The organism is Dapis hubbardiae BLCC-M172 (assembly GCF_050016015.1).
Taxonomy (GTDB): Bacteria; Cyanobacteriota; Cyanobacteriia; order Cyanobacteriales; family Microcoleaceae; genus Trichodesmium.
In genome coordinates this window covers 1-57671 of the sequence record NZ_JBNHEQ010000060.1, presented here as the reverse complement: position 1 = coordinate 57671, position 57671 = coordinate 1, and the positions used below count along the sequence as shown (strand labels likewise).

Here is a 57671-nt window from a genome sequence, read left to right as displayed (position 1 = left end):
TCGCCGAGTTCCGCAAAACTAAAGAACGTTCCCTAGGTTTTGGAGTAGCTACATTTGCACTACCACTCATTGGTGGCATTTTAGTAGGGCAACTATTTGGCTTTGGTTGGAACTCCTCTGTTCTCATTGGTTCCCTACTCGCTTCCCATACTTTATTAGGTTTTCCCATTGTCAACCGTTTAGGAGTGGTAGGGAATGAAGCAGTGACTGTCACCATCGGTGCTACAATTTTTACTGACATTGCTGCTTTGTTAGTATTAGCAATTTGTGTATCAATTCATGCAGGAGAATTTTCTGTAGCTAGTCTTGGCGTACAGTTAGTAACTTTAGGATTATATTCAGCAGCAGTCTTATTTGGTTTAGACTGGGCAGGAAGAGAATATTTCCGGCGAACTGGAGATGAGGAAAGTAATCAATTTTTGTTTGTACTCTTAGCCGTCTTCCTAGCGTCAGTTGGTGCCCAGGCAATTAACGTCGATCAAATTGTAGGTGCATTTCTAGCTGGTTTAGCAGTTAACGATGTCGTAGGTAGAGGTCCGGTAGAAGAAAAAATTGAGTTTGTCGGCAGCACCCTATTTATCCCTTTTTTCTTTGTAGGTATGGGTTTGCTGTTGGATGTACAAGCATTTGTAGATAGTCTGACTACTGACTTAGGACTAACTCTGGGAATAATTGTCGCTCTTGTAGTTGGTAAATTCCTCGCCGCAGCGATCGCCAAAATTCTCTACCGTTATAATTGGAATCAAGCTTTTACTATGTGGTCTCTGTCGATGCCACAAGTAGCAGCAACTCTGGCAGCAGCATTAGCTGGTTTCGATGTAGGATTAATTTCTGAGTCAGTATTCAATGGTGTGATTGTTTTAATGTTGGTGACATCTATTTTAGGTCCTCTGATGACGACTACATTTGCTAGTCGGTTGCCACAACCTAAAATAGACCTCAAAACTGAGAATGCTTTAACTAAACAGGAATATCCTGAAGATGGTTTACCCCATCCTTTTACTGTTGTAGTTCCAGTATATAATCCCCTAACAGTCAGATACTTGGTAGAAATGGCAGCACTTTTAGCTCGCCATGAATCAGGATTCATTGTGCCATTATCTATTGCCCAAGCTCATGTTCACATGGATGAGGTAGAACTAGATAGTGCTATGCGGATGAGTCGGCGTTTAGTGAACCGTTCGGTAGAAATTAGTAAAGAATTTAAAGTCGAAGCTCAACCTGATATTAGAATTGATGACGATATTGCCGAAGGAATAAGCCGCACTGCGAAAGAACAAAATGCCGATCTCATTGTCATGGGATGGAGTGAAATTGGTGGGTTACGAGCGCGGTTATTTGGCAATATCATTAATAATGTATTTTGGTCTTGTCATTGTCCGGTTGCAGTCATGCGTTTTTTGGATGAACCGACTAATATTCGTTCGATCTTAGTTCCTTTGAAACATATAACGCCACAGACTTCACAGGAAATTACATTTGCCCTAATGTTTGCAGATACAAATCAAGGGGAAGTGACATTTCTTCATGTTTGCGATCCGAGAACTGCTCAACAACAAATTAGTGATTTTGAATCTCAGTTATCTACTTTAATTTCTCAGTCAAGTTTTAATGTGAAAACAGAAATTCGGACTATTCGCCATGATGATATTTCTAGAGTAATTACGGAAGAGTCAAAATATATTGATTTAGTTATCTTGCGTTCTATTCGGCGTCGTACTGCTGGTGGATTAGCTGTGAGTAATGTGACGATGGAAGTAATTCAAGATTTGACTTGTTCAATGCTATTGTTTGGAGAACCACATACTTGATATCCTCCCGACGCTGCTATGCCCAAAGCAGCACGGGATTCCCTTTTCATGTCGCACAGCGAAACATCACTGATAGGGAGTTTTTGCTACCTCTTGCTTCTTGACATCAGTTTGTGGATATAGTCAAATTGTGTATCTTTATAGATAGCTTTTACTAAATCTTATTTTAATCTAAATCTGGATAATTGTCATTCGTATTATCACCTATTTTTTGAACTGTTTGATTGAAATGAAAATCTGTAATTATACTATTGCTACTCAGATAAAAGTTTGTTTATCATAGTAAACGTAAAGCAAACAGCTATAAAACTTATATTCCGCCTATCTGACACAGAGAGCTTTTTTTCTAAAAGCCTTGCTATATCTGATTTGAAAAATAGTCAAAATTCTCATCAGAATATCCGGAATGTGGGATAAAACCATTGTAAATTATTACTGTATACACACTAACTAATTGTTAGTGATTTATCTTTATGGGACTTTGAACGAACACATCCAGAAAATTGAACTATAAATAGGGCTGATTAAATCTCAAAGCATTGACAGATAAAGGCAAATGCCTTTTTAGGTCTAAAAAAGTGCCAGCTTTTTGGTCTCTAGAGCTGCAAAAAGTTAGCATTTTAATCGGGCCAGGACGAAAAAATCAAGGGAAAATTCTTCCCACTAACTCCTCTATGATTCCTATTTATCCTGACTCCTGACTCCTGACTCCTACCCTCACCCATAAGACTTTTTCAGCAAACCCTAAATATACCTGAACAGCCAAGTTATAGGTAAAATCTAACTTTACCGCTTAATTTGCTGAGTATTTTTACTTTTTGCATAACTGAGATACACCCTAGAAGTATCTAGTAGAAGAACAAACAAAACTATTATTCTCACATCTACACTATGAACGAACTTCAGCTTGACCCCAACACTCAACTCGTAACAGTTAACGATCCTTCACCCTCCATTTCAGTGTTATGGGACCGCGCAGTCCAACAAGCAGTCATTAATAGTAGAGTAGGTCCAACCGTCGCCTCCCGTGCCTATTCTATGGTACATACAGCCATCTATGATGCTTGGGCAGCTTACGATCCATTAGCAGTAGGAACTCAGTTAGGAGACGATCTACAACGTCCTGAATCTGAAAATACAGAAGCTAATAAAGCTGAAGCAATGAGTTTTTCTGCTTACCGGGTGCTGACAGATTTATTCCCGGAGGAAGTAGAAATTTTCAATGATGTGATGGAAACTCTAGGATTAGACCCCAATAATACTACTACCGATACTACTACTCCTGCTGGCATTGGTAATGTTTCCGGTCAAGCACTATTAGCATTCCGTCATAATGATGGTTCTAACCAAGAAGGAAATGACCCCAATGGTGATGGTACTCCTTACTCCGATATCAGTGGTTATCAACCTCAAAATCCTGCTGGAGACCCTATTGACATAGAATTTTGGACTCCCGAAAACGTTCCTATTGACGATCCTAATGGTCGAGTCCAAAACTTCCTGACTCCACAGTGGGGTAATGTAACACCCTTTGGCCTCAAATCAGGTGAAGAATTACGACCAGTAGCACCAGAACCATTTTTGCTAGTAGATGGTGAGGTAGATTTGGATGCAGGTACAATTACTTTGGCAGACCAGTCTGTAGTTCCAATTAGTCAAGATATTATTGGCACTATTATCAATCCTGAATTTATTGCCCAAACAGAACAGGTAGTTAATTTTAGTGCCAACTTGACAGACGAACAAAAGTTAATTGCAGAATTTTGGGAAGATGGCGGTGGTACATCCTTCCCACCAGGAACCTGGATGAGTTTCGGTCAATTTGTTTCTGCTAGAGATGAGCATACATTAGATCAGGACGTCGAACTATTCTTTAATTTAGGTAACGCGGTATTTGATGCTGGTGTTGCTACTTGGGAAGCTAAAGTCTTCTACGACTATGCTCGTCCAGTCCGTACAGTCCGCGAATTAGGCGAACAGGGTTTGATTGGGGAATTTAATGAAGAGCTTGGTGGCTATGCTATTGAAGCTTGGGCAGGTCCTGGAGAAGGAACTCAAACAATTCTTGCAACTGATTTTCTCACCTATCAAACTCCTGGTAGTGATCCTTCTCCTCCTTTTGCTGAATATGTTTCTGGTCATAGCACTTTCAGCGCTGCTGGTGCAGAAATTCTCCAACGGTTTACTGGTGATGATGAGTTTGGGGCTTCGGTAACTTTTGCTCCTGGTGAGTCTCGTTTTGAACCTGGAGTGACACCAACAGAAACTGTAACTCTGGAGTGGGAAACTTTCAGCGAAGCTTCTGATGAAGCTGGTTTTTCTCGTCTTTACGGAGGTATTCACTTTGAGGATGGCGATGTCAATGGTAGGTCTCTTGGGCGACAGGTAGCGGGAGAAGTTTGGGAAGAAGCTCAGTCTCTACTTACCCCCAATAAGATAATGGGTACAAATGGAGATGATGAGTTAATCGGAACTGATGCTAGTGAATACATACATAGTGGGCGTGGAAATGATATTATCGAAGGTTTGGATGGTAATGATTTAATTCATTCCGGCAAAGGTGACGATATAATTAATGCTGGTGGAGGTCGGGATATTATTGGTGCTGATAAAGGTGATGATATTATTACTGGTGGAACTGGTGCAGATATGTTTGACTTCCGACCTGATTATGGGAATGATATTATCACTGATTTTGAAGACGGAATTGATTTGATTCGTTTAAGGAGTGGTCTAGAGTTCGAGGATTTGACAATTGCTCAGGTAGGCAGCGATACTAGCATTACTGGTGAGGAACTTTCTATTACTTTACAGGGTGTAGCGGCAAGCGATATTGGTAGTGATGATTTTGTCGAGATTTTGGCTTAAGCAACAACTTAAAGAACCTGCGAGAAGCAAAATTTTTTTTGAAATTAAAATTATCAAAAATGCCGAGATATGGCGCTACGCATAAGTCAAAAGTTAAAAGTTAAAAGTTAAAAGTTAAAAGTCAAAAGCAATCTATGACTGAGTTTTAAGATTTACCAATGTTCTCATATCAAATCCGCTTGATTCGGTATAAAAAAATATTTCATCTTCAATCATTGCCAAATATTTTTCAATTCTCTTCCATCCTTACCCCTGTAGGGGCGAATGGCCATTCGCCCCTACAATATCTAAAATTACACCAATGCTACCGGATTTGATATAACCTATTTGCCTAGTTCTATAGGTTTCATCAGTTGAATAAAAATACTACTTTTGTAGGGACGTTTAATCGAACGTCCCTACTTTCCTCTATGAAAACCCCTAGTAAGTGCAGGGAGGATTTGAAAGACTATGTTAAGTATATTAACTCAATCGGATCATCAATTCAAACACATAGTATTATAGAAATAAAATTCGTATGCTAATGATTTAGTTGCCATTAACAACCTTTATAGGAGGCTTTTGATTCAGAATAAGTATAGGAAATCAAGATAGATTTTCTGACAATTTTTCATACCTGGAGTATGATTAATATTAAGTATATTGAGTGTATCAGTTTAGCTGAAAAAAGGAATAAAAGGCTTAATAACTTTTAGTATTAAAATTGCGACTAATGATTAGCAATAATCTCCTTTTTTCAGGTTGGGAGGCATCTATGAAATCTACAAGTAAACAAATCATAATCACTGATTCCTATAAGCAACAAATTTACAGAGAAGAAGAAAGAATTTATAATCACTTTTTGAAGTTGGTTTCGATTGAATCAATCGAGCAAATAATTGAGCGATTTCGGAAACTATTTTTGCAATCTTCTCCATACCAAACTCCAGAAATATCGACGGCACTGGAGATAATTGTACAATTCCCTGAATGTGAAGAAAAATTTAACTACATCCTGAACCGTTGCTGTTATATTTTAATTAACCATCAGCAACAAAATCAAGATAAAAAAAATGTTTTAGAAAAATTGATTCAGTTGTTTAGTCAAGCAACCTCTAAATCTGACTATTCTAATTATATCTCTCGCCAAACACACAAAATATTAGAACTTGTCAGAGGTTTTACTCATAGTCAACAATACTTGAGCTTAAAACGTTTGGCAGCGGTGATGAATCAAGGATTTGAAAGTAAGAGTCGCAACAGCTTAAATCAACCTTTGAAAATTATTATTCCCCGCTATCCTTATCTATATAACTATTTGTTATTAACTCCAAATAGTAGTAGCGAATATCAAGAAGCAATCATCAAACTGCAAGAGCAAAAACAGCAAAAATTTGAAATTAATTTATCCCGCTATATAACTAATCAAGCTAGACTAGAACTTTGCCAATTTCCTAGATTACAATCACTTAAACAATTACAATATATCAAAAATCCTACCTTATTATCTAATAATGAACTATTATTATCTATCAAACAATTTGTGGGTAAAGTAGAAGGTAGGGAGACTTACCGAGATTATGCTAAACGATTTTTAACTTATACAACAATACCTCAACCATATCACTGTTTTAAAGATAGTTTTTATGAATATCTAAGTACATCCTTTGATGTGGAATCCCAACAAATTCGAGTTAGGTTTAAGGAACAACTCTATAAGCATTTACAAAATGTTATGTCTGAGAATGACGATCAGGTCTTCAATGAATTTTTAATGAGGAAGACTTGCAGCAAAATGTTGAGTTTTTTAATTGTTAATAATCAAACACAGCTACAACATTTTTTGTTTGTTAACCTGATTGGTAATTTAGGACCGATTATAACAACAGGATTACTACTAAAAATATTATTAGTTTGTCAACAGGTCAGACCAGGTTTAGAACAACGATTTGCAATATTGTTTAACCACTACGAATCTTCTACACAAAAACAAGTTCAATGGTTAGTCAAAGCACTAGAAAATATGCAAGTAGCCTTAAGTACAAATTTTGGTAGAATCGACCTTTCTTTTATTCATTAAAAAAAGCAATCAGCAGTCAGCGGTCAGCAGTCAGCAGTAAAAGTTTAGAAGGATATTTGACCCCTCCGCACACCAACAGGTTTATAGAAACCGGGGATTTAAACTCTGAGCTGCTAAAAGCTGAATCGCGCAGTTACGAATCAGGAGGCTAAGTGTTTGCGTAGCATTCCATCAGGAAATACCAAAGTTAATGATATAGCTAAGAAATAACTTGATTAGGACATAGGCTGACTATAAATTTTATACCAATTCCCATGCATTATTGCTATACTTGGGCTGTACTTCAGTTATTAACTAATCATAACAATCTGAATCATTTTTTTGCTAATTTTAGCTAGTTTAATGTTAATTATTCTTATGTTTGCTTCTCCGGTAGGGAAGTTGCACCGGCAAAAATGCGTTTTCCGTTCCGGAATGCTCCGCAAACATGTTGCGCAGCAAAACGTCCCTACACTCCCCTACTCAACAAAATGTAGAAAAGTTTTTGAGAAATGGTATTAGACTAGGAAATGTTTTTATAACTATTCCCTATTCCCTATTCCCTATTCCCTATTCCCTGTTCCCTGTTCCCTATTTTTTACTATAAATCAAACAGATTTTTGAGACGATTTCTGACCCAAACTACAGGATTTTTATCATCTTCTTCTGCATCAACTAATCCCAATGTTCTAAGTTCATTTTGGCGTTCAGATAATTCTTCTTGATGTTTAGCCAACTCTTGCACAATTACTTCTGCTAATTCTGGATTTTCATGCAATATTTTTTCAAAGCCTTTTTTATGAATAGCAAATAAAATAGTATCTTCAATTGCCCTAACAGAAGCTGTACGAGGAATACCTAGCATTAAAGCTAATTCTCCGAAAAATTTTCCAGCTTTTAGAGTAGTCAAATGTTTATTAATTTTTTCTACAAAAACCTCTACTGAACCAGAAAGAATAATATAAAAAGTATCACCAGGATCTCCTTCATGGAATAAAAAATTTAATGGCTTGAGACGTTTTCTATATCCTATTTCTATTAGTTTTCTTAACTCCACATCAGTAAAGTTTTCAAAATAAGTAACTTGCATTAATAAATCTCTAGCTGATAGAGGTTTATTAGGTGTAGACTGATGATTTTTTAACCCATGAAGAACAGTATTTTGAGATGATTCTAAATTTTGGGAATTATGTGGATTATGAAGATATATATTAAAATGATCCCAAGGAATTAAAATACCTTGTTTATGCAAATTATGCTGAATTATAAACCGTAAAGAACTCATATAAATTGGTTCATTATAGATTTCATTTACCCAGACCCATAATTGAAATTTAAAAGCATTATCTTGAAACCCTAAAAACAAAACTTTTGGAGGTGGTTCTCCTAATACTGCTGGTTCCATATAAGCTGACATTAATATAGCTTCCGTAACTAATACTGGGTCACTATCATCAGAAACAAAAACATCAACTTCAATTCGACCTTTAAAATTATCGTAGGTTAAGTTATGTATTTTTCCTTCTATTAACATTCCATTAGGAATAATTACATGACTATCTTTTAATGTTCTAATTCTAGTTGAACGTAAACCAATTTCTTCTACAAAACCTAAATCATTATCTAATTCAATAAAATCTCCTATTTTTATTGGTCTTTCTATTAGTACATTCAAACCACTAATAAAGTTTTTAGTAATATTCTGAAATCCTAAACCAATACCTACGCCCAAACCTCCAGCTAAAACTGCTAATGAGGAGACATTAAAGCCTTGTGTTTGGAGAATAATTATTATACCAAGGGTGCTGAGTCCATAGCTAAATATTGTAGATATTGCCTCTCGGTTAGCTTTATCTATTCCTAGTTTTACTAATAAAACTTTTTTGAGTAAATTTTTGAATAGTCTACCTAAGAGCAGGACGATTATTAAATATATACCTAATTGGAAAAGTAAGCTCAAAGATATATAAGTATCTCCGATAAAAAGTAGAGGAGTTGTAAAAATTTGAGCTATATTTACTAATAATTTTTGTATTGCTTCAAGCATAGAGTGTTAAAATTTTGTCTGTAGCAACTATACTGTTTCACGGAAGTAAAAAGTAAAAAGTCATGCATTAAGACTTTATAGACTCTAAACTTTTATGCCACAGTTATTTCAGGAAATTATTTCACATTTAAAGTTTTAAACTATTTGTGACATCTTGAAAGTGTATTGGTATAGATTCTAATTATTTTATGTTATGGGGAGTAATATCTCATAATTACAGCAGTTTTGGAATTAATGAGGTACAAAGTTTTACGAGTTTAGGTATGGAGGGAATAGAAATTAGTGTTAAACTGTACCTCACTATCCTCAAAAGTTCTATAATCATGTTTTTATTGAACTTTACTTACTGCTTATAGTAGTACAACTGACGGGTTCATTAATTGATAATGAATAATAGATAATTACCTCAAGGAAAACCGTAAGGGAATTGATAATGAATAATAGATAATTACCTCAAGGAAAACCGTAAGGGAATTGAATATAAGGAAATATTATTTCTTTTTTCCTTAAGCGTCAATCCTCTCCCTTTGAGAGAGAGGTAATTATTAATTATTAATTGTTAATTATTAATTGCTGAACTACTCCCTAATAAAAAGATTAAAAACCCAGTTCATTAGAGAAACTGGGTTTTAATGCAATTAATTATTTAGGGGAAAAGTTATCATCAAAAAAGATAACTAATTGTCTTTTTTCGGACTCACAATATACTCAGATGAAACCTGTTCAACTTTTCCTAATTTTACCAATGCCTGATAAAATATAGCTGAAACTTCAGCACGAGTAGCAGGTTGATTTAGATTTAAAGTTGTCACATCTGGATGATTTACTACTAATCCAGCAGCAGTTGTGGCAGCTATTTTTTCTTGAGCCCAATCAGGTATTTCTTCCTTGTCTTTGTAAATACTTAAAACCTCATCGGGATTAGATGGAATTTCCAGATTTAAGCCAGTAGCTAAAGAAATTAATACCTCTAATCTTGATACTTTTTGTTCTGGGCGAAAAACATTCCCTGGATACCCACTTAAAAAACCTGATTTAGTAGCTATTTGAATTTCGTTTTGAGCAATAGAATCTGCTTTTACATCTTCATAATTAACAGACTTTCTGGTTGATTTTTCCTCAAATACTTTAGGAATATGACTGGCAAATTCAGCTCGCGTGATAGATTGATTTGGCTCGAATTTATCATTATCAATCTGAGCAATAAGATTACTTTCTGCTAAAGGTTGAATGAAATTACTTGCCCAAAAACTATCAGGAACATCAGAAAATTTAACCGTGTCAGTAGGAGATATTTCAGGGGATGGCACTTCTGTAGTCACTAGCGGACTTTCAGGAGTTTCTACCTTTGGCGGAGAAGAAGTTTCTGTTGCTTTGGGCGACTCAGGAGTTTCTACCTTTGGCGGAGAAGAAGTTTCTGTTGCTTTGGGCGACTCAGGAGTTTCTACCTTTGGCGGAGAAGAAGTTTCTGTTGCTTTGGGCGACTCTGTTGTTGGGGTAGGAATAGGAGGTGCCACAGGTAAAGTCTCAGTTGCTATGGGAGAATCTACAACTTCCGGTGATATAGTAGATGGAGATTCAGATAACATCTTGCCAATACCTAATGCTGCTAAATTCTTAGCAATTTCTGGAGCAGCTTTTTGATTAGTTGTTTTTGGCGGTTTGGTTAATTGGGGTTTTGTCTCAGTCTTTGTCTTGACTTTATCTAAACCCTGAATATTTGGCTCTAACTCCTCAGCAGTATTAGTAATAGGAGTCAAAGCAGCTAGACTTGTTCCTAATTCTTCAGAAGTTAGAGATGTTCGATCCATCTTTGATGCTGACTCACCAGTAGGAGTCTTAAGTTGAGGTATGCCTAAGCTAAAGATTGACTCTTCAGCAGCAATATTGGGACTATCAACAGTTTCAGGTAGAGATGTAGAAACCATAGGTTTAGAAAGTAGATTAAACCCATTATTTTCTCTAGTTGTTGCCCAGAAAAATATGCTGCCAAAAGTCGCTAAGGCTACAAATATTGCAATCCACTCATCACGTTCTACTGGCCTTGGCCGTGATGGTGGTTTTATCGGTGTATTTGTCATGGCTATTCTATATTATATAGCGACAGCTCTAGATTAGAGTGACATACTCCCACGCCAACCTTAAGGTATGGCGTGGGCTTCTCGTTTCCCTGCCCTGCTATTGCATCGGGCTCCACGAGCTTTAAGGACGGAATGCCCTACCGCCCTGTTTTTTATATTTATCGCCGCGTTTACATCACGGTCTATTACTATGCCACAGTGCGGACAAGAATGGGTTCTTTGCGACAATTCTTTAGGGACTTTTTCACCACAATTTGAGCAATCTTGGCTGGTATTTTTGGGGTTTACTGCTATAGTTTTCTGTCCAGCATTTGCGGCTTTGACAGTAAGAATAGACAAGAATTGTCCCCATCCAGCATCATTAATTGATTTACTCAATCTGGTTTTTGCCAACCCCTTAATATTTAAGTTTGCCTCCGGCACGCCGCTCCGCGTCTACGTGGGCAATAATATCAGCTTTTGATAATAATTCATTGGCTGTTTTGAAATGAAAATATTTTCGCTTATCGGCAGCTTTTTTGTGTTGTTTGGCTACAGCTTTAAAAGCTTTTAACCATCTTTTGCTGCCCTTCTTCTTACGAGATAAACGTTTTTGTAAGGTTTTTAGTCGATGCAGAGATTTTCGATAGTATTGAGGACTTGGAACCGATTCTCCTTCACTTGTTACCAATAAATCTTTTAACCCCATGTCAATTCCTAGAGTATTTTCTGATGTGGGTTTGACATCAGAATTCAACTTAGGAACCGACTTGTCTTCTAGGGATAGCGTAACATAATAACCATCAGCTTTGCGACTAATAGTAACAGTTTTAATTTGAAAACCATTGGGTAACAGTCGATGTTTAATTAACTTTACTTTACCAATTTTGGGTAAATTAATCCTATTTCCCTCAATGCAATCTTGCTTGATTTGGGGATAAGTAAAGCTCCGATAACGTCCTTTTCCTTTAAATCTAGGTTTACCTAATCGCTGCCCGTTTTTATCTACCTTAAACCACCTATCAAAGGCAAGTTTTACCCGTTTTATGCAATCTTGCAAAACCTGAGAATGAATTAACTTATATTCAGGAAATTTATCTTTGGTATTTACCAAATCTTTTTTCTGGGAATAATAATCTGGATTATCTCTTAGTTGAGGGATTGGCATCACCAAGGGACAAGCGTTAACCGGACAGCGATTTTATGACCACCATGAGAACCGCTCCCCTAGTCGATAGTTGTACTGCCGACGCAACAAGTCCAACCACAATTCTATTGTGGCTATCTGGTCTTTGTTGGGTCTAAGCTTGTATTGGTAAGCAGTTCGCATATCTGCTTTAACTTGTTGTGGGTTTTTATTATAACACCAATTTTTCCATAAGACAACTATTATGCAACCAGATTTTGTATCAAGGGGTCGTTCGGTGTCAGATTTAAAGGCCCATTTAATCTTGACAACCAAGTACAGGAAAGATGTTTTTACAGCATCAATGCTGACTCGCTTAAATGAAATTTTGGAAGAATTATTAATTAGATGGGAATGCAAATTAATAGAATTTAATGGTGAAGAAAACCATGTTCATATTTTGTTTCAGTATCATCCCAGCGTGATGTTGAGCAAGCTAGTCAATAATATAAAAACAGTTACGAGCCGACGGTTAAGAAAAGAATTTGCAGAACAAATTAATGCTGTTTACTGGAAAGATGTTTTCTGGAATGGTTCTTATTTTATTGCTTCTTGTGGCGGGGTAACAATTTCTACTTTGAAAAAGTACATTGAGAATCAGAAAACTCCAGAGTAATATGGTTAATTAAGTAGGCATCGAGCCTACTTAATTAACCGCCGATTCAACTCAATATTAGGAATTAAAAAATGGTCATCATTGCAGTGCAGTGTCTAGACTAAAATTGTGGTTTAGGAGCGAGCAACCTAAAACAGCAAGAATTAAACTTTTGACTGTTGACTTCTGCTAATGATTACCGAATAATTAATAATTATTAATTAAATACCTTGGTTAAAAGCTTCCCCCCCATAGGGAAAAAAAGTGCTAGGATATTTCCTTATATTCAATTCCCTCAAGGTTTTAACTAGAGGTAATTATCAATTATCCATTATTAATTATCCATTAATGAATAAACCATTAATTATTGGTCACCGAGGTGCATCTGGCTTGGTGAAGTTTGAAAATACTTTAGAATCTTTTGCTAAAGCCATTGAGTTAGGTGTTTCAATGGTAGAGTTTGATGTGAGAAAAACTCAGGATAATTTATTTGTTGTCTTTCACGATGAATCAATTGATGGGATCAAAGTTAGGGATTTGACTTATCAACAACTTTTAGATATTTCTCGGCAAAAAGGTTTTGAAGTTCCATTAGTAGAAGATGTGCTGAAGTTGTGTCGGGGAAAAATAAAACTTGATATTGAATTGAAAGAAGCGGGATATGAATTGGAGATAGTTAATTTAGTCAAAAAATATTTAGATTATCAAGATTATGTGATTAAATCTTTTCTTGATGCTGCGATTATTGCTGTTAAAAAAGCTGATAATAAAATTACAACTGGGTTGTTATTAGGATTTGGAAAATCCCAAAATTTAATCCCTAGTCGATTATCAGCAATTTTTCCAGAATTTCGTTTATTTACAACTAAAGCTGATTTTGTTTCCCCTAATTATCAGTTAATAAAATTCGGTTTTGCGTGGCGGATGAAACTGATGAATAAGAATATCTATGTTTGGACGGTTAATGATGAAAAATTAATGGCTGAAATTGTTAATAAAGGAGCCTTTGCGTTAATTACAGACAGACCAGATTTAGCTTTGAAATTATTTGATAGAAATTAGTTTGTAGTAGGGCTTTAGCCCGATATATCTTGTGGCTAGCTCAATACTACAAACTTTAATTATCAGTATTCAACTGGAAATCATATAACATATTTTTTTCTATTTACTATTATTGCGTTGTTTCAAACGCTGTTTATTATCGATCATAATATTTTCAAAATAACAAAAAGAGCCATTCATAACTAAGAAGCTCTTGTAAAAATAGCTTAATTTTAAATAAAGTCCTGATAATCTTTGAAGTAGTGAGCAATTATCAGGACTTTGTTGTGAAAAGTTTGTTTAACTTAAGCCTTTTTGGATAATTTCTTTTTGGATAAAATACCTGCACCAGCAAATAAACCTAAACCAAGTATAGAAGAAGGTTCAGGTACAGTCTCAGATAAAACATCACTGCCAAGGTAATCCGTAGTAGAAAAGACAGCACCAGAGAATTGAGCTGTAAATGTCTCACCAGCTTCAAGCTGTGCCTTAATTGTACTTGCTAATGTATCGTTAAATTGAAGTGTTATGTTACCTGCACCATAACTTTCATCGCCATCTGCACTGAAAAATGTTCCATAGAGGATTACATCTAAAGATGCATTCTCTCCACTCTGAATAACTTCTCCTAAAGAAGCTTCCTGTAGTTTAAATTCATTACCACCACCAAAATCTATGAATTTCTCAGGTGCTGAAAATGGAGCAAATTCTACAGGTCCTTCAATAGTTGTGCTTATACCAGCAAATTGATTAAAACTTCCTGTTGCAGTAATAGGGCTAAGAAAAAGAGTGCTTGGGTTTGGATTGAAATTCAGGTAGTCTTCTGTAATTTCAGCAACACCGAGACCAGCAAATTGAAATTCCCCAATTAGAGCAGCAGCATTAGCAGTACCACCAGTAGTCATTACGCTAACAGATGCAGCTGCAGCAGTTAAACCAGCAAAGAATTTAGAGTTAACAATGTTATTGATCATGGTTTTTGTTTATGTTGGTGTAATTAGTTACTTTTAAAATTAAAGTAGGCTATATTTTAGTAACATCCAACTTTTATGTTGTAGATGAACCGCCTGCTTTCTTGTATCTATTTTGATATATTTTCAAACTTTTATACTGTGATAAAAATCATAAAAATCAATGATCTTAATTACTGCTTTTTAAATCAAATAATGAATTAAGTATAGACAAATATTATAAAAGCTTTGCTATCAAAGGCTTTTAGAGAAATAAGATTTTACTTTCACACTGTATCGGAACTGCCAGAAAATAGTATGACTCGTGTAAGTACTTAATTTATATGTGATTTATTTTACTTAATAATATAGTGATATTCGGTAGGCCAAAAAATCTCATTCCAGTTTAAGTGCGGAATATAAATTAGTAATATTTACTACTTTGTACGCAAAAGGAGGCGATCGCATCAGAAATTCAGACATCTATTAAAAATGTAGGTTGGGTAGAACGATAGTGAAACCCAAAACAGACAAAAAACAACAACCAAGAGTAGGCGCGTGTTCAGACTAAAATTGTGTGTTAGGAGCGAGCAACGAGGGAAGACCTCTCCCCCAACCCCTCTCCTGCTCTTGAGAGGGGAGAAATGCCCCCAACGCTAGCAGGGAAGGGGGTTGGGGGGTTAGGTTTTTTAACCCACATTTTCAAGCTAGACACGCTACTACTAGACCGACACACCTTAAATAGTGCAATAGTAGGGGCGGGTTTCCCCGTTAAATTAACGCGAGCTTTCACCTAAAGTTAGATAAACCCGCCCCCCAATGATGCAGGGCACCATTTTAGATTTGTTGGTCTACTACAATACTAATTTTGTGCATTAATATCATTGGGGGTGAATTTTTTAATTTAATACGGAACCCACACCTACTATTAAAATTATTTAGTTAAGCAGGAAAATAATCAATGCCTTGGCTTTTTTTCGCTACTTCAGTAGCTTTTCTTCAATCTATGAAAGATGTTTATAATAAGACACAACTAAAAAATTTTGATGAGTATATTATTGGATGTAGTCTGACATTTTTTACCTCTTTATTTTTAAGTCCCCTATTATTTTTAATTGACATTCCTCAGTTAGGAAATAATTTTTGGTTAGCTCTATCAGTTGGTAGTTCTTTGAACGCGATCGCCTACATCCTTTACCTCAGAGCTATTAAAATTTCTGACTTATCAATTATTGCTCCTGTCACCACTTTTAGTCCCTTATTTTTGTTAGTAACTTCCCCATTAATTATCGGAGAATTTCCTCAACCACTGGGTATGACTGGTGTATTATTAATTGTAGTAGGTTCCTATCTATTAAATATTAAAGAGAAACAGAAAGGATATTTAGCTCCTTTTAGAGCAATAATTACTAATAAAGGTTCACGACTAGCTCTGTTAGTAGCTTTTATTTGGAGTATTAGCGCTAATTTTGATAAAATAGGTGTGCAAAATTCTTCACCTATTTTTTGGGGAATTTCCGTCTTTTTCACCATATCAATTTTGCTGTTACCTATTGTTTTATATAAATCACATCAGAATCTATATAAACCTAAAACTGGTGGCTGGAAATTAGCAGTCTATGGTATGATTAATTCCGTTGCAATGGGATGTCAAATGATATCCATAAATCTTACCTTTGTTGCCTATGTAATTTCTGTTAAAAGAACAAGTGCATTATTTAGCGTTATTTTGGGAAAAATAATTCTCAAAGAAAAAGGCATCAAAGAACGATTATTAGGTGCAGCAATTATGGTATCAGGAGTATTTTTAATTACTATTTCTCAACTTAAATAATCATGACTTATACAGAAACCGGGTTTATGAACTAAAATTTGCAATATCAACTATTAAATTAGGCTAATAAACCCGGTTTCTTAGTTGGGGTGCGTATGTTCTAATAATAAAAAACATGACTTTTGATTTACAGACAAGATTACAAAATCATCTAAAAGAAATAGTGCGCGATCGCGACCCATATTTTTCATCAATAGGACATTTTTATGTCAGACAATATATTTATCAGGAATTATCACAGTTCGGAAATGTAGAAATTGATGAATTTCAAGTTACAGGCAAAAATCATCAAAATTTAATCTTGAATTTACCTTCTTTGAACAACAATAAAACACGAGAATTACCACCAATATTAATTGGCGCTCATTATGACACAGTACCAGGTACAGCAGGAGCAGATGATAATGGTACTGGAGTAGCAGTTTTACTAGAATTAGCTAGAGAATTTTCTTCTCAACCTTTTAAATATCCAGTTAGTTTAGTTGCCTTTGATATGGAAGAATATGGATTATTAGGAAGTGAACATTATGCAGAAAAACTCAAACAAAAACAACAACAACTTAGACTAATGATATCTCTAGAAATGCTTGGTTATTGTGACTCTAATCCCAATTCTCAAAGTTATCCTCCTGGATTAAAATATTTTTATCCAAACCAGGGTAATTTTATTGCATTAATTGGTAATTTATTGACTGTTATTGATATGTTCCAAATGAGTATAAATATCAATAAAATAGGAACTAATTGTCAGTGCTTGCCAGTACCAAATAGAGGTTTAATTGTTCCCGATACCCGTCGCAGTGACCATGCACCATTTTGGGATAGAGGATATAAAGCTATAATGATTACCGATACTGCAAATATGCGAAATCCTAATTATCATCAAAACAGTGATACTCTTGAAACTTTAGATTTAGATTTTCTCACAGGAGTCTGTCAAGGATTAATCACCGCTATAAGAAGTATTTTTTAATTAATGGATAATTGATAATTACCTCCAGGAAAACTTTAGTTGACTGAATATAAGGAAATCTTATTTCTTTTTTTCTCTTTTTTTATCCTAAAAATGAAAGGTTTTAGACCTTTATCTTTAGGTAAATCAGAAAGTAGACAAAATTATAAGTATTCAGGTATTAGCTGTCAGCTATCGGCTTTTGAAAGTAATAATTTACTAAGATTAACTGATGATATTTTTCTTGATATTTCACTTCTTGGAGACTAATTACTATTGCCAAAATAATGAGTTAAGAACTCATAAATGATAGATGACGGCTAAATCCTTACACAAAATCTAAAAATTATAAATTATAGTTATGCAGAGAAAATCTCAGTTTCCCAAGATATTATTAGGATTAATTTTTGTGATTATCGGAAGTTACCAAAACTTAGCATTTGCCAAGAACAACTCAAATAAATTGAGCAAAAAAAACTAATAATTGCCCAACTAACCAACAACAACCAAACTTTTTAGTATTTGGAGAATGAAAGGTTTTATATCTTTATTTTCATATAAATCATAAACTAGACAAAATTTGAAAATTATAAATTATAGTTATGCAGAGAAAATCTCAGTTTGCCAAGATATTATTAGGATTAATTTTTGTGATTATCGGAAGTTACCCAAAGTTAGCATTTGCAAATAACAATTCAACTAAATTCAGCCAACAAAAAACTCATAATTGCCCAACTAACCAACAACAACCAAACTTTTTAGTATTTGGAGAATGAAAGGTTTTATATCTTTATTTTCATATAAATCATAAACTAGACAAAATTTGAAAATTATAAATTATAGTTATGCAGAGAAAATCTCAGTTTGCCAAGATATTATTAGGATTAATTTTTGTGATTATCGGAAGTTACCCAAAGTTAGCATTTGCAAATAACAATTCAACTAAATTCAGCCAACAAAAAACTCATAATTGCCCAACTAACCAACAACAACCAAACTTTTTAGTATTTGGAGGAGGTGGTACTAAAGAACAAAATGAAATTGCCATTGAAAAAAATGTACTTTACTTTCAACGTACCCTAGAAAAAATGGGATATAACCCATTTTCAGCCTCAATATTTTTTGCTAATGGCAATGATGGAAAAGCAACAATTCGCTATCTTGAAAAACTAGGAAAGCAGAAATTTAAAGTACCAGAAATTCCTGATGTTCAAGGTAAAGCTACTTTCACAAATCTCCAGAATTGGTTCCAAAAAACTGGAGAACAAATTTCTAGACAACCCATATTTTTTTACTTTACAGGTCATGGAATTGAAAACCCAAATAATTCTAATAACAACGCTCTAATGCTTTGGGAAAATGAAGCTCTAACAGTTCAGGAATTATCACAAATGTTAGATAAATTACCCCAAGATACTCCAGTAGTAACAATGATGGCTCAATGTTTTTCCGGGTCATTTGCTAATATTATTTATCAAGGAGGCGACCCTAATAAACCTGTAGCACTTCAGACTCGTTGTGGCTTTTTTGCTACTATAAAAACTTTACCTTCAGTAGGTTGTACTCCAGAAGTAAACGAAGCAGATTATAAAGATTATAGTTCCAGTTTTTTTGCCGGATTAAGTGGTTATAGTCGTACTGGTAAAAGGGTGACTTCAGCAGATTATAATCGAGATGGAAAAATTAGTTATGCTGAAGCTCATAGCTTTGCAAAAGTAGATGAAGAAACAATTGATTTGCCTGTTTCAACTTCAGAAGTATGGTTACAAAATCAGGCAACTAATGCTGATATTGAATTAATCTGGGAACAACCAATTATTAATCTTTTATCTAAAGCAAGACCAGAACAACAATATGTAGTTAAATCAATAGTCAAAATGTTTAACTTAGACTTTCAAAAATCTTACATAGAAAATGGTTTAGGAAGTATAACAGAACAAGAAATTAATAATCAAATTGAACGAGCATATTTTCTCCGCTTAGGAATGGAATTAATTAATATTGGTGTAGAACAAAAGATTAGATATGATTCAGATAAAGAAGCGATCGCTATCCTGGAGCGTCTAATCAAATGTGAAGCAGGTTCGTGGGAAGAGGGTTACTTTCTTAAGTAGGGGAGTAGGGGAGTAGGGGAGTAGGTAGGGACGTTTTGCTGCGCAACATGGAAAGCGGAGCATTCCGGAACGGAAAACGCATTTTTGCCTGTGCAACGTCCGTATGGGAGTAATTTTTTTGCTCAACTCTTGTGTTTCCCAAAATGCTAACTTTTTGATTTTTCGGGAACCGTGCATAAAGCAGCTCAAAACTAGGTACTTTTTCCCGACTTAAAAAGGCTAAAACCTTTATCTGTAAATACTTTGAGATTTAATCAGTAATATCAAATCCGGTAGTATCGGTAGAATTCTTGCCCCGTAGGGGTTTGGTCTCCAAACCCTCTCCAAACCCTCCATAAACTAGGAGTTTTCGCTCTTTTCTGATGGTAGAATTATATCACTTCCGTTCCCCAGCGGATTTGATATAAGCCATAATTAATATTACAGCGCTTTTCAGATGGATCAACCACATCGTCACAACCAAAACCTTGTAGGGACGTTCCATGGAACCTCCCTACTGTGGTCTACTCAAATCAAAACTGCTGTAAACAAAAAAATGTATCAAACCTATTCATTATGACTCCTGACTCCTTTGATATTTAATTAGGAATTACGCAGAGGTACTATAATATAGAACCCCTGAAGGGATATATTTAAAATTAGAGATTGAGAGTAGGGGAGTAGGGGAGTGGGGGTAGGGACGTTGCATAAGGGCGTCCGTACGGGAGTGTGGAGAGATGGGGAGATGGGGAGATGGGGTGTATTAGATATCTGCCACTCATCCAATCATCAAATCAATTATTACCCATTTTTTATCAATTAATTCTCCCTCCGACCTATTTTCTGGAGATACGCTTAGGGCTTCTATAGAGTCAAAAAACTATAACGTTATAGTTTTAAACACTATATACATCGTATGTGCATAAGTCCTATTAATCTAACAATAAGCTCCCACTACCACCAGAAGGTTCATCCCTAATCATATTTTCCAACTCAAACGTATACAACTCATAAATATCATCAACAACATCATTAGGATCGTCAAACACATCCTCACTTGCATCAAACTCTACTTGACCACTACTACTAGCAACCTTCAGATTTTTAATAGGTGTAATACCAGCTTTAATCACTTCCGCATCAGGTAACTCCCGTCTGAAAGCCAAACTAAAATCAAATTCTTTGACTAAACTCTCAAAATAATTAACATTTTGCCCACTGCTATAACGCTTCTGCAACTTATTAAAATCAAAAGTCTCACCACCAGAAATACTATCAGTATCACCACCAGACTCAGTTTCACTTCCCGCCTCAAGATTACCACCACATAAAGGTTTATTCCGACTACCTAACCCATGAGTACCAACTACCCGACCATTGCTATCAAACACAGGTCCTCCACTCATACCAGCAGCAGTTTCATCAGTATAAAAAATACTATAACCCTGATGCTGAGGAGCAGCATTAATTTTTCCCCTAACTGGACCCCAAGCTAAACGTCGTTGTCTGCGAGCCACTCTTTCACGACATCTACCTGTCTGCGGGTCTTGCTCTCTTTCCGGGTCAGGCCACCCAGAAATATAAACTCTGTCACTGAGGTTCACCTGACGTGAGTCTCCTAGGGGAGCAACTATATAATTATCTTTACTTTCAAATGTAACGATCGCCAAGTCGATACCCCTAACCTGATCTGTACCAACAGTATAATCGACTATATTAGTATTAAGAATAAAGCGATCGCGACAACCAAATCTCACTAATACTGTGAATTTTGGGCTACCTTTTAAAGGACACCCTCTACCATCATTAACATCTCTAACAGTATGAACCTCGCCATCATAAGTTCTAATTCCATAGTATGGCTTCCCTTGTGATTTTTGCCAATAATCTTTGTTGTCTAGGTGTCTTTGTAAAAAATTATGGGCGACAGTTAGGACATAATATTTATTTCCTTTTTTAGCAATAATTACCCCTGAACCTGGATTCCAAATACCTGATTTTCGTAATGGATTATTACGATTTTCTTCTAAGTCTTCTCGTAATTTAGGAGTTAATGCTGGAGCAATTAATACAGTTGTTTGTCTAGCAATAGAATTAATTTCTTCTATTGAAAGTTGAGCTAAAGCAGGAGTTGATGCTAGACAACTAAACAATATGCCACCTAAAAAAATAGATAATTTTTTGGTTGTTTCTATCAATAAAAATAGCATTTAAAATTAACTCTTATAAAAAATTTTACCGAATTATTAATTATTAATAATTAATAGTTAAATAATATCATGTCCGTTGGTATCGTTTGGGTAAAAGTTAGCGTGGATATTTACAGGAAATTTAAGTTTTTTTCTGGCTCAATTGCCTTCCTGTTTGTTGCCTTTTGCCTGTTGCCTGTTGCCTACTTTTTCTATACAATACCGATGCTACCTGACATGATATAATTCGCGTCTTGAAGCCTCCCCTTTTAAGGGAAAAAAAGTTCTCTTGAATTTCCTGAACTTCAATTCCGTAACAGTTTTAACCAGAGGTAATTATCAATTATCCATTATCCATTATCCATTAATGAAAAGCTATTTAGGATTGCTATGATATCGTCTTTATCGGAAGAATTAGTATCTATAAATATAAATTCAGAGCAGGACTTACAGAAAGATACTATATATAGATATTAAAACCATATATATAGTTTATGACACTATATATATGGTTTCTGCGTAAGTCCTCAAAGAAAATTAAAAGTATGGATAAATGCTGATATGAATAATCATAGCAATTTCTTTATTCATTCAAAAGCTGGGAGCTGACCACTAATAGCTGTTTGCAAAGTGTTCTGACACGGAAATGCCTAAATATTTTCTGATATTTCCTAGTCTAATAAAATACTCCCTGCACCACCTGATGGTTCATCCCTTGTAACATTTTCTAGTTTAAAATTAAAAAGTTCATAGATATTTTCTATCCTATCATTAGGGTCTTCAAAACCTCCCTCTTTTGTTTGATTTGGATTAACCAATTCAGGTGTTTTATTTTGAGTCATCAATTCAGGATTTTCTAGTATTGTTATATCTGAATTTCTCGACCTAGAATTTTCTATTTGGCTACTTATATCAGGAATCTTAACTTGAGGAACTTTTGTTATTTCTGATTGAATTATCCTTTGTGAAGGACCCTCCAATTTAAAAGATAATTTCATTCCTACCTGATTAATCAACCTTTGAGAATAATTAACATTTTGGGCACTGCTATAATTTTTCTGTAAATCATAAATTGAATTAGAACTATTATCCAAGTCTAATCTAGAATTATTTTGATTCTTATTTGAGTCATTCTCTAAATTATTTTGAGATACAAATTCTGGAAAACCTGGGAAATCATTTTTGCTCTTTTTTTCTTCATTTGTTGACCAAGTATTGTCAGACTCAAACTCCCCAAAATCCTTCCAATCATTTTCTGCCTCCAATTGATTTTTTGAAGAGGAATTATTATTAGATATAGAATTATATATTTGTCCGCAAATAGGTTTATTTGTGGAACCACGACCGTGAATTCCAACTACCTCTCCACGACTATTAAATACAGGACCACCACTCATCCCTGGACGAGTATAATCTGTATAATATAAACCATAACCATTATCTTTTTCACTAACAGGAATAGAAGCTTTTAATGGTCCCCATGCTAGGTGTCTTTGCCTTTCAGGTACAGGATCTTTACAAATTATTTTTCCTTGCGAATCTAATTGCATAGTTCCATCAATTTTTAGCTTAGGTTCTGCTTCAATTTTCGGCCAACCAGAAATATAAACAATATCTTCTTCTTGTAATTTACTAGCATCTCCTAAGCTGGCAACAGGATAGTTTTTTTTACTTTCAAAACTAACTATTGCTAAATCATAACCATTTATTTTTTTGTTGTTAAAACAACCAAATCTTACTAAAGCCGTTTCTAATTTTTTATTTTTTATTGCTTCTAAGAATCTATTAGTACATTCTCTACCATCTTTTATTTTTGTAACCTTATGAACTTCTCTATCATTTGTTAATATCCCATAAGGTGCATTTTTATTTACTTGTTCTTGACTAAAGTTATGAGTTACTGTCAAAACATAGTATGTTTTACCTTCTTTAGCAATAATTACACCTGAACCTACCGTCCATCTTTCCACAGGTTTTCTATTTAATAAATCCTTTAATTCAGCTTTAGTTAACCTGGGAGCAATTAAAACAGTAGTTTGTTTAGCTATGGAGTTAATTTCTTCTACTCTTAACTTGGTAGGTACAGCATCTACGCCTTTACCAAAACTAACAATAATTCCAGCTATAGAAGTAATAAATATATTTCTAATGTTCATCATATTTGTTTTTACTCCTACTAATCATTTTTATGTCAAAAGATTCTCAAATAATTAGATATATCCAGAAAATAAACTTACTCTTTATTGAACTTAAGCAAAAGAAGTAAAAGTCACTAAAAAAATCATTTTTCGTATCTTTGGCTCGAAAATATGTTCCCCTACTCCCTACTCCCTACTCCCTCTTTTCTGGAGATACCTATTGAATTAATTACCATAAAAATTACCTAAAAATCAAGGTATAAAGCCTCTCCATTCATGGAGAAAAAAAGAGAAGAAAAAAACTTCCTTTTAGCAAATCCTTCTATTACAGAATAGGTAATTATTAATTATTGAAGAAGATTCAACTTAGGAATAGGAATTGCCCAACTAGCAACAAAAAATTCTTCCACTAGCTCTTCTGAAGGTTGACTACCATCAGAAAATCGATAAGCATCCAAACCACCAAAACCATATTTTGTCCGACCAATAATCCCAACCAACTCACCATCTTGATTCAAAACCGGACCTCCACTCATCCCAACTTCAATATCATTACTCATACCAATTTTGTAACCTTTCTCCAAGGGTAAATTCAGTACATGAATAACCTTTCCCTTAGTAAAATTATATGGTTTAATTCCTAAATCTATAGTCGGAATATAATTTACCGATTTTTGCTCATAATTAGGAAATCCAGTCACATAAACTTCCTCTCCTAAACTTAAATTAAAATTATCACTAACAACAGCAACTGGGTACTGATTATTTGTGGAAAATTTAACCACTGCCAAATCTATATCTCTAAAATTAAATCTACTATCTTTCTGGGCAGTATATTCTTTTCCATCTGAAGTTAAAACTACAAATTTTCCTTCTCGATCAGAATCAATTACATGGGCGCAAGTTAGTACAAAATAGTCACTTTCTACTTGATAAATAATCACCCCAGAACCAGCAATATTTTCTCCTAGTAATCTCACAGTAATAGGTTGGGCAAGCGCTTCCACAGCAGTATTTGACTTAAAAGCAGAAATTTCCTGAATTTGCTGAATATTAATTCCTTCCGGGGTGGATGCTAATGGTAAAATGCAAACTTCCAAAAAAGTTGGAATTATTGCCATTAAACTTATCAATTTTTTCATTTAATTAAATTATTATTTTGAGTCTAATTACTCCTCAATTTCCAGCTTTTTTTGTTCTTCAGTTATAGCTTCCTCTATCAACTTTTCCATATCCACTTCCAGTATTTTTTCCTGATTTACTGATGCTGCTTTTAAGCTATCATCAATAACTGCCAATTTTTCTACCCATTCATCTCCTTGATTTTTCACATCGACAAGATCTGTACTTTCAAATATTAAACTACTACTAGCATCGCCTTTCAGGGAGCTTACTAGACTAATCATAATTTTGCCGTTAGTACCTCTATTATTACTTCTGAGAGTCCACAACAAATTACTTGAATTACAAGCACCTGCTTTAGCGGCACAAACTACCGCCATACCATTAAGAATTCCTTCACTTAAAGGAGGCATTTTTGGTTTTCCTCCCCTGAGAAAATGCTGATTAAATCTATCTGTAACTGCCTGACATCTAACTTCTGGAGGATACTTTTCACCAAATTCTAATGAACCTGTCTGTGTCCATTGAATTAAAGGTCTATTAGCAGCTTTTTTCCAAAGTCCAATTATTTGACCTTGACGATTACGACGTGCTTGGTATATTGCTAACTCTGTTTGATTGTCTGGTGTACATTCAAACTTATATTTGTATGCGTAACGGCGACTAAAACGTATATTTTTAGGATGGACTGAATTTGTGGAAGTATTATCCAGCTCGTTACCAGAAGTATTCAATTGAGCTAATCTACTATTTAAGTTTGTAATTTTTGCCAAACTTGAATGTGCTTCTACTATGAGAATTTGAGCAGCGATCGCCACTACAGATAAAATAGGTAATATCTTTTTTTGTATCATAATTATTAATATTTTCTAAACATCAGCAGACTTTAGAAATTGCTTCCCATCGACTAATTAATATTCAAACTATTGAAATCAAGACTGTATTTTTCTGACTTACTTTCTCTTATAATAAAGTTCTAAATTATCTCCATGTTTATCACCTAAATAACTAATTTATCTTGATAATTTTTGGTTTTTAACAATCCCATAAACCTTTAAATTAGTTCAAACAATCACTTGCTTCTCGTTAATTATTGTAGTAGATAATTTATGCAGAAAATCAGTCCTAATACAGCCCTTTGCATAAAGTTACAGCTATTAGCAGTCAGCAAGAGTGCAATTAGAGCTTAACGAGCTTAAATGAATTTAATAGACTTTAACATCAAGGCAGACTACTTTTAGTAATATTTAATATCTGGCTCAATAAACGTTTAAACCTGCCCCAAAAAGAATAGCTAACATCCATTAGCTGACGGCTGTTTGAGCAGCATTATGTAGGAAATGCTTACTAAAGTTAAGTACAATAATTGAAGCAATAAACTTTGAGTAAATTATAACTTATTCTACTTACTATTGTTACTGTATTGATTAGTCGTGCAAAGTGCTATATATTTATAATTTGGCATTAAAATTAGCAACTCTGATTCGTACCTTTTCACAACCACCCAAAAGTTCAGGATAGTTAATGTTATTGTTCATGGTTAGAATATAGACTAACTTTGACTATTAACTTTAAGGATTTTTTACCAAAAGAGATAATTATCCATTAATGAACTCTGTTTAAACCTATACAACTTAAATATAAGAAGTGGCAATTGAACGAGTTGCTCTAAACAATAACCCTTAAATTAAATATAGCAAATGCCTAAATTTTACTTATATTAATTTTTAATTAAATAGGACTTATGCAGCAGACCATATATATAGAGTCACGAACTATAACGTTATAGTTTTTAAACTCTATATATAGTACCTTTGCGTAAGTCCTGTTAAAAAGTGATGAAACTATGAGAGTGCTTCCCATTGTTATAAGTTACAGTAACAGCAGGTTCCGAAATAACTAACGTACAACTGACTCTACAAACATTCCAGTAAACTTCGTATTAGTCATACTTTTGGATAACTACTAAATCCTAAGGTAGTCCTGCATAGTAATGGTAAGAATATATATTTTTTCCCACACTTTCCACACTCCCCACCTTTCCCACACTTCCCACACTTCCCACACTCCCTATACCATTACTATGCAACACAACCAATTCTAAATTCTTAACCGTCAATATATGTACCTCATAAGGCCCGAAAACTGCTGTAATTATTTTTGTCTCAATACATAAAAGTATATTTCTTTTCAGTTTTTGTTTTCAATTGTTATCCAAAAAATAATTGAGCCAAAAAATCTGTAAGTCTTACACAGTAAATAATACAGCCTTGATTTTTGTTTAGTTATTGTCTCAAAGTGTAAATAAATGTTACAATAATAGAGTTAAAGCGGTTTAACGGCTTGACATTCCCGAAAAGAGCCGTTAATGTAAGATACATACCCGGGTAAACAAGTTGACTGTCATATGCAAGACAAGCAAAAAGTTACATTATATATTCAACCAGAACTGCATCGCAAGCTCAAAATAAGAGCAGCAGTTGACTCGGAACCAATGTCATCAATAGCAGAAAGGGCTATCCTTTTCTATCTAGAAAACCCAGAAGTAGTTGATGACCTAAATTCAAAATATGGACAAACCCACCGGGTATACACTTGTCCAGAGTGTACAAGCTCAGTTGTAATCCGAGAAGGAGAACTGGTCTCCATCAAAAATCAGCCAAGTGTTTTGGCAGACAAAAATATCCCAGTTAATCAAACCGCAGAGTTAGGAAATTCTGAGGCTCAACCGGGAGAACAAGAGTTAGTCCCCTGCTAATTTTTGTTGTAGCGAAAAACTAAATCTGAATGACTAATTAATAGAGACAATAAAAAAATCTCTCAGAAGTCATAGTAGCAGGGAAAAAAACAAGATAAATTCACGCACTGTAAACTTTGTACCGTCTCTACTAGATCGAGGACTATGAAAGAAGAACTCAATATTCTAATCCAAGCTCAATATCCTCTGATCTACCTCGTAACCTCCGAGGAAGAGCGGTCAGAGCAGGCAATTGCAGCATTAGCTCAAGCCAAGTCCTCACGGAATGTGTTTGTTTGGACAGTGACTCACGGTATTGTAGAGTATGGCCAAAGCAAAAACACAACTCAGCATAATACAGTCTCACCAGAGGCAGCTATAGAGTGGGTAATCAGGCAGCGAGATCCTAATAGTGGTGCTGGAATATATGTATTCAAGGATTTACATCCATTTATTGATTCACCACCAGTTACCAGGTGGTTAAGAGATGCGATCGCTAGTTTTAAAGGTACAAATAAGACAATTATATTAATGTCTCCCATGCAGAATGTACCAATAGAGCTGGAAAAGGAAGTAGTTGTCCTTGACTTTCCACTGCCTGATATGAAGGACTTGAATCAAGTCCTGTCAAAACAATTAGAGCATAGTAAAAACCGTCGTATTTCCACAGAGACAAGAGAAAAGCTCCTGAAAGCAACTTTGGGTTTGACAAAAGATGAAGCAGAAAAAGTGTATCGTAAAGCCCAAGTAACAGCAGGACGCCTAACTGAAAAGGAAGTTGACATTGTACTTTCTGAGAAAAAACAGCTCATTAAGCGTAACGGCATTCTAGAGTATATAGAAGAGGATGAAACTATAGATGCTGTAGGTGGTCTAGAGGAACTGAAACGTTGGTTAAGGCAACGTTCCGATGCCTTCACAGAGCGCGCCAGAGAATATGGCTTACCTCAACCAAAAGGAATGTTAATCCTCGGAATACCTGGATGTGGCAAGTCTCTAATAGCAAAGACTACATCTCGTCTTTGGGGTCTACCTTTATTAAGGTTGGATATGGGACGGGTATACGATGGTTCAATGGTAGGGCGGTCAGAGGCTAACTTGCGAAATGCTCTCAAAACAGCCGAATCAATTTCACCTGCTATTCTATTTATAGATGAGTTGGATAAAGCCTTTGCAGGTAGTACAGGTTCAGCAGACTCTGATGGAGGTACTTCTAGTCGGATATTTGGTTCATTCTTAACTTGGATGCAGGAAAAAGTTTCTCCAGTGTTTGTAATGGCAACTGCTAACCGAGTAGAACGTCTACCAGGAGAGTTTTTGAGAAAAGGTAGATTTGATGAAATTTTCTTTGTAGATTTACCAAACAAAGAAGAACGCCAAGATATTTTCAAAATTCACCTAATAAAAAGACGTCGAGATATTGAACGCTTCGATCTGGATCAACTATCTAATGTATCCGATGGCTTTTCAGGTGCAGAAATAGAGCAAGCCATAATCGCTGCTATGTATGAAGCATTTGCTCAAAATAGAGAATTTACGCAGCTAGATATTATTGCCGCAATTAAATCTACACTACCGTTATCGAAGACCATGACAGAGCAAGTTACTGCTCTACGGGATTGGGCTAGACAACGTGCGCGGCCTGCTGCATCTTCAGTCGCCGAGTATCAAAGACTGGAGTTTTAAAAGCTTTCTCCTGGTCCAAACAGGAGTAAAGGCTAGTAAACAAGATAAAGTTGCTAGCAGTTTCTAAAAAAAACCACATCTCCTCAAAATCAATTTAATGATTATGAGTGGTGGTACTATTCCATAAAAACCGTTGTTGTTTCTGTTTTGATTTTAAATTTAGGAGGAAACCCAAATGTCTCACTTCAGCACACTGCGTACTAAGATTACTGACGCTGAAATCTTAAAAACTTCCCTGCGCGATCTGGGAGTTACAGTGAAAACTAATGCTGATGTTCGTGGCTACAATGGCCAACGTGTACGTTCCGATATCGTTGCTGTTCTCGAAGGTGAATATGATTTAGGTTGGTCTCGTAATAGCGATGGTTCTTTTGACTTAATCGCTGATTTATGGGGTGTTGCTAAGAAGCACAATCAAACTGAGTTGATCAATTCCATCAATCAGAAGTATGCCGTTAACAAAACCTTAGCTGCTGTTAAGCAACGTGGTCTACAAAACGCTAATGTCAAATTGGTAGTGCAGAAGTAATATATTTGCGCGTTCCCAAGTTTGCGGGTTAACCAAAATCGGGTTAGCCCGTTTTTTTAGCTATTTTGATTGGAACTTTGATTACAGCACTTTTTAGGATGGTGAAAAAACACTACTATCCACTCTAAACAAATACAATTATATTTGTATTGAACTAAAAAAAACTCTAGTATGATAGCTGTTGAGTTTAACAATCACAAGATACAATAAAGAGTGCTAATTTTCATGCAGACAGAAGCTTTCAGTGAGCTTTTTCCTTTATTTAAGGGAGCCAACCCAGAAACTTTGGAATGGCTCCTCTCTGTTGCAGTCAAACATGAGTATCCCTCAGACAGAGTAGTCTTAATGGAAGATGCTTGGGGTAATGCTGTTTATTTCCTGGTATCAGGCTGGGTCAAAGTCAGACGCAGGTTATCAGGGGACAACTCAGTTGCACTCGCTATTCTAGGGAGAGGAGATTTTTTTGGTGAAATGGCCATTCTAGATGAATCACCCCGCTCAAATGATGTTGTTGCCCTATCTCCAGTTCGTTTGATTAGTATTTCTGCTCAAAGATTTATTCAAACTCTCTTCAAAGACCCTCAGTTACATCACCGAATGCTCCAACTGATGGTTAAGCGTCTTAGGCAGACAAACGTTCGTTATCAACTGCGTCATAGACCTCCAGCAGTAAAACTTGCTAATACATTAGTAGAATTAGCGGAAAATTACGGTCAGACTACGGAAAAAACCTGTGAAATATTTAATATTTCTGACCAAGATTTAGCTGATGTAACAGATATCACAATTGAAGAAACTAGCAAAATTATGACTAAATTAGATACTAAGGGTTGGATTAGTAGAGACCCGGAACATCAGTTAATCCACTTACTTAATCTTAAACATTTAATGCATTTAGCTAGTCAGTAAACTAGGTTAATGATTTTTGATACAGTAATATTTTTGACAAGAAGTAAAAAATTAATTAAATTATAGCTATTTTTGTCGAAAAATTTACATTAAGAACTGATATATGCTCCGGTTTAATAATGGATAATTGATAATGGATAATTGATAATTACCTCTCCCTAAAACGGATTGGATTGAATAAAAGGAAAATTTTTTCTTGTTTCTCCACGGTGAGTGAGAGGCTTTATACCTTGATTTTTCGGTAATTAGTTATACTATTGCTTAGGAGTCAGGAGTCAGGAGTCAGAATTAAGGAGAAATAAAGAATTTGAATAGTATGAATTTTTCAATTTAGTATTCAATAGAAAACTTGTATGAAGAGGAAGTAATTTTACGATTACTATATAACCGGATTTTATATGAGATTAATATTATCTTAAAAAGAGAAATAAAATATATATACTTAAGTCACAATCAAATAGTTCATATCAAAAATAAATAACTATGACTGAAGCTAGAATAGTACCCCTCAGTCCCACAATTACAACGCCAGCAATTCAATATAAAGTATCTATGCCTCATCCAGAATCTCATCTGTTTGAGGTTAGTTTGTCTGTTAAAATTGAACAATTAACTTCCTCTTTATTACAAACTTCTAAAAAACTGGATTTAAAAATGCCAGTATGGACGCCAGGTTCTTACTTAGTTAGAGAATATGCTAAACATTTGCAAGATTTCTGTGCCTATAGTGAAAATGAACGACCTTTACCTTGGCAAAAACTGAGCAAAAATCATTGGCAAATAGAAACTTTGGGAGTTTCGGAAGTAATAGTTCAATACAGGATATTTGCTAATGAATTAACAGTTCGCACTAATCATTTAGATTCTACACATGGTTATTTTAATGGGGCAGCTTTGTTCTTTTATATTCCTGAATGTGAGAAAAATCCGATTAGGATAAAAGTTATTCCACCTAAATATGATTGGCAAGTAACCACATCTTTACCAAAGATTCCAGACACAGAAAATACCTTTGAAGCAGAAGATTTTGATACTTTAGTAGATAGTCCTTTTGAGATAGGTAGTCATCAATTATATCCATTTGAAGTACAAGGCAAAAAACATCAATTAGCTATTTGGGGTAAAGGTAATGCAGAACCAGAAAAACTAATTCCTGATATACAAAAAATTATTGAAGTAGAAGCAGATTTTTTTGGTGGTTTACCTTATGAAGAATATTTATTTCTGCTGCATATATCTGGAAAAGGTTTTGGTGGTTTAGAACATAAGTTTAGTTGTACTTTAAATTATCCGAGATTCGGTTTTAGGAATAAGGAAAAACGCGATCGCTTTATGCAGTTAGTTGCCCATGAATTTTTCCATTTATGGAATGTTAAGCGTATTCGACCTAAAGAATTAGAAGTTTTTGATTATCAACAGGAAAATTACACTCCTTCTCTCTGGTTTTCTGAAGGTACAACCAGTTATTATGACTTATTAATTCCTTTAAGAGCTGGTATTTATGATCTGAAAACTTTCTTAAAAGGATTAGGAAAAGAAATTACACTATTCCTAACAACAATAGGACGAAAAGTACAACCAGTAAGTGAGTCTAGTTTCGATGCTTGGATTAAATTATATCGTCGGGATGCTAATAGTAATAACTGTCAGATTTCTTATTATTTAAAGGGAGCAATGATATCTTTATTTCTTGATTTGTTAATCCGAGAAAAATATGAAAATCAATACTCACTGGATGATGTGATGCGCAAAATGTGGGATAAGTTTGGTAAGTCAGAAATAGGTTTTACTCCTGAACAATTAAAAGGTGTAATTGAAGAGGTGGCAGAATTAGATTTGGATGAATTCTTTGAGAGTTATATTGATGGTGTAGATGAGTTGCCTTTTGATGAATATCTTAGACATTTTGGCCTACGACTGAAAAAAGAAGATAATGAATGGCCTGATTTAGGTATGAATGTTGTTAGTGAGAATAACAAAGAAATAATTAAATTTGTTCAATATCAGGGGCCAGCACAGTTGGCTGGATTAAATGCAGGAGATGAGTTACTAGCAATAGATGGTTTTCGGGTAAATGCAGATAAGTTGAGCGATCGCCTGAAAGATTATCAACCAGGGGATGTTTTGGAAGTAACAGTTTTCCATCAAGATGAACTTATTACTCATCAAGTAACTTTGGCTCACCCTAGTCCCAGTCGTTACCAAGTTGTACCAGTGAAAAACCCTACGACAAAACAACAAGAAAATTTTGCTGGGTGGTTGGGAGTTTCATTAGAGTCTTTTTGATTAATGCACTACTATATTTTTCTTTGTTCCTTCTCATTTCAAAAGGTAGTAGAGAGTAGCTTACAAGGGTAAGTTTTTTACCTTTGGTGTAAAAGAAGTTTGGTGAGTGTGGGGAGACGGGGAAGTTGAGGGTATTTTTGTTGAAATTTTATACTGAATAAAAGTGGTTACTCATCCCTTTGTTAAAAATTTACCCCTATAAAGTAGTAAAGTAGGGAGTAGGGAAAACTCTTGCTCTTTATTTAATTTTCCTGTATAGCAAAATCTAGCTGTTCCCTAATTACAAAAAAATTTATATGGTGGTACATAGTAATAGTATAGGAAGTGTGGGAGGTTTAGGAAGTGGGGTAAGTGTGGGAAAAAAATATATATTCTCACGCCTTAGCGAGCAGGAGAACCAAAAGTTAATGTAGCAGTATTTTTTGAAACTTGTATCATCGGAAATATTTAAAAATTATCAACGATTGGATGATAACTATTAGCTTGATGATAGGTTAAAAGTTGAGCTATGAATAGCCAATAATTGAGGAAAAATCTATGGCAGTACAACCACCTCCACCCCCATCTATTACTCCACGTCAGATGAATTTGTTGCGGATTGTTGCTTATATGGCATGGTCGGATGGACAACTGGCGCAAGAGGAAGTCGATCTAATGTTGAAGCGCTTTAGTAGTTTATTTGCTACAGGAGATTCCCAACAACAACTTCAAGAGGAATTACGGGATTATCTCATGCAAAATATACCATTGGAGGAATCAATTCCCAAATTAGAAAGCGAACAAGAAAGAGAACTTGTACTAAAATTAGGTTATGAAGTAATTGCTTGTAGCGCTCGTACTCCTGATGAGCCAAATATTAATGAAGAGGAAGAAGTTGCTTATCAAAAATTAAAGCAGTTGCTTAATCTTTCACAGGATGTAGTAGAGCGTATAGAAACTGAGGCAAATACTGAAATTAATCAGCAAGAGGGAATAGTCGATATGATGACTCGTGGTCTACAGCAATTTATGCAAAATTAAATTGATTGATGGCAAATACAGTAACTTATTTATTGTTGCTTTTTTGACTAAAAAAATCAGGTCAATAGCTTTCCCTTGGATAGGGGATAATAAAGAATATTCGATTCAGCATTAATAGCTTCCCTATTCCATACAGGTAATGATAACTGTTAACTGATAACTGAAATGACCCTCTTTTACTTTTTTCAAATCAGAAAGTAATTGAGGGTTTATATTTTTATTGGATTTATATTTGATACTAAATTCGGTTTAGACAGAAACAATAGACTTGTCGCTTTATAAGGTAAAGTAAAAGTTAATAGGGTATTTGAGATGGGACAATGTTAGATATTAATCGGGTGCTAAAAGAAGACCGCCTATTAAGGTCATTGACTGGACGTGCGCCGTAAGGCATTCGATGAATTATTACAAGCTTTTTGTGTCCAACTTGAGTTGGAAGCGATACGGCTGGACTCTGGAATTTCTACCTGATGGCAGCATAATTTAATCAGTGAAAGCCAGAATTTTCCCATTTCATTTTCAGGTTTTATTTCGCGACAAGTCTAATATTTATGAACATAAACACCTTAAATTTATCAGAGGGTTCTCCTTTTTATCAAATCGTCCTACCGTCTATTGAGATAAACTTTATAGTACAATACAGTTCAGTTAAGGATTTTTTGAAGAGAGAAGAAGGAAAGTACATGAGTCTATAGATCAATATAGTTTACTTAAAGGAATTTTTTTGTAGTTATGTAATCTGAATAACTACTACAATTGTTCCATACCTTATGAGTGTTGGTCTGATCTAAACCGTATTTATTTATACTATCTATTTATATCAAATCCGCTTGCTTCGGACTGTTATAAGAAACCGGGTTTATGGGAGGTCGATATTAATATTTTAGGGGATTTGATACAAACCCGGTTTCTATGATTTCTATGCTTTTTTATACCGATACTACCGGATTTGATATTATGTAGCATTTCTCAAGTTTAGTGAGGTGAACTTGTGTTTATTATTTTCTCTTTTGAGTTAAGCTATTTCCTAAAACTTGCTGTTTTATCAAGATAAAAATGATAAGTATTTCAAAAATGTTTTTCTTGATATCAAAAAAATATCTGTCTTTCTTTATTATTGAAAATAAAATTTAATCTTCCGGCTTGAATTCTCGGATAATTAAAAATACAAAGACAGCTAAATTAAGTATAAAAATAGTCAATCTGATGAGAGAAAAATCATGTATTAATTCTTTGAATTCTAAAGGCAATGGTATCGCAACTAATCCTACAAAAAGAATCTTAGACCAGAATTTTTCATACCACAAACCAACCAAAGCAATAATTATCAAACTGCCATAAACTGCTGTAGAACGAGCCACCAACTTTAGACTAGGAATATCAGCATTTAGAATTGGCTTTAAGATTAATTCTATTGTCTTAAACTCCCCATTAATCAAATTAATTTCAGCCCAATTTACGAGGGTATCAAAATTTCTCCAGCTCCAGGCAGAAATTAAAGAAATTATCAACATGACAGTCGCAATAATTCCCTTATATAAAATAATGAATTTTAGACTGGTACGTTCTGGAGATTGAGTTTCCATAAAATTTCAAACTAAACAATTGAAAATTCTTGAAAATTTGAACACTAAATAAGGAGAGAGAAATTTCTCTCCCATTGAACAGAAAAATTGTAAGTATTGAGCTATTAGCAGTCATATCTCAACTTTTCCTGGGTCGTGCTGCTCAAAAAGATCCCTGAAAGTAATAACTTACTAAGTTTAACTGATGACCTTTTTCGTGTCGGACCTTTAATTCTCCTTGGAGACTAATTCCTTCTTCTAGCTGATGGCTGTTTTTGGCTGTCGCCGATATGAAACGCTGCGCCACATGTTTGCGGAGCATTCCCTATACGAAAAAACGCAGTTGCGACCCAGGAGGCTAGCTGACGGCTGAATGCTTATGAAAAATTTAACCTTATTTTTGAGCAATCATACCTGTTTGACGAGCATAAGCAAAAAGACCTCCAGCATCAATCACTGGTCTTACTTCTCCCAAAGATTTCAACTGATAAGTCTTACCAAGAGTATGATTAATTATTTGATTTTCTTCAAAATCAATAGTAACTTCCTGACCAGTTTCAAATAACTCACACAGGCGATCGCTAGATTCCCAAGGATATAGTTCTCCAGTCGCAGAACAATTACGGAAAAATATACGAGCATAAGATTGAGCCACTACTGCTTGAACACCAGAAGCACCTAGAGCAATAGGTGCGTGTTCCCGTGAAGAACCACAACCAAAATTTTCTCCACCCACAATAATTGGATATTGAGTTTTCATTTTTCCTGGTTCAATAAACTTACCGTAGCGGTCAGGCAAACCACACAAAGCATAACTTCCTAGCTTATCATATTCATCTGGTTTTGAAGGAACCAATGTTAGATACTCGGCGGGAATAATTTGGTCAGTATCTATATTGTCATCTAATACAAAGATTTTGCCACTTAGGGATTTGGCCATAGTTAATTTCCTGTTTTCCCTCTAATGCTGTCGCAAATTCTAGCATAAGACTTTTGACACTCCCATTGTCATCCTATAGAACCCCTGAATTGATCTTAAAATTATAGATTGAGAGTAGGGGAGTAGGGGAGTAGGGGAGTAGGGGAGTGTGGAGAGATGGGGAGATGGGGTGTATTAGATATCTCCAAAAATCCCATCAGCAAATCAATTCTTACCCATTTTTTATCAATTAATTCTCCTGATAACCTATTTTCTGGAGATACGCTTAGGGCTTCTATAAGACAAGTCAGAAGGCAGATAGGGGAGCCATCAAATTCGCGACTTACAGAAGTTAGAAGTAATCCCTGACTGAGTTTGACAAAAAAATTAGGTCTAGCTTCTTCTTGGAAAAAGGATCAAAAAAATCAACTTCAGGATTTTCTTGTCGGGTGCTTCAACAGGAGGTACTCAAATGAGTATTTATAAATCTTCTAACTTAATTTGCCTAATGCTATAGTTTTAGAGTTTCTTTAAAGTTTTGCTACAAAAAACTGTATGACAGGAAATTAGATATCTCTTCTTTTTCCCCTGCTAAATTTCTCTATTCTTGATAATTAGCTAGTCAGCGGTTCTATTGCGTATGTCGCAATAGGAATTTTTACTTAGTATTATCGGCAAAATTGTGTAGCAATACTATAAAGAAATAATCTTGAGTTTCTTTAAAGCATTGCTACAAAAAACTGTATGACAGGAAATTAGATATCTCTTCTTTTCCCGCTGCTACATTTCTCTATTCTTGATAATTAGCTAGTCAGCGGTTCTATTGCGTATATCGCAATAGAAATTTTTACTTAGTATTATCGGCGAAATTGTGTAGCAATACTATAAAGAAATAATCTTGAGACAGACTAAGAATTATATTCAATATTTGGGAACTATTAAATCAATACTATTAACTATCAATGGCCAATCAAACTAATGATATATTTACGCAAGCACGTCGGGGTAGCGTAGCAGCAATCATTCAAATTCTGAATGAACAGCTAGCTACATTAGATGTAAGAATTAGAGCTATATTTTCTGATGGTGTTTTGCAAGTTTTATGTGAAGCACCCCAAGTTCAACAGTTAGAAAAGTCTAATATTGTAGAAGAAGTTAAACAGACCCTTGAAGAAATTTCACCTCGTAATATTCAGCAAGTAAAAATCAATAGTAGAATTATCCAAGAACAAAAATTACTTTGGTTAGAGGATGTTACTAGAGATCCGGAAAATCAATTACTTTGGTCTCAAGAAATTACTTTGACTAAACCAAATATTTTCAAACAAATAGCAAATAATTTGCAGACAAATAAGCCTAAACCAACTAAAATACCTCTTTCTAAAACTGTTTATTCTACGGGAATGCCAAAGCAAAATCAATTCCAACCTGATGTAATAGGCATTTTTTTTCTGAGTATGCTGATGCTAACTTTAGGTATTCAAGTTAATAGATGGTTCAACCACTCCGAGATAGATAAAATAACAGCTTCAGAAAATACACTTTCCCAGTCTCCATCTCCTACTAATAAAAAATCTGTAGAAGATACTCAAACTAAGTCAAAAGCAGCTTTTACTCAAGCAGTGCGACTTGCTCAAAAAGCTGTTGCTGATGGTAAAATAGCTCAGTCTCAAGAAGAGTGGGTGGCGATCGCCAAGACATGGCAACAAGCAGCAGAACTAATGACCTCTGTTTCACCTAGTTATTCACGGTATGATGTGGCCGTGAATAGAGCTGAACTTTATCAAAAAAATAGTGAAATTGCCAAAAAAGAGGCAGAGAAAAGAGAAGAAAAAGAAAGTTAAAAATCAAAAGTCAAAAGTCAAAAGTTAAGATTTTAGACGTCTCAAACTCCAAAGGAAAAGTTAAAAGTTAAAGGTCAAAAGTCAAATTTTAGAGGTTTTCAAGGCCAACCGAGAGGTTTCAAACCCGTGAAAACTGATAAATGATAACTGAATTTACCTTGTACATCATTTGCCCGAAATATCTTGTAACTGATAACTTGATATCTCCTTGACAACTGACAACTGACAACTGATAAATTTTAACTTTTATAGCAGTCGAAGCAAAGGGGGCGGAGAGTTATAAATCCTAAAACCCTTTGATAGTATGCTGTTCCCTATTCCCTATTCCCTATTCCCTATTCCCTAGCGCGTAGCGCTATAACTGATCACTGAAATACTATGCTCACTAAAAAAGCTTCTAAGCCCCTTCGTTGGCAACGCACCCAATATTCTCCCCTGACCAGACAAATAGATGTTTTTAGTGCCGCCGGAAAATTTTTTTTGTTTTTATGGTGGGATAATCTACTTCAAAATAAATCTCCCTCTATAAGAAAACGACGTGCTCAGTGGTTAGTGAAGACTATGCTAAATTTAGGTCCAACTTTCATTAAAATAGGTCAATCTCTATCTACACGAGCTGATATATTACCCAAGGAATATGTAGAGGAGCTAGGAAAATTACAAGACCAAGTGCCTCCTTTTGAGACTACAGAGGCGATCGGTATTGTTGAGTCGGAACTTGGTAACTCTCTTTATTCTCTGTATCGAGATTTTCAGGAACGCCCTATTGCTGCAGCGAGTCTTGGACAAGTACATAAAGCTAATTTACAAACGGGTGAGGAAGTTGTAGTTAAAATACAACGTCCTGGATTAAAACCTTTATTTGACTTAGACGTGAAAGCTGTTAAAAATGTTATCCGTTTCTGTCAAAAATATTTTGCTTGGGCTAAGAGGTATGATTTAGATGCTATTTATTATGATTTTTTTACCATTCTTTATCAAGAAATTGACTATGTGAATGAGGGGAAAAATGCTGACCGTTTTCGGGAAAATTTTAAAGGATATCCTGAAATAATAGTACCTCGTGTTTATTGGACTCACACTACAGAAAAAGTTATAACTCTTGAGTATTTACCGGGAATCAAAATTAACGATAGGGTGCGAATAGAAGCTTGTAATCTTAATCCAAAGCAGATTAATCAAATAGGAGTTTGTTGTTATTTAAAGCAGTTATTATTGGATGGTTTTTTTCAAGCTGACCCTCATCCAGGAAATTTAGCAGTTAGTTTAGATGGTGAAGTAATTTTTTATGATTTTGGCATGATGGCTGAGGTAAAGTCTTTGACTAAAGACCAAATGATTAAAACATTTTTTGCTGTCTTAAGAAAAGATGTTGACCAGGTGTTGAATACTTTAGTTACTATTGGTTTAATTGAACCAATGCCGGATATGATGCCTGTCAAAAGATTGGTTAATTTTTTATTGGAAAATTTCACTGATAAACCTGTAGATTTTTATAATTTTGATGAGGTAAAGGAAGAAATTTATTTATTATTTGAGCAACAACCATTTCGTCTACCTTCTCAAATGACTTTTATTCTTAAATCATTAACTACTCTAGATGGTATTGCTAGAGAACTTGACCCTGAGTATAGTTTAGTTAGTTGTTCTCAACCTTTTGTCAAAAGTTTAACTGTTGCTCAAGGTAGAAGTAGGATGGTAGGTGAACTGGCAAAACAGACAAGAGATTTTATTAAATATAAGTTACAACAACCTAGTAAAAGTGAAATTTTAATCCAACAACTAGAAACAAAAATTGAGGATGGGGAAATTCAATTTCGGGTACGTTCTATTGAAAACGATCGGTTATTAAAACGGATTAATTTGGCTTTAAAAACTTTGATTTTTTCTTGTATAACTGGTTTTACTTTTCTATCAGGTTCTGTTTTATTGACGGGGGGTTATATAGAAGGTGCAATTATTGTTTTTGCCTTATCAGCGTTGGGATTGATATTAATGTTCAAGTCAGGGCTTCAGTTATCTGTTAGAGAAAAATTAGATAAAATGGCAGAGAAGTAAAATGGTAGAAAAGTAAATTGGCTTTTTCAGTTTGTTTAAAGTAGCTTGGGTTGAGGAATGAAACCAAACATTAGAGCTGTATATAGTAATAAGCTTCTTACTCCCAAATAGCACCAAACAGTTAATCTATATTGCTTACTTTTGTGGTGGCGATAGTTACTAAATCTATAGAAAAGTATTCCTTGACTTAGTTTTAATTAAGTGTTACCTTAACGGGGTGAACTACAACACCCTCTATCCCATTGCTAAAAGCGTTTGGGACTGCTTTTCGTATCGGTGTTTAAACTTCCATTGACATCAGCATTGTATTTGACACCATTTTTGTTGCTTTATAAAGTCCTCTTTTCACTCGTTTACCGCTAAATCCGTGTTTGACACCTTTTTGATAAACTGGTAAGTCGTCCCAGTCTAAAAAACTAGCAATTGAAGTATAACTTTCTTCATCAATTATGACTTTGATTCCTACTAATTTGGCTTTGTACTTTAGTTGTTAAATTAACTTAAAAAAAGGAATTTGAACAAAATTTTGATTGTTTTTTTTGCCAAGATTTATGCCTTGTTTCCAGTTAGGATTATTTCCTATTACTAAAACTCCTATGTGATATTCGATCAGATGATTAATAATATATCTGCTAGTCTTATGCAAATAATCATCAATCTTTAAATTTCTTTTTGTCGATAATCTTTTGATTCGATTACTACTTTTAGTCTCCTTTAATTCTGACTGTAGTTTTCCCTTTTTCTTGTTATAGAATTGATTAATTGATTTGACTGGTCTGCCGTTAATAATTTTGTGATTAAAGCCCATATTCCGCAGGACAAAATGTAGTGCATTACAGATGGGAAAACTTGAGTAAGTATTTAGGACTTGCTGATTAAATCCCAAAGATAAAGGTATTAGCCTTTTTTAGCTTGAAAAAAGTACCTGGTTTTCGGCTCTTCATGCACGGTTCCCGAAAAATCAAAAAGTTAGCATGAAAGGCAGACAAGATTTGATATCTCCACACTTCCTACACTTTTCACCCTGACTATTCCCTACTCCCTACCTCACCAAAAAGACTTTCCAAAAGCAAACCCTATTTAGACTTATGACTAAATTAACTCAAACGTTATAGATAATGATAAGATCCAAGACGTTCATATAGTTTTCTTGACTTATAAGTAGAAATGTCTCCAGAACAATTTTTATCATCCAGTGTTTGGCGTACCAGAATGAAGACTTACTTTAAACTTATGGATGTGGATAAAAATGGGGTTTTAACTCTCTCCGACTTTGAAGAAATTGCAAATCGTTTAATTCAACTTCAAAATGATTCTTCAAAGAATGAAGAAATTCGCGATATGTGTCATTCTCTATTTCAGTATTTCATTGCTGGAGGGGAACCAGTTGATAGTAATACTCGAATTACCGAAGAAGATTTGATTGCTAAAGTTGCAAAGACTGTATCCTTGATTGAATCACCAGATAAAATACTGGAAGTAGCCAGACGTAAAAACGAAATTTTCTTCGATATCATTGACACCGATCATTCTGGGCAAATATCTCGTGAAGAGTACCGAAAGTACCTAGCAGTATACACTGGCTCACAACAGCCTGACCATGCTGACCAAGCTTTTGATAGTATTGACTTAGATAAGTCAGGTTCCATCAGTCGAGAGGAATTTGTCGAAGCTCACAGACTCTACTGGTTTGAAATTGGGGATGATAAAGACAATTCTCCCCTTCCCTATGGAGTATTAGTAGATTCATAGAACTTTAGTAATGATAAACAAGTAGCAGTTTTGGTCGGAATATTTCTCAAGGAAAGAAGTTATACCGACCTACCTAACTATCTCCATAGAACTACTAAAGTATTTTGTCAAATATTATTTTGACCAAGAAATAAGGTCTCAAGTCTCCTCTTTCAAGGGGATAAAAAAGGAAATTTCGGATTTCAAACCTCCAACTTTAGCAGGAGATAATAATAACTGATAACTGATAACTGATAACTGAAATGACTTCTGTTAGTTGGAAGTGCTGATAGTAAATGATAGTAATAGCAAAAAGTTACCAATATTTTTTATATTACTAATTTCCTCTTTGCCTCAAAGAAATACTTGCTTAATTTTCTCTATACTACTTTCAGAGGTTTAATTATTAATGAATAAGCAAGATATAATTGAACAATTATCTCTAGTTAAACATATCGAAGGAGGTTATTTTAAAGAAACCTACCGTTCCGATCTAACTATAAATACTGACAGAGAGGGAGGTGAAAGAAAGTTACTTACTTCCATTTATTATATGCTCACTGATGACTGCCCAATTAACTACTTCAATAAGAATAAATCAGATATTATTCATTATTTTCACGCTGGTTCTCCCATAACTTATTTAACTGTTGACCCAGAGGGAAAATTGTCAAAATTCAAACTTGGCTTTGATGTTACTCAAGGTCACACTCCTCAACTATTAGTACAAGGAGGTTGTTGGAAAACAGCAATACTTGAAGAGGGTGAATTTAGTTTACTTGGGGAAGCTGTTGCTCCAGGATTTGAATACATAGATATGGAAATGGCTAAACCTGATTCTTTTAAGGCTAGTTTTCCGAATTTGTGGGATGAACTATCACCTTATATCAAACAGTAAATTTGAATTTCTGCTAATTTGAAATTTGTTAAACCTAGGGGAAGTTTGTTCTACTTAGTAGGTTTGTCGAAAGGTTGTCTGATTCTTTTCAATTTCTGAAAAAATCAAGACAAAAATTACCAGTAGGTTGAGCTTCACTACCTCGTAAAACCCAGGTTACTAAACTACAATCACAAAACATTTCATTTTCTCAAGCTCTAAAAAATTTCCCCGGTGGAAAGGAAAATGAGGTTGCATCCTCAAATAAACTCTGATACAATTATGTTACTTGTGCTTACTCGCCCATGCGCTAGACTTTTTATTCAACGCAAAAAATATTAAAGTAGAAAGAAAAAAATAAGCGCGATCGCCAGGAGGAAACAAAAGGAAATCCTCTCAGATACCCAAATAGTCATTACGGAAAAATCAAGGTATAAAGCCTTTCCTGTTAAGGAGAAAAAAGTGCTAGGATATTTCCTTTATTAATTATCAATTATCAATTAATGAATAAGTCCTTTAGTTAATCCATAGAAATGTGCCAACCCTACCTCTATATGATGAGAACAGAAAAATTAATCATTCACAGGCACAAATTTTCATTTTCTAAAGCTCTAAAAAATTGCCCGCGCCAAGAGGAAAAAAAGCTTGCATCCTCAAATAAACTCTGATACAATTATGTTATTTGGTGTCACTCTCCCATACGCTAGACTTTTTATTCAACGCAAAAAATATTAAAGTAGAAAGAAAAAAATAAGCGCGATCGCCACTAGAAAGGAAAAGGAAATCCTCTGAGATAGGCAAATAGTAATTACTCACTCTTTTAGTTAATCGAGAGAAATATACCGATCCTACCTCTATAGGATGAGAATAGAAAAATTTCTCCTTCACAGACACAGATTGTCATTTTCTCAAGCTCTAAAAAATTGCCCCCGTAGAAAGGAAAATTAGGTTGCATTCTCAAACCAACTCTGATACAATTATGTTATTGGGTGGCACTCGCCCATACGCTAGACTTTTTATTCAACGCAAGAAATATTAAAGTAGAAAGAAAAAAATAAGCGCGATCGCTCAACTCACTCTTTTAGTTAAAATTTCCACCCCTAAAATTAAATACCGAGAATAAAATATTTAGAGCTTGCTGAAAAGGTCTTTTTTTAAGGAGTAGGGGAGTAGGGGAGGAGTAATTTTTTTCCCAACTCTTGCTGAAAATAGGCTCATTTTTGAACATTAAGTAGGTCAAAACCTGATACTTTTTAGCAACCAAAAAAGGCTACAACCTTTATATGTAATCCTTACAGATTTAATCAGCAAGACCTATATTGTATATCCCCCAAAAAGGGGATAAAATATTGCACTTAACGAGAAAAGTTATTTAGCAAACTCAGACTGAATTTTTTCTACTTCCAGAGAGCGACCAATTAACACCAACTTAGTTTCCTTAATCTCTTCTTTTTGCCAAAGACGGTCATAAAAATAATCAAAGCGATCGCCTACCCCTTGTAAAACCAAACGCATAGACTTATTTGGCACTGCCACAAAACCCTTAACCCGATAAATCTCATAATTTGCCACTAAACCCTTCAACTTTTCAACCAACTCTTTCGGTTCAAACTCTTGCTCTAAAATTAAATTTACAGAATTAACTTCATCATCATGTTCGTGTTCTTCCTCCGTATCATGGTGACTAGGACGAGAATCTAAATTATCCTCAACAGCAGCATTAAAACCCAACAATAAATCTGGATTAATTTCCCCTCCAATACAAGGAACTATCTTAACAGTTTTAGGCAACTGTTCCTTCAAGCAATTTTGCACCTTATTAGAAATAGCTTCATCCACCATATCAACCTTAGTTAATAACACCAAATCAGCACAAGCTAACTGGTCTTCAAATAACTCCTCAATAGGTGTTTCATGGTCTAAATTTGGGTCAGCTTGACGTTGAGCTTCCAAAGCATCAATATCACCAACTAAACTACCATTTGCCACTGCCTCACAATCAACAACAGTCACAACACCATCCACCGTAGCAGAAGTCTTAATTTCCGGCCAACGAAATGCTTGTACCAAAGGTTTTGGTAATGCTAACCCAGAAGTTTCTATCAAAATAGAATCAATTTTTTCTCGACGTTTTAATAGTTCTTGCATAGTCGGAAAAAATTCTTCTTGCACAGTGCAACAAAGACAACCATTCGTTAGTTCAACAATATTATTATTAACATCTTCATCATCACAAACTTGACAGGAACGTAATAATTCTCCATCTATACCAACTTCACCAAATTCATTTACCAAAACCGCAATGCGACGACCTTGATTATTTTGTAATAAATGGCGAATTGTCGTAGTTTTACCACTACCAAGAAAACCTGTAATTACAGTAACTGGAATTTTAGCACTCATAATTTTATTATTTTAGGGAATAGGGATTTATTAATGGATAATGGATAATTAATAATTGATAATTACCCCTCCCTTTTAGGCAAAGGATTTACTAAAAGGAAAAAATTGATTTTTTTCCCTTTCAAGGAGAGGCTTTAAAGCAGAATTATTTAATTATTAATTATTTTGTACCTCATAACTTCGGAATCTGGTGTTAATAAGGTTGCTATATTTCTTAAGTTTCTGGAAAAGTTAACGGTGGAACTCTTGCCAAAACACCTTTTTTGAGTTTTTCAGGTCGTTCCGACCAAGACAATAATCCATCAGGTTTAGAATAATAAAGACTTGCACATTCTAATATTGCTTCTGACATTTCAGAAATAGTTTCAGTTTGATAAGGTATATCTCCAAATACATAAGTATGCTTACCAGGAGCAGCAAAAGAAACAGCACAAAAGTGACTACAAGCACTCATACATTCTACTGGTTTGATAGAAAAGCTATTACTTAATTGCCAATTTTGATGATGTTGGGAAACTTGTTCCAGTAGTTTTTCTCCCCCACTAATACCTTGTCTTTTTCCATCTTGCCAAACACTGGCGCAAGTAGTACAAACAAATAGAATATGTGACGTTGACATTTTATTTTTTTTTTGATAATTTGTAGGAATCAATTGAATTGTGGTACAGCAATTCTCATACATAAATTACTCAGGTGAAAATTTTAGCTTTTATTGTTCCTCTAGTTTGATTTTTGGATGACTGTAGTTCGTCAAGTCTTAGTGTAGAAAATCTATTTTTCCTAATATTATTTAAGAGTAATCTGTTCAAAAACTTCACAGTCACTTGGGGTGTGTAAAATTGATTGGAGTTTCATCGCGATTCAATTAAATAAAATATACAACCTAAAACTTTCTTCAATAAAGACCTTCACAAGGAATATAAAGGAAAAAAATAACTACCTTGCGGATTTTAGCTATCATAGCTAAGACCTTTGTTAACGAAGTTATAAGTTGTTTTTGTAATGAGGATTTTGAGAAACCTTCCAAAAAAATTGTGCTTGAAAATTCAGGGTTTTAGAAAAAATTATTTTGACAAATTCAGAGTAATTCAGAGTAATTCAGAGTAATTAATTAGGTGAAATAGAGTAACTACTCAAGGGTTAATAAAATACTTCTTTCTATCTCCTTAATCCTCAAATCATGCTGTCATTCAGAAAAGCTAAAATAAATGTACCTGACTAACTTGAAAAGTATTATCTGAGCTACAATATAGCATTTGTGAAAAACACCACTCCAATAGCACTTATGGCTAAACCTAAAAAACGGATTAAAGCCAAGAATTGATTTTGCCAATAATTACTAACTAATTCAGTAAACTTCATTGCCAATAATGCTATGAATAATTGAATAGCAGTAAAGCCTATCAAATATGCTAATAATGGTGTCATTTCTGCACCAATAATTGCTTCTCCATAAGCATAACCATGAAATATGCCAGCAATACCAGCAAAAATAATTAGTAATAAAGTATTTAGCTTTTGTTTAAAAGCTAACATTACACCAAAAACAACTACTGAAAAGGCGATCGCTATTTCTGTTAAAGGCAAATCAATACTGAGAAGATGAATACCTGTTCCTAGCATTGCTGTAGCGAGAAAAGATGCTAATATTAATATACCATTAGGGATTGTTGCTGCTATTAATCCGACTGCCACCACAAAAGCCAAATGATCGATTCCAATTATGGGATGTCCCATACCGGAAAGTAAACCTTCCCAAAAATTAGCTGGTGTTATACCCCCCATTGGATGGTGAGCCATTGCTGATTCTACTGTGCTGAAGAAAATTAAACTTGCACAGGTAAATATTACAGTAGCCTTGATTGTCTTAAACTGATTTTCCGCCCTAAATTTTGTAGATTTGCTATGTTTATATATCATCCGTACCTCGCAGATGTATTGTCTTCATGATTTTGTTTTAATGTTGGTGGGCATTCTGGCTTCAATAAATTTTAGATTTTATATTTAAAAAATTAAAAATATAAAATTAAAATTATCTCACAGTTGCGGGACAGCGTTGGATTTGCACCAAACTTTCCCCCTTACGTCTAACGGCTGACCTCCGCTAGATCCAACATAGATTAGTTATCGTATCACAGTATTCCTCATCTGACTCAAATCACTTTTAATTTTTACAAAAATTTCCACATTTTATTCTGCAAAAATTTGTTCAAGCTAGGGCGTGTCATCAATTGAGAATTGAGAATTGAGAATAACGAGTAATTACTTTCCCGCACATTCACCGAATCAATAAGAGTCAGTTTTTCCAAGGAACTTCCCCTAATTATCTTGAAAAAACAGCTTCCACAAAGAGGTGGTTGTATGTATGCTGTAGGTGTCAACCTCTTTAATTGATGACACATCCTAGCAGATCATTTCAGTTATTAGTTAGCCTCCTTGTTGTGAATGTCGAAGGCTATTTTACGGATAATTAAACAAATCTACTTAGTTATTATGTAACATTAAAATTCCTCAAATAAAAATATATAGAATATAATTTAAAATAGAAGTATCAATTATCAAATCCGACTTCAATATAACCAAAGTAAGGAGTTGAACTCAAGCACTTATCCTCAAATAACACGATTTAACCCCTTCATCATATAGTAAATATCACCATCACCAAGGAAAAAAAACAAATATGTCCAGATACGATTCCCACCTTAAATGTTCATTTTGTGGTAAGTCGCAAGATCAAGTCCGCAAATTAATAGCAGGTCCAGGGGTTTATATTTGCAATGAATGCGTAGAACTTTGTAACGAGATATTAGAAGAAGAATTATTTGAATTTAGCAAAAATACTACTTCCGCTAGTCTAATAGAACCACAATTAGAAAATCAAAGGCATTCAGGTAAGAAAAAAATTCCTTTAGAAAAAGTTCCCAAACCTACAGAAATTAAGCAATATTTAGACGATCGTGTAATTGGACAACACCAGGCAAAAAAAGTTCTATCAGTAGCAGTATACAATCACTACAAACGTCTGAGTTGCCAAACAAAAAATAATTCCCAGAAGAGTGTTGACTCTGATGTGGAATTACAAAAATCTAATATTCTCTTGATGGGTCCGACAGGTTGTGGCAAGACTTTATTAGCTCAAACCCTAGCAGAACTACTAGATGTACCATTTGCAGTTGCAGATGCAACAACTCTTACCGAAGCTGGTTATGTAGGAGATGACGTAGAAAATATTTTATTAAGATTATTGCAAGTAGCAGATTTAGATATAGAAACTGCTCAAAGAGGAATTATATATATAGATGAAATAGATAAAATTGCCCGTAAAAGTGAACATACTTCTATCACGCGAGATGTATCTGGAGAAGGAGTACAACAAGCTTTACTAAAAATATTGGAAGGGACAGTAGTAAATGTTCCCCCACAAGGTGGACGTAAACATCCCTATCAAGATTTTATTCAGCTTGATACTAGCTCAATTTTGTTTATTTGTGGTGGTGCTTTTGTGGGTCTGGAGAAAATTGTTGAACAACGACAGGGAAAAAAATCGTTGGGTTTTATTCAGACCGAAAATATTAATCAAGGTAGTATAGCTTTACCATCAAAAGAAAAACGGAATATTAATATACTGAAAAATTTAGAACCAGATGACTTAGTAAAATTTGGTTTAATTCCAGAGTTTATTGGACGAATGCCAGTTTTAACAGTAATTGACCCATTAGATGAAACTGCATTAATGAAAATATTAACCGAACCACAGAATGCTTTAGTTAAACAATATCAAAAATTATTGAAGATGGATAATGTCAAGTTGGAATTTCATAAGGAAGCTCTAACGGCGATCGCTCAAGAAGCATATAGACGTAAAACTGGAGCTAGAGCATTACGAGGTATTTTAGAAGAGTTAATGTTAGATATTATGTACGAATTACCATCCCGTCAAGATGTTACCCGCTTCACTATTACTAAAGAAATGGTAGACAAACGTTCTACTGCTGAGTTACTATGGCATCCCGCATGGCATAAACAACATGAGTCCGCTTAGAAGTTGTCTGTTCGAGATTAGATTTTAATGGGATATCATCAATTATTCTTCAGCCCTTGTGGTCAATGTAAAATGTAAAATTTCAACTAAGAATCATTAGACATCTCTAGAAAAGAGGCAACAGGCAACAGGCAATAGGAAGAAATAATTGATAATTTATGGATAAGAATTGATTTGATTTTTGATTTTTGGAGATGTCTATTTAGGTTTTATATTCCCTGTTGTCTTTGACAAAAATTGGATATATGGTCGAAATGTTAAAACCCCAGGGACGTTCTATAGAACGTCTCTACATTAGACATCTCCAATAATCAAAAATAACCCTATTATCGTACATAAATCATCAATTATTTCGGCGTTGGTAAATCAAGAGATGAAACTTTAAGAGTAATCTGTTTCTAATACTTCTAAATATCTAACCAGAGTAAGTAATGGGTATCATCACAAAAAGTCGGTACGCGGGAAACCCGCCAATTTTAACGGCGGGATGGAAGCGACCCGATGGGTTTTAACCCATAGTCACATTGACAATTTGAAATCCTAGTCGCTAATATAAGTATATAAGTATATTAGAGCGAAAACTCATTTATGTACCTCACCCAAAAGAACAAAATTAGAAATTTGTCTAGCACCGAATTTAAAGCATTAAGACAATTGTGCAGATTATCTAAAAATATGTACAATGTCGGCCTGTATTCTGTGCGACAATTCTATTTTTCTGAGGGCGGATATCTAAGGTATGAATCCAACTATCATTACTGCAAAAAAAATGAAAATTATCAGTTACTTCAAACCGATATTGCACAGCAAATTTTGAAAGTGTTAGATAGGTCTTTTAAGTCATTTTTTAACTTAATCCAAAAGGCTAAAGAAAGTTTATATCGGTTTGAACAAATCCGAATGCCTAGATACCTCAAAAAAGAGGGGTACTTTCCTTTAATAATACCTCGAATTAGGGTAAAAGACGGATATTTTAACATTCCAATGTCTAGGGAATTTAAAGCCGAATATGGTGCAGTAAAAATACCTTTCCCTGAAAGATTGGTAGGTAAGAATCTCAAGGAAGTTTCGGCTAAGAGCCGACATGAAAAGGATAATACCTAGATTTGATGCCCAGTTTTTTGAAGTAGAATTTATTACGGAGGAGGAGTCACAACCAGCAGTAAAGACAGATAATATAGTAGCAATAGACTTAGGGTTAGACAATAAGCGCCACTTGTGTATCGAATACTGGGTCATCGTTTATTTTAGACGGTAGAAAAATTAAATCAATCAACCAGTGGTACAACACGCGAAAATGCTAGATTGCAGTCTAGAAAGGATAAACAGGGCATTAAAGGTTTAACCAAAAAACAAATTAGTATTACGGTAAATCGGAATAATAAAATCAGAGATTACCTAAATAAAGTAGCTAGGTATTTAATCAACTGGTGTAGTAAAAATAGAATATCTACTCTAGTTGTAGGTGTTAATCCAGCCATGAAGCAAAATATCAATTTAGGCAAAAAAACTAACCAAAAGTTTGTACAGATACCACACCATAGTTTGAGGTTAAAACTGAAAGCTATGTGTGATAGATACGGGTTGATTTACAAAGAGCAGGAAGAATCTTATACATCTAAAGCTAGCTTTTTAGATAGTGATTTAATCCCTGTTTATAATGCTGATAATCCAACTGAATATAGTTTCAGTGGTAAACGAGTGAAGCGATGCAGCGCGGTCTTGGGGGTTTCCCCCATGAGCGACTGCATCAAGACAGCGTGGTTTGTACACAACTAGGGAAGGAAAATTGATAAATGCCGATTGTAATGGTGCTGCAAATATTGGAGTAAAAAGCAACCTGAATGGGTTTACCCCGGACAGATTAGAGGCATCTTTGGCTATGCCATTAAGGGTGAAATTTGACGTGAGGAAAGTCCGTCAAATTTGTTCCACTTAAGAATCCACGGGACTTTCAGTCCGTGGAGTGTCAACCCTATTGCAAAATCATCTTACCAATTACCAACGCCATGATTTCTCCCTACTCCCTACTCCCTACTCCCTATTTATAACAAATACCTGCTTGCTCAAACCGACGTAACGCTTCACCCAAACGTTCACACTCAGCAATTAAACTCATTCTCACATAACCTTCACCACCACTACCAAAAGCATTTCCAGGAGTTACCACCACCCCAGTTTTTTGCAAAACAGATAAAGCAAAATCAGTAGAACCTATTCCTGGGGGACAAGGAACCCATAAATACATAGTTGCCAGAGTCTTCCGCACATTCCAACCTAATTTCCCTAAACCTTGAATCAGAAAATCTCGACGTTGGCGATAACGTTCTTGAACCTGAGATAAATATTCATCCGGTAATTCCAAAGCAGTCTTAGCTGCTGACTGCAAAGCGGTAAACACACCATAATCCAAATTAGTTTTCAAAGTCCGTAAGCCTTGAATAACATGAGAGTTACCAACTACAAAACCTATTCGCCAACCAGCCATATTATAAGTTTTCGACATAGTGTGAAATTCTACACCAATATCTTTTCCTCCAGGAATCTCTAATAAACTGGTAGGTTGATAACCATCAAAAGCCAACTCAGCATAACATAAGTCGTGAACTAGCAAAATTTCATACTTTTTCGCAAAAGCAACAATATCCTCAAAAAATTCTCGTGGAGCAGTAGCGCCAGTAGGGTTACTAGGATAATTAAAAAAGAAAACTTTTGCTTGCTCTGCCACATTATCAGGAATATCTCCCAGATCGATAATCCAATCATTTTCTGGTTTCAGTAAAATACTATGAACCTTACCACCAGCAATTAAAGGACCCCGAAAATGTGCGGGATAAGCAGGATTAGGTGCTAAAACTAAATCTCCCGGATTTATATATGCCAAAGCTAAATGAGTTAAACCCTCTTTAGAACCTAAAAGTGGCAAAGCTTCTCCATCAGGGTCAAGCTCTACACCATAACGACGAAGATACCAATCAGTAATTGCTTTGCGGAAACTAGCACTACCCTCAAAAGGTGGATAACCATGATTAGTAGAATCTTGTAAAGCATTAATGGCAGCTTCAACAACAGGTTGAGGAGTCGCCCCATCCGGGTTTCCCATTCCTAAATCAATTAAATCTAGTCCTTGTTCGCGGGCGCGAGCTTTCAGTTCATCTAAGCGGGCAAAAACGTAAGGTGGTAGTGCTTGTACCCTGTCTGCTGGGTTAATAGAATACATATATTATTTGACAAATATATTTTACAAAAAAAATTGGATTTATTGACAATTAATAATTACCTTTTTTCCAAAGAACAAAGATTGACTAAAATCAAATTTGGCGTTGCTTTTTTCGACTTGAAAGTAGAGGCTTTAAATATTTAGATTATTAGTTATTAATTGATTTATCAAAGTAATTAGGAATTTAAAAAAGCCTCAATGGTAAGGTACACCAAATAGAAAAAGGAAAAAATGTGATAATTTTCTACATTTTATTATTTACCAACAAATTAAGTTATAAAGACTCTCCAATCATAGATAAAAAAGAAAAAAATCCTTTTACTAATGGATAATTGATAATTAATCCCCGGAGGTTTCAAGCCTCTCCTTTTCAATGGATAATTGATAATTAGAGATAGTTTTCATAATCCACTATTTATTATCCATTATTCATTATCCATTATCAATTAATGAACCAATCCTTCTATTACTGAAGAGGTAGTTCTTAATTATGGCTATTCTAGAGTAGCTATGATAAATTACTACAAAATAAACTTCATAACCCTTGCTCTGGAAGGATTATGGGAATATAAAAAAGCAATTCCCATAAACCGGGATTTTTATTTGGTTGAATCCTCTGCTATTTAAGGGTTTAGAGCTATTTAAAATACTAATTTGTTATAACCAGTCTAGGAGAGCCTTAATTATTAATTATTAATTATTAATTATTAATTGTTAATTGTTAATTGTTAATTGTTAATTGTTTACGATAGTATCAATATCTGAATTAGTTCCCAAATTTTGTTTCTCTAGCTCCAGTGAAACTGTTGTAGAAACCATTGCTGCTACTAATTGCTCTGGAACTACTTTAAATGGTAATCTATGAATGTCAGAATTTGGATTACAAGCAACTTCAGCAACACGCCATAATTCAGATAAAGTGATTTCTTTCAAACCTAAGTCATTTAAGCTTTTTGGTAAACCAATCTCATCGTAGAATTTTAACAGTTGTTGTCTAGCAGTTACGGCTAGTTGATTGCCTTGTACCATTTCTTCTAACCTTAGCTGAACTAATATACCATAAGCAACTTTTTCTCCATGTAATTTGCCATGACTAGCAGACAAATGAGTTAGGCCATTATGAATAGCATGGGCAGCCACAGTCCGACATTGCGCCCCACCAATACCTCCAATTAAACCAGCTAATAATACTGTTGCATCCACAACTTCTTGCCAGATTTCTCCTCCTGGTTGTTCCAGAGCAGCAGTTGATTTTTGAAAGAGGATATCCCTTAATACTCTAGCTTGCTGGACAGCAGCAATAATCATTGTTTGCTCTGAGTGGCCACTGCTGACTGAGGCTTCATACCATTTGGCGATCGCATCTCCAATACCAGCTATTAAAGTTCTGGGAGGCCCAGTTTTGATAATCCCATAATCTAGAATTAGCAATTCTGGACATCTAGCTAAACTTACATCATATAAGAAAGCGCCTTGGTCTGAGTAGATATTTGATAGTGCTGTCCAAGCTGCACAAGTAGCTGCTGAGGTAGGAATGGTAATTATGGGTAAATGACATTGGTGAGCTAGGAGTTTAGATGTATCAAGAGCTTTACCACCACCAATACCAATTATTAAGTCTGCTTTGTGGGTGGCTACAGTTTGACGGAGATTAGCCAAGCTTGTTTCACTACAGTCTGAGCCGTAGTTAGCCTGGGTAAATTTTAAATTATGGATTTTTAGTAAGGGTTGGAGGTAGGGTTGGATGGTACTCAGGGAGCGATCGCCTCCAACTATCAGGGGATTATTGCCAAGACGGGCGATCGCCTCTCCTGATTCGGCCAGAGCATTTTTCCCTCGAATAACTTGAGCTGGGGCGATATTTAGGGATAATAAAGTTGTGGGTGGTTGGGAAATATTGCTTGATTTAATCATGGCAACTAAGGCACTTGTTCGAGTCAATTTTATTGAGTATAGGCAACTATTGTTATATTTGTCAGGTTTTCTCGAAAAATTTTAAGATTTTTTTCTATATTAAAATTTATACTAAAAATTATCAAGCTTTTAACTGCCTACTATGTGAAATATAATTATTTTCTAGGATGGATATATATTGTTTTTACTCTTGAAATTATAAGTAATTAAGATATTTCATTCTTGTTCCTCCTAAAATATTTCTCAATTTACCTATTTGAACAGTTATCTATGTCACATATTTTTTTCAAGATAATTGAACTTTTATAAATATTTGTTAGTTTTAGCAGATATTTGTTATCATTAAACGCCTTTTGATGTTAAAAAGTTAAGTGAGGATATGTTTAGCCAATTTTTCAAACAGGTCTAAAAGGGATAAAAAAGAAAAAAATTCCTTTTAGTCAATCCTTATATTACAGAAAATGTAATTATTAATTATTAATTATTAACTATTAACTGATAAAATTTAGGAGCAAAGATAATGAAAGGTTCATTTGCTAAATACGCTCAAGAAAGTAGTACAGAGGTAACATTTTATTATATGGATGGTCACACAGAAACCTTCAGTTTACCAATTAATGCACAACAATTTCAAGCACAATTACAACAATTACTTAAACAGCCTTGGATTACCTTTCATTTAATAGATCAAACAGTTTGTATTTGTACTGAGAAAGTTATGAAAATAGAAATTAAACCACCCATAAATCAAATGCAAGGAGAAGGAGTATTTGCTAATTCTCAGAGAATAACTGCTTTACAACGTAACGTTGGCAGATAAGCAGATAATAAATAACTTAATAGCTGAATGCTTACAAAACAGATAAGTATTTATTCCCAAAAATCAAAGGCAAGAAATTCTATTTTCTTTTAACTATCTATACTATATTGATAATAAATCATTTGCTGGGAAAATTGTCTCTTGGACTAAAGCTGATTGCTGGGAACCCTCAAAAAAATCTGTCTTTCTTAGTTCCCCTTGAATTTATTGCACAGTATGACATCTTACAGCAGTTTTCAAGTTGATGAGGTCAAAAATTCTGCGACATTAGGGAGTAGGGAATCGGGAAAAAATAATATTAAAACTGTACCTCACTATTCGCGCAAAGTGCGGTAAGACTTAATACCTGTAATTAGTAACTGTTTACTGGCAACTGAATACAGGTAAGTAATTTTTTATATAATTACTTTACCCAGTAGTATCAGATAGTAAAATGAGATAAAGGGTGCATTTCAAGTAACTTAATTTCCACAAAAATAAATATAGATATTGCCAACTATTTAAGGATAATAAAAAAAATGCTGGATTCACAAAAGCCCATAACCTCTGATGTTCAAAAAAGTAAATTAGATCAACGCGCTCCTAACAGAATTTTCAGTTTTAGTCACGGTACTATAGTTGGTTGGTTGCGTACAATTTTATTTGTATTTCTAGATGGAACTTTAATATCTCTTGCTTGGAAAACTGCTCAGTGGATGAGCAGTAATCTCAAGACTTTTCAAGTAATTTCATCTTTCGATTTAGTCGGAAATTCTGTAAATAAACCAGGATTTTTACTACCAATTTTACTAATTACACTTAATAGTATTGCTGCTGCTGGATTTTATGGAGAGCATCAAAATCGTTATCAATATTTTAGGTTAATCAAAAGTCTTACTTTTGCCCAAGTAATTGTACTATTTATAGCTTTCCTCTACGAACCAGAGGCAATTTTTTCTCGTTCTACTTTTTTACTGGCATGGTTATTTAATCTGATATTTGTACTGACAGCTCGTTTAATTGTAGAAGCAACTATTACAATAATTCACAGACGAGGTTCTCTCCGCCAGAAAATTTTTTTAGTGGGTACTCATCAGGATACTTTAGTGGCACACATTGCTCTGAAGTTAGTCAGTAATAACGAATATGAAATCTTAGGGGAAGTAGATGTATCTACTAAAGAAAATTGCAGTCACTGGCAAGATATTTTAGAAGAGATATCTGAGCAAGGAGTGGGAGAAATTTTTGTCTGTTCTTGGCACTCAATTCCAGACCACATGGAATTTTGTTGGAGCGTAAAAACAGCAGGTATTCATCTACGGATTTTACCAGTTGGTTTAAGTATTCCCACTCAAATACCCAAAATAGAGATGATTGGTGGGATACCCACAATTCATTTAAGTCCGCCAGCAATTGTAGGTGTTGATTATTGGATAAAGCGTAGTTTTGATTTACTTTCTTCAGGTTTGTTTATTTTGTTAGCGGCTCCTCTACTATTATTCATTGCAGCTCTTATTTACCTAGATTCTCCAGGACCAATATTTTATAAACAAACTCGAATGGGTTTGAGAGGGCGACATTTTAAAGTTTGGAAATTCCGCACGATGGTAGTTAATGCCGATCAATTAATCAAAGAGTTGGAGGCGAAAAATGAAACTAAAGATGGTGTGCTATTCAAGATGAAAGAAGACCCGCGCATTACTAAAGTTGGCAAGTTTCTCCGGCGCTATAGTATTGATGAACTGCCTCAATTAATGTAGTGAAAGGTAATATGAGTTTGGTTGGACCTCGCCCACTACCATTACGAGATGTTGAATGTTTTAAACCACACCATTTTGCACGACAAAATGTTTTGCCAGGAATTACAGGTTTGTGGCAAGTATCGGGTCGCTCAAATATTCTTGATTTTGAGAATGCCTTCCGCCTAGATATGACTTATATCAATAATTGGTCTTTGGCTATGGATTTTCAGATTTTACTAAAGACAGTCAAGGTAGTTTTGGCTAGACATGGTGCGTATTAAGAAACTTCTTGAATTAGCTCCTCAATATTTTTCTGATTAATTTTCCACATTTCCTCTTCTTCCCAAATCCACCTACTATTTACCCGCTCGACTGTACCATCAAAGGTGACATCCTCCCGACGCCGACCTGACGGTACGGCGCAGGCTTCCAAACCTCACAGTTTGGCATTCCTAGTTTTTCTCTC

The 57671-nt window shown here is 34.7% G+C and carries 43 protein-coding genes, 2 pseudogenes and 1 riboswitch (1 of these 46 running past the window's edge); of the genes and pseudogenes, 25 read left to right on the top strand and 20 right to left on the bottom strand.

Features of this window, described 5'->3' with window-relative positions; all coding sequences use genetic code 11:
* The 3 genes from ACP6PK_RS06200 to ACP6PK_RS06190 form a co-directional block, all read left to right on the top strand.
* Nucleotides 1-1811: the 3' portion of a cation:proton antiporter gene (locus ACP6PK_RS06200; RefSeq protein WP_426558671.1), read on the top strand. Its footprint begins 241 nt before the window's first position; 1811 of the gene's 2052 nt are visible here — the last part of the coding sequence; its start codon lies beyond the left edge, outside the window; the stop codon is at nt 1809-1811.
* A gap of 891 nt (nt 1812-2702) precedes the next feature.
* Nucleotides 2703-4679 (top strand): DUF6851 domain-containing protein, encoded by a 1977-nt coding sequence (locus ACP6PK_RS06195; RefSeq protein WP_426558669.1) that lies wholly within the window; start codon nt 2703-2705, stop codon nt 4677-4679.
* Nucleotides 4680-5433: 754 nt separating this feature from the next.
* Nucleotides 5434-6738 carry a hypothetical protein gene (locus ACP6PK_RS06190; RefSeq protein ID WP_426558667.1) on the top strand — a complete coding sequence of 435 codons (1305 nt, stop codon included), beginning with the start codon at nt 5434-5436 and terminating at the stop codon, nt 6736-6738.
* Between the two features lie 580 nt (nt 6739-7318).
* On the opposite strand, the gene ACP6PK_RS06185 is transcribed toward ACP6PK_RS06190, so the two are convergent.
* The 5 genes from ACP6PK_RS06185 to ACP6PK_RS06165 all read right to left on the bottom strand — a co-directional run bounded on the left by ACP6PK_RS06185 (nt 7319) and on the right by ACP6PK_RS06165 (nt 12154).
* Nucleotides 7319-8764 carry a mechanosensitive ion channel domain-containing protein gene (locus tag ACP6PK_RS06185; RefSeq protein ID WP_426558665.1) on the bottom strand — a complete coding sequence of 482 codons (1446 nt, stop codon included), beginning with the start codon at nt 8762-8764 and terminating at the stop codon, nt 7319-7321.
* Nucleotides 8765-9441: 677 nt separating this feature from the next.
* Entirely contained in the window at nt 9442-10845 is a 1404-nt protein-coding gene (locus ACP6PK_RS06180; protein ID WP_426558663.1) for an S-layer homology domain-containing protein, read from the bottom strand.
* A gap of 60 nt (nt 10846-10905) precedes the next feature.
* Nucleotides 10906-11268 (bottom strand): RNA-guided endonuclease InsQ/TnpB family protein, encoded by a 363-nt coding sequence (locus tag ACP6PK_RS06175; protein ID WP_426558661.1) that lies wholly within the window; start codon nt 11266-11268, stop codon nt 10906-10908.
* On the bottom strand, nt 11243-11992 hold the full coding sequence (locus ACP6PK_RS06170) for an RNA-guided endonuclease InsQ/TnpB family protein (RefSeq protein ID WP_426558699.1): 750 nt from the start codon (nt 11990-11992) through the stop codon (nt 11243-11245). Before ACP6PK_RS06170 ends, ACP6PK_RS06175 begins: the two co-directional genes overlap by 26 nt.
* A gap of 33 nt (nt 11993-12025) precedes the next feature.
* The gene (locus ACP6PK_RS06165; RefSeq protein WP_426558659.1) at nt 12026-12154 is read right to left on the bottom strand and encodes a helix-turn-helix domain-containing protein; all 129 of its coding nucleotides are present in this window, start codon (nt 12152-12154) and stop codon (nt 12026-12028) included.
* Nucleotides 12155-12215: 61 nt separating this feature from the next.
* Between ACP6PK_RS06165 and tnpA the strand changes: the two genes are divergently transcribed.
* Together tnpA and ACP6PK_RS06155 are read left to right on the top strand one after the other, a co-directional pair.
* Nucleotides 12216-12626, top strand: a complete 411-nt coding sequence (tnpA, locus tag ACP6PK_RS06160) for an IS200/IS605 family transposase (protein WP_094674440.1) — start codon at nt 12216-12218, stop codon at nt 12624-12626.
* Between the two features lie 327 nt (nt 12627-12953).
* Nucleotides 12954-13667, top strand: a complete 714-nt coding sequence (locus ACP6PK_RS06155) for a glycerophosphodiester phosphodiesterase (protein WP_426558657.1) — start codon at nt 12954-12956, stop codon at nt 13665-13667.
* A gap of 284 nt (nt 13668-13951) precedes the next feature.
* Here the strand turns inward: ACP6PK_RS06155 and ACP6PK_RS06150 are convergent, their stop codons facing one another.
* Entirely contained in the window at nt 13952-14620 is a 669-nt protein-coding gene (locus ACP6PK_RS06150) for a PEP-CTERM sorting domain-containing protein (protein ID WP_426558655.1), read from the bottom strand.
* 937 nt (nt 14621-15557) lie between these two features.
* Between ACP6PK_RS06150 and ACP6PK_RS06145 the strand changes: the two genes are divergently transcribed.
* From ACP6PK_RS06145 to ACP6PK_RS06130, 4 genes are all read left to right on the top strand, one after another.
* A complete protein-coding gene (locus tag ACP6PK_RS06145) occupies nt 15558-16430 on the top strand; it encodes an EamA family transporter (protein WP_094671578.1) in 873 nt (290 codons plus the stop codon).
* A 115-nt stretch (nt 16431-16545) separates the two neighbouring features.
* The gene (locus tag ACP6PK_RS06140; protein WP_426558653.1) at nt 16546-17403 is read left to right on the top strand and encodes a M20/M25/M40 family metallo-hydrolase; all 858 of its coding nucleotides are present in this window, start codon (nt 16546-16548) and stop codon (nt 17401-17403) included.
* A 581-nt stretch (nt 17404-17984) separates the two neighbouring features.
* The gene (locus tag ACP6PK_RS06135) at nt 17985-18158 is read left to right on the top strand and encodes a hypothetical protein (protein WP_426558651.1); all 174 of its coding nucleotides are present in this window, start codon (nt 17985-17987) and stop codon (nt 18156-18158) included.
* A 69-nt stretch (nt 18159-18227) separates the two neighbouring features.
* Nucleotides 18228-19496: a hypothetical protein gene (locus ACP6PK_RS06130; protein WP_426558649.1), complete on the top strand. Its 1269-nt coding sequence runs from the start codon at nt 18228-18230 to the stop codon at nt 19494-19496.
* Nucleotides 19497-20407: 911 nt separating this feature from the next.
* Here ACP6PK_RS06130 and ACP6PK_RS06125 read toward each other — a convergent pair.
* The 5 genes from ACP6PK_RS06125 to ACP6PK_RS06105 all read right to left on the bottom strand — a co-directional run bounded on the left by ACP6PK_RS06125 (nt 20408) and on the right by ACP6PK_RS06105 (nt 27043).
* Nucleotides 20408-21685 (bottom strand): S1 family peptidase, encoded by a 1278-nt coding sequence (locus ACP6PK_RS06125; RefSeq protein ID WP_426558647.1) that lies wholly within the window; start codon nt 21683-21685, stop codon nt 20408-20410.
* 650 nt (nt 21686-22335) lie between these two features.
* Nucleotides 22336-23823: a S1 family peptidase gene (locus ACP6PK_RS06120; RefSeq protein WP_426558645.1), complete on the bottom strand. Its 1488-nt coding sequence runs from the start codon at nt 23821-23823 to the stop codon at nt 22336-22338.
* 326 nt (nt 23824-24149) lie between these two features.
* Nucleotides 24150-24944, bottom strand: a complete 795-nt coding sequence (locus ACP6PK_RS06115) for a S1 family peptidase (RefSeq protein ID WP_426558643.1) — start codon at nt 24942-24944, stop codon at nt 24150-24152.
* A 27-nt stretch (nt 24945-24971) separates the two neighbouring features.
* Nucleotides 24972-25778: a COP23 domain-containing protein gene (locus tag ACP6PK_RS06110; protein WP_094674660.1), complete on the bottom strand. Its 807-nt coding sequence runs from the start codon at nt 25776-25778 to the stop codon at nt 24972-24974.
* Nucleotides 25779-26896: 1118 nt separating this feature from the next.
* On the bottom strand, nt 26897-27043 hold the full coding sequence (locus ACP6PK_RS06105; protein ID WP_426558641.1) for a hypothetical protein: 147 nt from the start codon (nt 27041-27043) through the stop codon (nt 26897-26899).
* Nucleotides 27044-27331: 288 nt separating this feature from the next.
* On the opposite strand from ACP6PK_RS06105, the gene ACP6PK_RS06100 reads away from it, so the two are divergent.
* From ACP6PK_RS06100 to ACP6PK_RS06075, 6 genes are all read left to right on the top strand, one after another.
* Nucleotides 27332-27682, top strand: coding sequence for a slr0373 family blue light stress response protein (locus ACP6PK_RS06100; protein ID WP_426558639.1), 351 nt, complete (start codon nt 27332-27334; stop codon nt 27680-27682).
* Nucleotides 27683-27826: 144 nt separating this feature from the next.
* Complete coding sequence (ycf46, locus tag ACP6PK_RS06095; protein ID WP_426558637.1) at nt 27827-29347, top strand: stress-responsive protein Ycf46; 1521 nt, start codon at nt 27827-27829, stop codon at nt 29345-29347.
* A gap of 175 nt (nt 29348-29522) precedes the next feature.
* Nucleotides 29523-29876, top strand: coding sequence for a DUF1257 domain-containing protein (locus ACP6PK_RS06090; protein WP_094674666.1), 354 nt, complete (start codon nt 29523-29525; stop codon nt 29874-29876).
* 225 nt (nt 29877-30101) lie between these two features.
* Nucleotides 30102-30785 (top strand): Crp/Fnr family transcriptional regulator, encoded by a 684-nt coding sequence (locus ACP6PK_RS06085; RefSeq protein ID WP_426558697.1) that lies wholly within the window; start codon nt 30102-30104, stop codon nt 30783-30785.
* Between the two features lie 483 nt (nt 30786-31268).
* Nucleotides 31269-33071 (top strand): M61 family metallopeptidase, encoded by a 1803-nt coding sequence (locus ACP6PK_RS06080; RefSeq protein ID WP_426558635.1) that lies wholly within the window; start codon nt 31269-31271, stop codon nt 33069-33071.
* A 537-nt stretch (nt 33072-33608) separates the two neighbouring features.
* Nucleotides 33609-34091: a tellurite resistance TerB family protein gene (locus tag ACP6PK_RS06075; RefSeq protein WP_094673036.1), complete on the top strand. Its 483-nt coding sequence runs from the start codon at nt 33609-33611 to the stop codon at nt 34089-34091.
* Between the two features lie 1130 nt (nt 34092-35221).
* On the opposite strand, the gene ACP6PK_RS06070 is transcribed toward ACP6PK_RS06075, so the two are convergent.
* Nucleotides 35222-35677 (bottom strand): DUF2127 domain-containing protein, encoded by a 456-nt coding sequence (locus ACP6PK_RS06070; protein WP_426558633.1) that lies wholly within the window; start codon nt 35675-35677, stop codon nt 35222-35224.
* A gap of 373 nt (nt 35678-36050) precedes the next feature.
* A complete protein-coding gene (locus tag ACP6PK_RS06065) occupies nt 36051-36596 on the bottom strand; it encodes a LeuD/DmdB family oxidoreductase small subunit (RefSeq protein WP_426558631.1) in 546 nt (181 codons plus the stop codon).
* Nucleotides 36597-37537: 941 nt separating this feature from the next.
* On the opposite strand from ACP6PK_RS06065, the gene ACP6PK_RS06060 reads away from it, so the two are divergent.
* Together ACP6PK_RS06060 and ACP6PK_RS06055 are read left to right on the top strand one after the other, a co-directional pair.
* Nucleotides 37538-38419: a hypothetical protein gene (locus ACP6PK_RS06060; protein WP_426558629.1), complete on the top strand. Its 882-nt coding sequence runs from the start codon at nt 37538-37540 to the stop codon at nt 38417-38419.
* 378 nt (nt 38420-38797) lie between these two features.
* Nucleotides 38798-40477, top strand: a complete 1680-nt coding sequence (locus ACP6PK_RS06055; protein WP_426558627.1) for an ABC1 kinase family protein — start codon at nt 38798-38800, stop codon at nt 40475-40477.
* 490 nt (nt 40478-40967) lie between these two features.
* Here ACP6PK_RS06055 and ACP6PK_RS06050 read toward each other — a convergent pair whose 3' ends face one another.
* Nucleotides 40968-41285, bottom strand: coding sequence for a transposase (locus ACP6PK_RS06050; RefSeq protein ID WP_426558625.1), 318 nt, complete (start codon nt 41283-41285; stop codon nt 40968-40970).
* Between the two features lie 359 nt (nt 41286-41644).
* Here ACP6PK_RS06050 and ACP6PK_RS06045 point away from each other — a divergent pair, with 359 nt between their 5' ends.
* Together ACP6PK_RS06045 and ACP6PK_RS06040 are read left to right on the top strand one after the other, a co-directional pair.
* Nucleotides 41645-42229 carry an EF-hand domain-containing protein gene (locus ACP6PK_RS06045; protein ID WP_426558623.1) on the top strand — a complete coding sequence of 195 codons (585 nt, stop codon included), beginning with the start codon at nt 41645-41647 and terminating at the stop codon, nt 42227-42229.
* A 388-nt stretch (nt 42230-42617) separates the two neighbouring features.
* Nucleotides 42618-43106, top strand: a complete 489-nt coding sequence (locus ACP6PK_RS06040; RefSeq protein WP_426558621.1) for a cupin domain-containing protein — start codon at nt 42618-42620, stop codon at nt 43104-43106.
* A 1347-nt stretch (nt 43107-44453) separates the two neighbouring features.
* On the opposite strand, the gene cobW is transcribed toward ACP6PK_RS06040, so the two are convergent.
* From cobW to ACP6PK_RS06025, 3 genes are all read right to left on the bottom strand, one after another.
* A complete protein-coding gene (gene cobW / locus ACP6PK_RS06035; protein WP_426558619.1) occupies nt 44454-45488 on the bottom strand; it encodes a cobalamin biosynthesis protein CobW in 1035 nt (344 codons plus the stop codon).
* A gap of 214 nt (nt 45489-45702) precedes the next feature.
* A complete protein-coding gene (locus ACP6PK_RS06030; RefSeq protein WP_426558617.1) occupies nt 45703-46107 on the bottom strand; it encodes a DUF1636 domain-containing protein in 405 nt (134 codons plus the stop codon).
* Nucleotides 46108-46730: 623 nt separating this feature from the next.
* Complete coding sequence (locus tag ACP6PK_RS06025) at nt 46731-47408, bottom strand: HupE/UreJ family protein (RefSeq protein WP_426558615.1); 678 nt, start codon at nt 47406-47408, stop codon at nt 46731-46733.
* Nucleotides 47409-47436: 28 nt separating this feature from the next.
* Nucleotides 47437-47618: riboswitch (cobalamin riboswitch) on the bottom strand.
* Nucleotides 47619-48168: 550 nt separating this feature from the next.
* Between ACP6PK_RS06025 and clpX the strand changes: the two genes are divergently transcribed.
* The 4 genes and pseudogenes from clpX (at nt 48169) to ACP6PK_RS06005 (ending at nt 51469) form a co-directional block, all read left to right on the top strand.
* On the top strand, nt 48169-49530 hold the full coding sequence (clpX, locus tag ACP6PK_RS06020) for an ATP-dependent protease ATP-binding subunit ClpX (RefSeq protein ID WP_426558613.1): 1362 nt from the start codon (nt 48169-48171) through the stop codon (nt 49528-49530).
* A 675-nt stretch (nt 49531-50205) separates the two neighbouring features.
* The gene (locus ACP6PK_RS06015) at nt 50206-50634 is read left to right on the top strand and encodes a hypothetical protein (RefSeq protein WP_210407230.1); all 429 of its coding nucleotides are present in this window, start codon (nt 50206-50208) and stop codon (nt 50632-50634) included.
* Between the two features lie 177 nt (nt 50635-50811).
* A pseudogene (locus ACP6PK_RS06010) lies at nt 50812-51309 on the top strand (IS200/IS605 family accessory protein TnpB-related protein); the annotation flags it as partial.
* 10 nt (nt 51310-51319) lie between these two features.
* Nucleotides 51320-51469, top strand: a complete 150-nt coding sequence (locus ACP6PK_RS06005; RefSeq protein ID WP_168186384.1) for a hypothetical protein — start codon at nt 51320-51322, stop codon at nt 51467-51469.
* Nucleotides 51470-51571: 102 nt separating this feature from the next.
* On the opposite strand, the gene ACP6PK_RS06000 is transcribed toward ACP6PK_RS06005, so the two are convergent.
* Nucleotides 51572-52750: an aspartate aminotransferase gene (locus ACP6PK_RS06000; RefSeq protein WP_094672481.1), complete on the bottom strand. Its 1179-nt coding sequence runs from the start codon at nt 52748-52750 to the stop codon at nt 51572-51574.
* Nucleotides 52751-53485: 735 nt separating this feature from the next.
* Entirely contained in the window at nt 53486-54664 is a 1179-nt protein-coding gene (locus tag ACP6PK_RS05995; protein WP_426558695.1) for an iron-containing alcohol dehydrogenase family protein, read from the bottom strand.
* Between the two features lie 520 nt (nt 54665-55184).
* Here ACP6PK_RS05995 and ACP6PK_RS05990 point away from each other — a divergent pair.
* Together ACP6PK_RS05990 and ACP6PK_RS05985 are read left to right on the top strand one after the other, a co-directional pair.
* A complete protein-coding gene (locus ACP6PK_RS05990; protein ID WP_426558610.1) occupies nt 55185-55484 on the top strand; it encodes a hypothetical protein in 300 nt (99 codons plus the stop codon).
* 518 nt (nt 55485-56002) lie between these two features.
* Nucleotides 56003-57486: pseudogene (locus ACP6PK_RS05985) on the top strand (sugar transferase).
* Here ACP6PK_RS05985 and ACP6PK_RS05980 read toward each other — a convergent pair.
* Complete coding sequence (locus tag ACP6PK_RS05980) at nt 57483-57638, bottom strand: hypothetical protein (protein WP_426558608.1); 156 nt, start codon at nt 57636-57638, stop codon at nt 57483-57485. The pseudogene ACP6PK_RS05985 and the gene ACP6PK_RS05980 overlap by 4 nt on opposite strands.
* Between the last annotated feature and the right edge of the window lie 33 nt (nt 57639-57671).

What these genes read in the sequence shown, in the direction of transcription:
- ACP6PK_RS06195 (WP_426558669.1), top strand. Translation starts at nt 2,703, where the DNA reads ATGAACGAACTTCAGCTTGACCCCAACACTCAACTCGTAACAGTTAAC.
- ACP6PK_RS06190 (WP_426558667.1), top strand. Translation starts at nt 5,434, where the DNA reads ATGAAATCTACAAGTAAACAAATCATAATCACTGATTCCTATAAGCAA.
- ACP6PK_RS06185 (WP_426558665.1), bottom strand. Translation starts at nt 8,764, where the DNA reads ATGCTTGAAGCAATACAAAAATTATTAGTAAATATAGCTCAAATTTTT.
- ACP6PK_RS06180 (WP_426558663.1), bottom strand. Translation starts at nt 10,845, where the DNA reads ATGACAAATACACCGATAAAACCACCATCACGGCCAAGGCCAGTAGAA.
- ACP6PK_RS06170 (WP_426558699.1), bottom strand. Translation starts at nt 11,992, where the DNA reads ATGCCAATCCCTCAACTAAGAGATAATCCAGATTATTATTCCCAGAAA.
- ACP6PK_RS06165 (WP_426558659.1), bottom strand. Translation starts at nt 12,154, where the DNA reads ATGCGAACTGCTTACCAATACAAGCTTAGACCCAACAAAGACCAGATA.
- tnpA (WP_094674440.1), top strand. Translation starts at nt 12,216, where the DNA reads ATGCAACCAGATTTTGTATCAAGGGGTCGTTCGGTGTCAGATTTAAAG.
- ACP6PK_RS06155 (WP_426558657.1), top strand. Translation starts at nt 12,954, where the DNA reads ATGAATAAACCATTAATTATTGGTCACCGAGGTGCATCTGGCTTGGTG.
- ACP6PK_RS06150 (WP_426558655.1), bottom strand. Translation starts at nt 14,620, where the DNA reads ATGATCAATAACATTGTTAACTCTAAATTCTTTGCTGGTTTAACTGCT.
- ACP6PK_RS06145 (WP_094671578.1), top strand. Translation starts at nt 15,558, where the DNA reads ATGCCTTGGCTTTTTTTCGCTACTTCAGTAGCTTTTCTTCAATCTATG.
- ACP6PK_RS06140 (WP_426558653.1), top strand. Translation starts at nt 16,546, where the DNA reads ATGACTTTTGATTTACAGACAAGATTACAAAATCATCTAAAAGAAATA.
- ACP6PK_RS06135 (WP_426558651.1), top strand. Translation starts at nt 17,985, where the DNA reads ATGCAGAGAAAATCTCAGTTTGCCAAGATATTATTAGGATTAATTTTT.
- ACP6PK_RS06130 (WP_426558649.1), top strand. Translation starts at nt 18,228, where the DNA reads ATGCAGAGAAAATCTCAGTTTGCCAAGATATTATTAGGATTAATTTTT.
- ACP6PK_RS06125 (WP_426558647.1), bottom strand. Translation starts at nt 21,685, where the DNA reads ATGCTATTTTTATTGATAGAAACAACCAAAAAATTATCTATTTTTTTA.
- ACP6PK_RS06120 (WP_426558645.1), bottom strand. Translation starts at nt 23,823, where the DNA reads ATGATGAACATTAGAAATATATTTATTACTTCTATAGCTGGAATTATT.
- ACP6PK_RS06115 (WP_426558643.1), bottom strand. Translation starts at nt 24,944, where the DNA reads ATGAAAAAATTGATAAGTTTAATGGCAATAATTCCAACTTTTTTGGAA.
- ACP6PK_RS06110 (WP_094674660.1), bottom strand. Translation starts at nt 25,778, where the DNA reads ATGATACAAAAAAAGATATTACCTATTTTATCTGTAGTGGCGATCGCT.
- ACP6PK_RS06100 (WP_426558639.1), top strand. Translation starts at nt 27,332, where the DNA reads ATGCAAGACAAGCAAAAAGTTACATTATATATTCAACCAGAACTGCAT.
- ycf46 (WP_426558637.1), top strand. Translation starts at nt 27,827, where the DNA reads ATGAAAGAAGAACTCAATATTCTAATCCAAGCTCAATATCCTCTGATC.
- ACP6PK_RS06090 (WP_094674666.1), top strand. Translation starts at nt 29,523, where the DNA reads ATGTCTCACTTCAGCACACTGCGTACTAAGATTACTGACGCTGAAATC.
- ACP6PK_RS06085 (WP_426558697.1), top strand. Translation starts at nt 30,102, where the DNA reads ATGCAGACAGAAGCTTTCAGTGAGCTTTTTCCTTTATTTAAGGGAGCC.
- ACP6PK_RS06080 (WP_426558635.1), top strand. Translation starts at nt 31,269, where the DNA reads ATGACTGAAGCTAGAATAGTACCCCTCAGTCCCACAATTACAACGCCA.
- ACP6PK_RS06075 (WP_094673036.1), top strand. Translation starts at nt 33,609, where the DNA reads ATGGCAGTACAACCACCTCCACCCCCATCTATTACTCCACGTCAGATG.
- ACP6PK_RS06070 (WP_426558633.1), bottom strand. Translation starts at nt 35,677, where the DNA reads ATGGAAACTCAATCTCCAGAACGTACCAGTCTAAAATTCATTATTTTA.
- ACP6PK_RS06065 (WP_426558631.1), bottom strand. Translation starts at nt 36,596, where the DNA reads ATGGCCAAATCCCTAAGTGGCAAAATCTTTGTATTAGATGACAATATA.
- ACP6PK_RS06060 (WP_426558629.1), top strand. Translation starts at nt 37,538, where the DNA reads ATGGCCAATCAAACTAATGATATATTTACGCAAGCACGTCGGGGTAGC.
- ACP6PK_RS06055 (WP_426558627.1), top strand. Translation starts at nt 38,798, where the DNA reads ATGCTCACTAAAAAAGCTTCTAAGCCCCTTCGTTGGCAACGCACCCAA.
- ACP6PK_RS06050 (WP_426558625.1), bottom strand. Translation starts at nt 41,285, where the DNA reads ATGGGCTTTAATCACAAAATTATTAACGGCAGACCAGTCAAATCAATT.
- ACP6PK_RS06045 (WP_426558623.1), top strand. Translation starts at nt 41,645, where the DNA reads ATGTCTCCAGAACAATTTTTATCATCCAGTGTTTGGCGTACCAGAATG.
- ACP6PK_RS06040 (WP_426558621.1), top strand. Translation starts at nt 42,618, where the DNA reads ATGAATAAGCAAGATATAATTGAACAATTATCTCTAGTTAAACATATC.
- cobW (WP_426558619.1), bottom strand. Translation starts at nt 45,488, where the DNA reads ATGAGTGCTAAAATTCCAGTTACTGTAATTACAGGTTTTCTTGGTAGT.
- ACP6PK_RS06030 (WP_426558617.1), bottom strand. Translation starts at nt 46,107, where the DNA reads ATGTCAACGTCACATATTCTATTTGTTTGTACTACTTGCGCCAGTGTT.
- ACP6PK_RS06025 (WP_426558615.1), bottom strand. Translation starts at nt 47,408, where the DNA reads ATGATATATAAACATAGCAAATCTACAAAATTTAGGGCGGAAAATCAG.
- clpX (WP_426558613.1), top strand. Translation starts at nt 48,169, where the DNA reads ATGTCCAGATACGATTCCCACCTTAAATGTTCATTTTGTGGTAAGTCG.
- ACP6PK_RS06015 (WP_210407230.1), top strand. Translation starts at nt 50,206, where the DNA reads ATGTACAATGTCGGCCTGTATTCTGTGCGACAATTCTATTTTTCTGAG.
- ACP6PK_RS06000 (WP_094672481.1), bottom strand. Translation starts at nt 52,750, where the DNA reads ATGTATTCTATTAACCCAGCAGACAGGGTACAAGCACTACCACCTTAC.
- ACP6PK_RS05995 (WP_426558695.1), bottom strand. Translation starts at nt 54,664, where the DNA reads ATGATTAAATCAAGCAATATTTCCCAACCACCCACAACTTTATTATCC.
- ACP6PK_RS05990 (WP_426558610.1), top strand. Translation starts at nt 55,185, where the DNA reads ATGAAAGGTTCATTTGCTAAATACGCTCAAGAAAGTAGTACAGAGGTA.